Source organism: Longimicrobium sp., assembly GCF_048594345.1.
Lineage (GTDB): Bacteria > Gemmatimonadota > Gemmatimonadetes > Longimicrobiales > Longimicrobiaceae > Longimicrobium.
In genome coordinates this window covers 1-56299 of the sequence record NZ_JBMDXM010000247.1, presented here as the reverse complement: position 1 = coordinate 56299, position 56299 = coordinate 1, and the positions used below count along the sequence as shown (strand labels likewise).

The 56299-nt window shown below is 69.5% G+C and carries 53 protein-coding genes (1 of these 53 cut by a window edge); 34 read left to right on the top strand and 19 right to left on the bottom strand.

Annotated features, from left to right (window positions below; all coding sequences use genetic code 11):
- The 3 genes from ACOJUJ_RS26375 to ACOJUJ_RS26365 form a co-directional block, all read right to left on the bottom strand.
- Positions 1-298, bottom strand: partial view of a cation:proton antiporter gene (locus tag ACOJUJ_RS26375; protein WP_420129920.1) — the beginning only. Its footprint begins 2174 nt before the window's first position; only the first 298 of its 2472 coding nucleotides appear in the window; the start codon lies at positions 296-298; its stop codon lies beyond the left edge, outside the window.
- A gap of 554 nt (positions 299-852) precedes the next feature.
- Positions 853-2040 (bottom strand): molybdopterin-synthase adenylyltransferase MoeB, encoded by a 1188-nt coding sequence (gene moeB / locus ACOJUJ_RS26370; RefSeq protein ID WP_420129919.1) that lies wholly within the window; start codon positions 2038-2040, stop codon positions 853-855.
- Between the two features lie 205 nt (positions 2041-2245).
- On the bottom strand, positions 2246-2827 hold the full coding sequence (locus ACOJUJ_RS26365) for a TetR/AcrR family transcriptional regulator (RefSeq protein WP_420129918.1): 582 nt from the start codon (positions 2825-2827) through the stop codon (positions 2246-2248).
- Positions 2828-3059: 232 nt separating this feature from the next.
- Between ACOJUJ_RS26365 and ACOJUJ_RS26360 the strand changes: the two genes are divergently transcribed.
- The 17 genes from ACOJUJ_RS26360 to ACOJUJ_RS26280 all read left to right on the top strand — a co-directional run bounded on the left by ACOJUJ_RS26360 (position 3060) and on the right by ACOJUJ_RS26280 (position 21068).
- Complete coding sequence (locus ACOJUJ_RS26360) at positions 3060-3425, top strand: hypothetical protein (protein WP_420129917.1); 366 nt, start codon at positions 3060-3062, stop codon at positions 3423-3425.
- A gap of 189 nt (positions 3426-3614) precedes the next feature.
- Positions 3615-4013: a TonB-dependent receptor plug domain-containing protein gene (locus ACOJUJ_RS26355; protein WP_420129916.1), complete on the top strand. Its 399-nt coding sequence runs from the start codon at positions 3615-3617 to the stop codon at positions 4011-4013.
- Between the two features lie 441 nt (positions 4014-4454).
- A complete protein-coding gene (locus ACOJUJ_RS26350) occupies positions 4455-4778 on the top strand; it encodes a hypothetical protein (RefSeq protein ID WP_420129915.1) in 324 nt (107 codons plus the stop codon).
- A gap of 235 nt (positions 4779-5013) precedes the next feature.
- Positions 5014-5493: a hypothetical protein gene (locus ACOJUJ_RS26345; RefSeq protein ID WP_420129914.1), complete on the top strand. Its 480-nt coding sequence runs from the start codon at positions 5014-5016 to the stop codon at positions 5491-5493.
- A gap of 16 nt (positions 5494-5509) precedes the next feature.
- Positions 5510-6937: a D-alanyl-D-alanine carboxypeptidase/D-alanyl-D-alanine endopeptidase gene (gene dacB / locus ACOJUJ_RS26340; RefSeq protein WP_420129913.1), complete on the top strand. Its 1428-nt coding sequence runs from the start codon at positions 5510-5512 to the stop codon at positions 6935-6937.
- 713 nt (positions 6938-7650) lie between these two features.
- Complete coding sequence (locus tag ACOJUJ_RS26335; protein ID WP_420129912.1) at positions 7651-8643, top strand: alpha/beta fold hydrolase; 993 nt, start codon at positions 7651-7653, stop codon at positions 8641-8643.
- A gap of 46 nt (positions 8644-8689) precedes the next feature.
- Positions 8690-9232 carry a YfiT family bacillithiol transferase gene (locus tag ACOJUJ_RS26330; RefSeq protein ID WP_420129911.1) on the top strand — a complete coding sequence of 181 codons (543 nt, stop codon included), beginning with the start codon at positions 8690-8692 and terminating at the stop codon, positions 9230-9232.
- Complete coding sequence (locus ACOJUJ_RS26325; protein ID WP_420129910.1) at positions 9229-10059, top strand: D-hexose-6-phosphate mutarotase; 831 nt, start codon at positions 9229-9231, stop codon at positions 10057-10059. The genes ACOJUJ_RS26330 and ACOJUJ_RS26325 overlap by 4 nt, the downstream gene beginning before the upstream one ends.
- Positions 10060-10250: 191 nt before the next feature.
- Positions 10251-11831 carry an AAA family ATPase gene (locus ACOJUJ_RS26320; RefSeq protein WP_420129909.1) on the top strand — a complete coding sequence of 527 codons (1581 nt, stop codon included), beginning with the start codon at positions 10251-10253 and terminating at the stop codon, positions 11829-11831.
- The gene (locus ACOJUJ_RS26315; RefSeq protein ID WP_420129908.1) at positions 11832-12842 is read left to right on the top strand and encodes a hypothetical protein; all 1011 of its coding nucleotides are present in this window, start codon (positions 11832-11834) and stop codon (positions 12840-12842) included.
- A complete protein-coding gene (locus tag ACOJUJ_RS26310) occupies positions 12839-14668 on the top strand; it encodes a VWA domain-containing protein (protein ID WP_420129907.1) in 1830 nt (609 codons plus the stop codon). The genes ACOJUJ_RS26315 and ACOJUJ_RS26310 overlap by 4 nt, the downstream gene beginning before the upstream one ends.
- Positions 14669-15007: 339 nt before the next feature.
- Positions 15008-15592 carry a hypothetical protein gene (locus tag ACOJUJ_RS26305; protein WP_420129906.1) on the top strand — a complete coding sequence of 195 codons (585 nt, stop codon included), beginning with the start codon at positions 15008-15010 and terminating at the stop codon, positions 15590-15592.
- Positions 15589-16992 (top strand): AMP-binding protein, encoded by a 1404-nt coding sequence (locus ACOJUJ_RS26300; RefSeq protein WP_420129905.1) that lies wholly within the window; start codon positions 15589-15591, stop codon positions 16990-16992. Before ACOJUJ_RS26305 ends, ACOJUJ_RS26300 begins: the two co-directional genes overlap by 4 nt.
- Entirely contained in the window at positions 16989-17552 is a 564-nt protein-coding gene (gene pnuC / locus ACOJUJ_RS26295; RefSeq protein WP_420129904.1) for a nicotinamide riboside transporter PnuC, read from the top strand. The genes ACOJUJ_RS26300 and pnuC overlap by 4 nt, the downstream gene beginning before the upstream one ends.
- Positions 17549-18619, top strand: coding sequence for an AAA family ATPase (locus ACOJUJ_RS26290; protein ID WP_420129903.1), 1071 nt, complete (start codon positions 17549-17551; stop codon positions 18617-18619). The genes pnuC and ACOJUJ_RS26290 overlap by 4 nt, the downstream gene beginning before the upstream one ends.
- Before the next feature lie 318 nt (positions 18620-18937).
- Positions 18938-19486, top strand: a complete 549-nt coding sequence (locus ACOJUJ_RS26285) for a hypothetical protein (protein WP_420129902.1) — start codon at positions 18938-18940, stop codon at positions 19484-19486.
- The gene (locus tag ACOJUJ_RS26280) at positions 19476-21068 is read left to right on the top strand and encodes a flotillin family protein (protein WP_420129901.1); all 1593 of its coding nucleotides are present in this window, start codon (positions 19476-19478) and stop codon (positions 21066-21068) included. The genes ACOJUJ_RS26285 and ACOJUJ_RS26280 overlap by 11 nt, the downstream gene beginning before the upstream one ends.
- 107 nt (positions 21069-21175) lie before the next feature.
- Here the strand turns inward: ACOJUJ_RS26280 and ACOJUJ_RS26275 are convergent, their stop codons facing one another.
- The 3 genes from ACOJUJ_RS26275 to ACOJUJ_RS26265 form a co-directional block, all read right to left on the bottom strand.
- Positions 21176-21733 (bottom strand): hypothetical protein, encoded by a 558-nt coding sequence (locus ACOJUJ_RS26275; RefSeq protein ID WP_420129900.1) that lies wholly within the window; start codon positions 21731-21733, stop codon positions 21176-21178.
- 36 nt (positions 21734-21769) lie between these two features.
- On the bottom strand, positions 21770-22201 hold the full coding sequence (locus ACOJUJ_RS26270) for a hypothetical protein (RefSeq protein ID WP_420129899.1): 432 nt from the start codon (positions 22199-22201) through the stop codon (positions 21770-21772).
- A 1186-nt stretch (positions 22202-23387) separates the two neighbouring features.
- Positions 23388-24713, bottom strand: coding sequence for a hypothetical protein (locus tag ACOJUJ_RS26265; RefSeq protein ID WP_420129898.1), 1326 nt, complete (start codon positions 24711-24713; stop codon positions 23388-23390).
- Between the two features lie 387 nt (positions 24714-25100).
- Between ACOJUJ_RS26265 and ACOJUJ_RS26260 the strand changes: the two genes are divergently transcribed.
- The 5 genes from ACOJUJ_RS26260 to ACOJUJ_RS26240 all read left to right on the top strand — a co-directional run bounded on the left by ACOJUJ_RS26260 (position 25101) and on the right by ACOJUJ_RS26240 (position 28862).
- On the top strand, positions 25101-25631 hold the full coding sequence (locus ACOJUJ_RS26260; RefSeq protein WP_420129897.1) for a DinB family protein: 531 nt from the start codon (positions 25101-25103) through the stop codon (positions 25629-25631).
- An 86-nt stretch (positions 25632-25717) separates the two neighbouring features.
- On the top strand, positions 25718-26209 hold the full coding sequence (locus ACOJUJ_RS26255) for a low molecular weight protein-tyrosine-phosphatase (RefSeq protein WP_420129896.1): 492 nt from the start codon (positions 25718-25720) through the stop codon (positions 26207-26209).
- Positions 26206-27084, top strand: coding sequence for a fructosamine kinase family protein (locus ACOJUJ_RS26250; protein ID WP_420129895.1), 879 nt, complete (start codon positions 26206-26208; stop codon positions 27082-27084). The genes ACOJUJ_RS26255 and ACOJUJ_RS26250 overlap by 4 nt, the downstream gene beginning before the upstream one ends.
- A gap of 226 nt (positions 27085-27310) precedes the next feature.
- Complete coding sequence (locus ACOJUJ_RS26245; protein WP_420129894.1) at positions 27311-28090, top strand: transporter; 780 nt, start codon at positions 27311-27313, stop codon at positions 28088-28090.
- Between the two features lie 202 nt (positions 28091-28292).
- Positions 28293-28862: a hypothetical protein gene (locus ACOJUJ_RS26240; RefSeq protein WP_420129893.1), complete on the top strand. Its 570-nt coding sequence runs from the start codon at positions 28293-28295 to the stop codon at positions 28860-28862.
- 224 nt (positions 28863-29086) lie between these two features.
- On the opposite strand, the gene ACOJUJ_RS26235 is transcribed toward ACOJUJ_RS26240, so the two are convergent.
- The 12 genes from ACOJUJ_RS26235 to ACOJUJ_RS26180 all read right to left on the bottom strand — a co-directional run bounded on the left by ACOJUJ_RS26235 (position 29087) and on the right by ACOJUJ_RS26180 (position 42990).
- Positions 29087-30361 carry a RagB/SusD family nutrient uptake outer membrane protein gene (locus tag ACOJUJ_RS26235; protein ID WP_420129892.1) on the bottom strand — a complete coding sequence of 425 codons (1275 nt, stop codon included), beginning with the start codon at positions 30359-30361 and terminating at the stop codon, positions 29087-29089.
- A gap of 29 nt (positions 30362-30390) precedes the next feature.
- Positions 30391-33315 carry a TonB-dependent receptor domain-containing protein gene (locus tag ACOJUJ_RS26230; RefSeq protein WP_420129891.1) on the bottom strand — a complete coding sequence of 975 codons (2925 nt, stop codon included), beginning with the start codon at positions 33313-33315 and terminating at the stop codon, positions 30391-30393.
- 389 nt (positions 33316-33704) lie between these two features.
- Entirely contained in the window at positions 33705-34616 is a 912-nt protein-coding gene (locus ACOJUJ_RS26225; protein ID WP_420129890.1) for an N-acetylmuramoyl-L-alanine amidase-like domain-containing protein, read from the bottom strand.
- Between the two features lie 640 nt (positions 34617-35256).
- Positions 35257-35877 (bottom strand): LON peptidase substrate-binding domain-containing protein, encoded by a 621-nt coding sequence (locus tag ACOJUJ_RS26220; RefSeq protein WP_420129889.1) that lies wholly within the window; start codon positions 35875-35877, stop codon positions 35257-35259.
- 252 nt (positions 35878-36129) lie between these two features.
- Positions 36130-36552, bottom strand: a complete 423-nt coding sequence (locus ACOJUJ_RS26215) for a hypothetical protein (protein WP_420129888.1) — start codon at positions 36550-36552, stop codon at positions 36130-36132.
- Entirely contained in the window at positions 36533-37336 is an 804-nt protein-coding gene (locus ACOJUJ_RS26210; protein WP_420129887.1) for a Uma2 family endonuclease, read from the bottom strand. Before ACOJUJ_RS26210 ends, ACOJUJ_RS26215 begins: the two co-directional genes overlap by 20 nt.
- On the bottom strand, positions 37336-37890 hold the full coding sequence (locus ACOJUJ_RS26205; RefSeq protein WP_420129886.1) for a Uma2 family endonuclease: 555 nt from the start codon (positions 37888-37890) through the stop codon (positions 37336-37338). The genes ACOJUJ_RS26210 and ACOJUJ_RS26205 overlap by 1 nt, the downstream gene beginning before the upstream one ends.
- A gap of 140 nt (positions 37891-38030) precedes the next feature.
- Positions 38031-39119, bottom strand: coding sequence for a hypothetical protein (locus tag ACOJUJ_RS26200; RefSeq protein ID WP_420129885.1), 1089 nt, complete (start codon positions 39117-39119; stop codon positions 38031-38033).
- Positions 39120-39126: 7 nt separating this feature from the next.
- Positions 39127-41643 carry a xanthine dehydrogenase family protein molybdopterin-binding subunit gene (locus ACOJUJ_RS26195; protein ID WP_420129884.1) on the bottom strand — a complete coding sequence of 839 codons (2517 nt, stop codon included), beginning with the start codon at positions 41641-41643 and terminating at the stop codon, positions 39127-39129.
- Complete coding sequence (locus ACOJUJ_RS26190) at positions 41640-42137, bottom strand: (2Fe-2S)-binding protein (RefSeq protein ID WP_420129883.1); 498 nt, start codon at positions 42135-42137, stop codon at positions 41640-41642. Before ACOJUJ_RS26190 ends, ACOJUJ_RS26195 begins: the two co-directional genes overlap by 4 nt.
- A gap of 238 nt (positions 42138-42375) precedes the next feature.
- Positions 42376-42555, bottom strand: coding sequence for a hypothetical protein (locus tag ACOJUJ_RS26185; protein WP_420129882.1), 180 nt, complete (start codon positions 42553-42555; stop codon positions 42376-42378).
- Positions 42556-42768: 213 nt separating this feature from the next.
- Complete coding sequence (locus ACOJUJ_RS26180; RefSeq protein ID WP_420129881.1) at positions 42769-42990, bottom strand: hypothetical protein; 222 nt, start codon at positions 42988-42990, stop codon at positions 42769-42771.
- 334 nt (positions 42991-43324) lie between these two features.
- Between ACOJUJ_RS26180 and ACOJUJ_RS26175 the strand changes: the two genes are divergently transcribed.
- From ACOJUJ_RS26175 to ACOJUJ_RS26120, 12 genes are all read left to right on the top strand, one after another.
- A complete protein-coding gene (locus ACOJUJ_RS26175) occupies positions 43325-43915 on the top strand; it encodes a nucleotidyltransferase family protein (RefSeq protein ID WP_420129880.1) in 591 nt (196 codons plus the stop codon).
- A complete protein-coding gene (locus ACOJUJ_RS26170) occupies positions 43912-44751 on the top strand; it encodes an XdhC family protein (RefSeq protein ID WP_420129879.1) in 840 nt (279 codons plus the stop codon). The genes ACOJUJ_RS26175 and ACOJUJ_RS26170 overlap by 4 nt, the downstream gene beginning before the upstream one ends.
- A gap of 106 nt (positions 44752-44857) precedes the next feature.
- Positions 44858-45907 (top strand): hypothetical protein, encoded by a 1050-nt coding sequence (locus ACOJUJ_RS26165; RefSeq protein WP_420129878.1) that lies wholly within the window; start codon positions 44858-44860, stop codon positions 45905-45907.
- Between the two features lie 58 nt (positions 45908-45965).
- The gene (locus ACOJUJ_RS26160; protein ID WP_420129877.1) at positions 45966-47021 is read left to right on the top strand and encodes a hypothetical protein; all 1056 of its coding nucleotides are present in this window, start codon (positions 45966-45968) and stop codon (positions 47019-47021) included.
- Positions 47022-47027: 6 nt separating this feature from the next.
- Entirely contained in the window at positions 47028-48074 is a 1047-nt protein-coding gene (locus tag ACOJUJ_RS26155) for a hypothetical protein (protein ID WP_420129876.1), read from the top strand.
- A 701-nt stretch (positions 48075-48775) separates the two neighbouring features.
- Positions 48776-49186 (top strand): hypothetical protein, encoded by a 411-nt coding sequence (locus ACOJUJ_RS26150; protein WP_420129875.1) that lies wholly within the window; start codon positions 48776-48778, stop codon positions 49184-49186.
- 159 nt (positions 49187-49345) lie between these two features.
- Complete coding sequence (locus ACOJUJ_RS26145) at positions 49346-49663, top strand: XdhC family protein (protein ID WP_420129874.1); 318 nt, start codon at positions 49346-49348, stop codon at positions 49661-49663.
- Positions 49664-49885: 222 nt separating this feature from the next.
- The gene (locus ACOJUJ_RS26140) at positions 49886-50248 is read left to right on the top strand and encodes a TraR/DksA family transcriptional regulator (RefSeq protein ID WP_420129873.1); all 363 of its coding nucleotides are present in this window, start codon (positions 49886-49888) and stop codon (positions 50246-50248) included.
- A gap of 411 nt (positions 50249-50659) precedes the next feature.
- Positions 50660-51406, top strand: a complete 747-nt coding sequence (locus ACOJUJ_RS26135) for a lysophospholipid acyltransferase family protein (RefSeq protein ID WP_420129872.1) — start codon at positions 50660-50662, stop codon at positions 51404-51406.
- A gap of 439 nt (positions 51407-51845) precedes the next feature.
- Entirely contained in the window at positions 51846-52055 is a 210-nt protein-coding gene (locus tag ACOJUJ_RS26130) for a hypothetical protein (RefSeq protein ID WP_420129871.1), read from the top strand.
- 88 nt (positions 52056-52143) lie between these two features.
- Positions 52144-52761 (top strand): class I SAM-dependent methyltransferase, encoded by a 618-nt coding sequence (locus tag ACOJUJ_RS26125; protein ID WP_420129870.1) that lies wholly within the window; start codon positions 52144-52146, stop codon positions 52759-52761.
- Positions 52762-53226: 465 nt separating this feature from the next.
- Positions 53227-54309, top strand: a complete 1083-nt coding sequence (locus ACOJUJ_RS26120) for a DUF3667 domain-containing protein (RefSeq protein ID WP_420129869.1) — start codon at positions 53227-53229, stop codon at positions 54307-54309.
- A 114-nt stretch (positions 54310-54423) separates the two neighbouring features.
- On the opposite strand, the gene ACOJUJ_RS26115 is transcribed toward ACOJUJ_RS26120, so the two are convergent.
- A complete protein-coding gene (locus tag ACOJUJ_RS26115) occupies positions 54424-55374 on the bottom strand; it encodes a hypothetical protein (RefSeq protein ID WP_420129868.1) in 951 nt (316 codons plus the stop codon).
- Positions 55375-56299: the final 925 nt, after the last annotated feature.

The window sequence follows — 56299 nt, the reverse complement described above, 5'->3', positions numbered from 1 at the left end:
CGATGCTGCGGTTGCGGTAGCGGTTGAACTGGTTCAGGTCCAGTTCCAGCCCCACCATCAGCATCAGGTACAGCAGGCCCACGGTGCCCAGCAGCACGATGGTCTGGTCGCGCTCCAGCAGCCCGAAGCCGTGCGGCCCCACCGCCGCCCCCGCCACGATCAGCCCGATCACGCCGGGCACGCGCACCCGCTCCGCCAGGATGGGCACGGCAAGAAAGATGAGCGTCGCCAGCGCGACGATCAGGACGGGGTCCGTGAACGGAAGGGTGGGGATGATGGAGAGCAGGGGCACGGGCATCGGCGTTCCTTGGCCGTGGGTGGTTGAGGCCCAGGTCAGGGAGCAGGGACCGGCGCCCTCCTCCAGACACGACTGGCTTGTTGTGACACGGTGCTCCCGCCACCCGCCGCGGGTTCCGTGCCGGACGTGCAGTGACTACTCGGGATCTGACTCGAAAGCCGGCTCACCGGGAAGGCTGGGCTCTACGTCGTCGCGCTTCGCGCGGGGCCCTCACCCCCGGCCCCTCTCCCGCAAACTGCGCGGGAGAGGGGAGAATTCGATCCCGCTTCGACAGCTATCCCGATGTCCTTCCGACGGAGCTGCCGGGGCCGAAGCGCTTCGAAAGGCATCGAACTGTCGCCTGACAAGCCCCCTCTCCCCCGGCCCCTCTCCCCCGCTGTCGCGGGAGAAAGGGGAAAATTCGATTCCGCTCCGGCAGGCTGGTTTCGCGTGGGCCCTCACCGAAGCATGCCGGACGGCCGGCTCGCGTCACCTCTCTCCCGCGCCGTTTGCGGGGGGAGAGGCCGGGAGAGGGGGCCGCTCGGCGGACGCAGTTCGGAACCAGCCGAAGCGCCTCAGTACTTCGGGATGCTCGGATCCACCTCGTCGGACCAGGCGAGGATGCCGCCTTTCAGGTTCAGCAGGCGCTCGTAGCCGTGCTGGCGCAGGTAGCCCAGCGCCTGCGCGCTGCGGGCGCCGCTGCGGCACTGCAGCACGATCTCCCCGGCCGGATCGATCTCCTCCATCCGCTGCGGCACCTGCTTGAGCGGGATGAGGCGCGCGCCGTGCGCCTCCAGGTTGCCGATGTCCCACTCGAACGGCTCGCGCACGTCGATGATGGTGAGCTTGTCGCCGCGGTCCAGGCGCTCCTTGAGCTCCGTGGGGGTGATCTCGGGCACGTCTGCGTTCATCCTTTTCTCCGTCGTGGTTTCCGCGGGCTCGTAGCCGCAGAATCGCTCGTAGTCGATCAGCTCGTGGATCGTGGGGTTGTCGCCGCACAGGGGGCAGGCGGGGTCGCGGCGCAGGCGCATCTCGCGAAACTGCATCCGCAGCGCATCGAACAGCAGCAGGCGGCCCACCAGCAGGTCGCCCTGTCCCAACAGCAGCTTTACCGCCTCCAGCGCCTGCACGCACCCGATGATCCCCGGCAGCACGCCCAGCACGCCGGCCTCGGCACACGACGGGACCATCCCCGGCGGCGGCGGCTCGGCGAACAGGCAGCGGTAGCACGGGCCGTGGCCCGCCCAGAACACCGACGCCTGACCCTCCCAGCGCAGGATGGAGCCGTAGATGCACGGCTTTCCCTCCAGCACGCACGCGTCGTTCACCAGGTAGCGCGTGGGAAAGTTGTCGGTGCCGTCGATCACCACGTCGTAGCCGCGCACGATCTCGCGCGCGTTGGCGCTGGTCAGGCGCACGGCGTGGCCTTCGACCGCGACGTGCGGGTTGATCTCGGCGATGCGGTCGCGGGCGGAGCCCAGCTTGGGCCGGCCCACGTCGGAGGTACCGTGGATGACCTGGCGCTGCAGGTTGGTGGTATCCACCACGTCAAAGTCCACGATCCCCAGCGTCCCCACCCCCGCGGCGGCCAGGTACATGGCCGCGGGCGAGCCCAGCCCCCCCGCGCCCACCAGCAGCACGCGCCCCGCCTTGAGCCTGCGCTGCCCCTCCGGCCCCACTTCGGGAAGGATCAGGTGGCGGCTGTAGCGGACCGATTCGTCCTGCGTAAGGGGGGGCAGCGTGGCCGGGTCGCGGGTCTCCATGGGGTACAGGTTATAGGGCGATGGCGGACGGGGAGCAACCACCCGGATGCGTTAGAAGGACACGATCCGTCGCGGCGATGTCGTCGAGCGGCGATTCAAATCGCGGCTTGGGGAACGCGATGTCGACCTGCGCTGACGGGTGTGAAGCGTGCGGGGAGGATTGGTGCGCGGAGGGGGCGGTTGTGGCGTTCTCAAGGTGCGGGAGTCAGGGCCGATACGGCTCCAGCACAGCTTCGACCTCGCCGCGGAGCCAGTCGTCGAGGGTGCCGGAGCGATAGACGGCCCAGGTGGAGAGTGCGCCGGTGTATGCGGTCTGCACGGTGCGAGAAAGATCGTCGGGGTCGCACTCGGCGAGCTCGCCGGACTCCATCGCCTCCTCCAGCAGGGTGCGGATCTCCGCCAGCGTGGTGCGCGCCTGCAGCAGCGCGCAGGCGTGGAACTCGGGGATGCCCAGGTGGATGTGCTGGAACGCAAGGTAGTTCGCCAGCGCGTCCGGCGTGTCGATTTCCCGCGCGATGGCGGCGAGGGCGTGCAGCAACGTGTCGAGCGCGGACGCGTACAACTCGCGCGCGGCGGCAAAGTGGCCCGGCGCCTCGGCGGCGGTCTGCTCCGCCAGCGCCAGCAGCAGGCCGCGCTTGGAGCCGAACCGCTGCACCAGCCCCGCGGCCGAAACGCCCGCCTCCTCCCCCACGTCCGCCAGCGTAAGCTCCGGCCCCACGCGCCATATCACCCGGGCGGCGGCGGCCAAGATGGTTTCATCGGACGTGCTGCGGGGGCGTGGCGACATCGTGCACTCTCCAATGTAAATGTCCGTTCATTCACATTATGTGTATCTGCATCATGAACGTCAAGCAATTCCTTTTTGATGGCTCCAACTTCGGCGGAGATGATCCTTCGGCTGCTCCTCCTTCTGCGGATGTTGGAGCTAACGTAACGATTCGCGGCTGACGCGTCCGGTTTTGGAGCGGCAGGCGTTGTCTCTCTGGTGGACGAGATACACCAGCAACCGCGAGATCCGCATGAAGCGTTTCCTTCGTCTGCTCCTGTGCGTGCCGCTGCTCGCCGCCACCGCGTGTGCGGCGGACGGCATTGCGGGTCCTGCACTGTCTCCCGTGCCTGAAGCGGACATCGCCGCCCCGGCGGGGTCGGAAATCACCTACCAGGGGTGCGTCGTCCCTTCTGAACGGGTGGCCGGAGAGCCGCTGTACATCGTGGACGGCGTCATCCTGGAATCACGGCCGGAGTTGGACGCCATCGACATCGAGTCGATTGTAGTGCGCAAGGATATGGGGGTTTCGGGGCAGAACGGCGCGCGCGTGCTGGACGTGATCATCATCACCACCACGCGCGGCGCAACCCGCCGTGGGAGGGGCACGCGGCAGTAGATCCGCGGTCGTTTGTAGAAGTCGATCGATCCAGGAATGCGCTCGTCTCCCCGCACCGCCCGCACCCCCGGCGGGCCGTCAGAGGGCGGGATTCGCCGTCCCGATCACCGGCGCCGTCCGTTCCTGCGCGGCTAACGCGTTCTCCCGTTGATGGATGCGAGACGAACCAGAAAACGGGAGAGATACCGAATGAATCGCTACCTTCGTCTGTTGCTCTGCCTGCCCCTGCTCGCCACCGCGGCGTGCGCGGCAGACGCCATCGCCGGTCCGGAGCTGGCACCGGAGCCCAAAGCGGAAGCCAGCGTTCAGACCGCCGCCCAACCGGAAGCGGTGGAAAAGGCCGCGCTGGTCACGAATGGAGTTCCGACAATCACCCTGCGCTGCTATGGCCCTTTCCCCGCCGGAGCGACGGAGCCCATGTACATCGTGGATGGCGTCATCGTGCTGACGCTGAAGGACGTCGACAACAACGACATCGAGTCGGTCGAAGTGCTGCGGGGCAACACGGCGGCTTCGCTGTACGGCAGCCGCGCGGAGCGGGGCGTGATCATCATCACCACGCGCACGGGGGCCCGTCTGCGGAGCTGACGCAGTCCACGGAAGCGGCGGGCCAGCTTCGGGAACTGATCCTTCGACGCTGAACGATGCGCCGGACGAACCTCGATTCGTCCGGCGCATCGTTCATAGGGAGCAGAGGGTGTCCGCAGGTCCCGGAAGAGCGATTGAAATCGCGGCAACAACCTCACGCTGTCCGCCTTCGCGGACACGGCGGCCGGGCTTCATACGGCGTTCCACGCACCTGCGCGTCCGCAACCATGCGGATCCGCCTGCCGACAACCACACCCTCACACCCTCACACCCTCACACCCTCACACCCTCACACCCTCACACCCGTTCACCCGTTCACCCGTTCACCCGTTCACCCGTTCACCCCTTCACCTGCCTCCTCCGCGGTACGCGAAGTGCTTACGGTGCGCACGGCGGCCGCGGGGCCGTGCCCATGACCCGTCTGGACGGAGGATGACGACGATGAGCAAGTCCGAGCGCAGCGCCCATACCACGACCGACCACGATTTCATCCGCCAGTGGGTGGAAGAGCGCGGCGGCAAGCCCAGCCGCGTAAAGCGCACCGGCGGCGGCGATGATCCGGGGATCCTGCGGATTGATTTTCCCGGCTACTCCGGCGGGGATTCGCTGGAGGAGATCGAGTGGGAGGAATGGTTCGAGAAGTTCGAGGAGAACGATCTTGCCTTTCTGCACCGCGACATGGAGGGCGACGACGGCAAGCTGGACCGCTTCAACAAGCTGGTGAGCCGCAAGGGCCGCGAAGAAGGCGACGAGGACGAGGAGTAGGCGAAGAGGTACGAAAGTACGGAGTACGAGAGTACGGAAGATCGGAGCGCCACGACCTGGCCGACCCGCATCACCGTACTCTCGTACTTTTCGTACTTTCGTACTTCTTCCGTCCCTGGATGGCACGCGCGTTGCTCTCCGCCCACTGACCTGGCATTCCCCTGAAATCAACCGCGCCATCCCCGGCCGCCCGAGCGCGGCGGCCCGGCGGCGCTCACGGAAGAGCGGCCAAGCGATGTCCCTGCACCTGTTCAGCACGCCGGTACAGTGCACCCGGTGCGGCACCGTGGTGGACGACCCCACCGTCGACAAGTGCCCCAACTGCGGCAACCTGCTCAAGGAGCGGCGCGCGCCCCGGCGACTGGCCGGAGTGGAAACGCGCTACGGCAGCCTGCGCACCCTGCTGGCGGTGCTGCGCTTCCTGGGCGTGATGGTGCTGCTGCTGGGGGCGCTGGTGTTTTTCTCCACGCTGGGGGAGGACGGGCTGAGCGGCACCAACGGCGCCATCGTCTTCGTAAGCAGCATCGTGGTGGCGGTGGCGCTGTTTGCGCTGGCGGGGATCTTTGTGCTGATGATGGACATCGAAGAAAACACCCGCTCGTCGTTCCGCATGCAGCAGCGGATGCTGGAGCTGACGGAGCCCAAGCGCCCCGCGCCCGACGCGGCGGCTGCGGATGCGGCGGCCCCGCCGGTTCCGCCCGCCCCCGCGCACTGATCCCGGAAGCACGCTGATGAAGTTCATCAACCGAACCGCCGTGCCCGCCGCGCTGGCCCTGGCGCTGGCGGGCGGCGGCGTACTGGCCGCGCGCGCCGTCACGCAGACGGCGGGCGGCCCGCTGCAGGCCCAGGCCAGCGCCATGGTCCCCAACCAGAGCGAGTGGAGCGTCTTCGCCTGGTCCATGGACCGCAACCAGCCGCTGTTCGCCATCAACGCCGACAAGGCCATCATCCCGGCCAGCAACAACAAGGTGTACAGCGCCATCTGGGCGCTGGACGTGCTGGGGCCGGACTACCGCTTTCCCACGGACCTGCTGATCACCGGCGCGGTGCAGAACGGCGTGCTGCGCGGCGACGTTGTGATCCGCGGCTCGGGCGACCCGGCGTTCGGCTACTACGAATACGACAAGGACCCGCTCACCAGCCCGCGCGCCATGGCGGCGGGGCTCAAGCGGCTGGGGGTGCGGGTGGTAGAGGGCGGGGTGATCGCCGACCCGTACATTCACGACCGGCAGAACTTTGGGCCCGACTGGCCGCGCGACACGGGGAACGGCGCCGCGCGCTACGCCCCCACGGTGAGCGGGCTGCCGTTCAACCGCAACATGCTGTGGGTGCGGATGACGCCCGGGCAGGGCCAGGGCTACATCCGCGAGCCGGACGTGCCGGAGATCCCCATCGTCAACGGATCGCGCGGGGGCGGGGCCAACGCCTACGCGGTGCGCCAGCCGCACCAGGACACCATCCGCATCCGCGGCGGCGGGCGGGGCCGCTTTGGCGTGGGGGCGTTCGAGCCGGCGTACCTGGCCGGCGGCGCCGTTCGCCAGGCGCTGCGCGAGGCGGGGATCGAGGTGCGCGGACCGCTGCGCATTGCCCAGACGCCGCAGGGCTCGGTGCTGGTGCACCGGCACCTGTCCATTCCGCTGGTGCAGATGGTGCCGCAGCTGAACCGCCACTCCGACAACTTTTTCGCGGAGCACCTGTGGAAGGCGGCGGCGGCCAAGGCGGTGGGACAGGGCACCTACGCGGGCGGCGGCGCGGCCTCGGCGGTGTTCTTTCACGACAAGGCCGGCGTGCCCTGGGGTGAGCTGTGGCAGGCGGACGGCTCGGGCCTTAGCGCGCAGAACCGCACCAGCGCACAGGCGCTGGTGCGCGCGCTGATCTACGCGCACAAGCAGCCGTGGTCGCAGCCGTTCCACGAGTCCATGGCCATCGCCGGCGACCCGGGCGGTACCATGCGGCGCATGTTCGTGGGCGGCCCGGCGCAGGGAAACCTGCACGCCAAGACGGGCTACATCAACGACGTGCGCACGCTGAGCGGATATGTAAAGACGGCCAGCGGCGAAACGGTGGTGTTCTCGTTCCTCTACAACGGCCGCAACACCAGCGGCGCACGCGGCGTGCAGACGAACCTGGGGAACCTGCTGGCGGGGTATACGCGATAGGGGCGGGTTCAAGGATCGAGTGCCCAGGATCAAGGGCCCACGTGTCGAGTGCCCGGTGCCGTGATGGCGCCGGGCACTTTTCGCATCGTTTCTCTCAGATCGGGTCGACGATCACTGACCACCTCTGCTCTATGAACTCCCATCCGGGCCGCACCAGCATTCGATGCCCTCCCAGGAAGCCTGGAACCTCCCGCAGCACTGCTGGCAGCTCCCTTCGTCGGCATAATAGCCGCAGAAGAACCGGTCGCCCCCGTACTCGCCGGGAGCCGCCACGGCGGAGGTGGCCCCGAATGTGAGCACCGCGGCGATGCCGGCACCAAAGACCAGAGTTGGGACACGGGCTGAGGTGATGCGACGCATGGTACCTCGCAGGATGGGGGTGAGAGCATGTTCCGCCGGCGAACGCCACTGCGGCTGTGCAGTCGCGGCCCGAGCCCGATGGTGCCCCGATCGCGCAGATCACGCCGTCGCATATATGCGACAAGCCGCTCTTCCCGTCAAGTAATCCGCACAACGAGGAGGCCTGCACATTTCTTTCCTGCCCCCCTTCGCGTTTCCACTGGTTGTAAAGGATTCGTGAGAACCCCGTTCGCCCTCTCGCCCGCCATCCGTTCCCGCTTACCTTGTCCCGCGGCCCGCGGTGATCGCGCGTGTACTACACCCGATCTTCCGCACGCGGGGAAGCCGCCGTCAACGCGCCTTAACCATCCACGATGAAGCGTCGCGTCCGCCGCGCACTCCTCGGCCTGGGCCTGCTTACCGTCGTTCTCGCGGTCGCGGGGGCCGCGTACGAGAGCGTAGCCCGGCATCGCGCCGCGCGCGGGCATCCGGCGCCGGGAAAGCTGGTGGACGTGGGCGGACGGCGGATCCAGATCGACTGCCGTGGCGCGGGATCGCCCACGGTGGTGCTGATCGCCGGCCTGGACCACTTTGGCTCGCTTAGCTGGGCGCCGATTCACGATTCCATCGCGCAGACCACGCGGGTGTGCGCGTACAGCCGCGCCGGGATCATGTGGAGCGACGCGGCCAGGGGCGCCTTCGACAGCGGGCGGATGGCGGATGACCTGCACGCGGCGCTGGCGGCCGCCGGCGAGCGTCCGCCGTGGGTGATGGTGGGCCACTCCATGGGCGGGCCGTACGCGCTGGCCTTTACCGGCCGCTACGGCGCGGAGGTGGCGGGACTGGTGTTCGTAGACGCATCGCACCCGGATCAGCGCTTTCCCGTGGGCGCCTCCGCACCGCTGCGGCGGCGCGTGCGGGACGCGGGGGTGAACGCGGCCGGCCCCGCGCTGCTGCGGATGGGCGCCGCGCGGCTGGTGCCCGTGAACAACCGTCCGCCGTCGGCGTCGACCGACATGATCGCCGCGCACCGCGCACACTTCCCCACCTCGGTTGCGGCGCTGCTGAAGGAGAACCAGGCAATCGCGGCCACGCTGCGCGACGCCGGCCGCCATCGCGATCTGGGCTCCCGGCCGCTGGTGGTGCTGACCGGGGCTCGGGGGGTGTCGCCGACCTCGCGGTGGATGCAGTTCCACCAGGACCAGGCGACGTGGTCCACCCACGCCCGCCACGAGAGGGTGGACGATGCATCGCACTACATCCACGCCGACCGCCCCGACGTCGTGATCCGCGCCGTCCGCGACGTGGTCGGCGCGGTTCGAGCATCCACCGCGCCCGCGAATCCAGGCAACGCGGCAAGTCCGTGAACATCCGCCCGCACTTTCGCACTCCTTTCCTCACCGGAGACATCCCATGACGATGACAGAGTCCGCGGCCGACCCGCGGTTCCCCGTTGGCACGTTCCAGCGGGACGTGGAGGCTACGCCTGAGCGGCGGCGCGAGTGGATCGGTTCGATCGCCGAGACGCCGGCGCGGTTTCGCGCGGCGGTGGAGGGGCTGAGCGACCAGCAGCTGGACACGCCGTACCGCGACGGCGGATGGACGGTGCGGCAGCTGGCGCACCACGTTCCCGACAGCCACATGAACGCGTACACCCGCTTCAAGCTGGGGCTGACGGAGGAGAATCCCACCATCAAGACGTACGACGAAGCGGCGTGGGCGGAGCTGGAAGACACGCGCTCCACGCCGGTGGCATCGTCGCTGACGGCGCTGGAGCTGCTGCACGAGCGCTGGGTGAACCTGCTGCGCTCCATCTCGGACGAGCAGTGGGCGCGCACCATCAATCACCCCGACCACGGCCCTATGCGCCTGGACATGCTGCTGGCGATGTACGCGTGGCACGGCCGGCACCACGTGGCGCACGTCACCGCCCTGCGCGAGCGGATGGGGTGGTGACCGGCGATCCGGCCGGGCTGCCCAAACTGCGGCTTTCACACCCCTCCGGCGGCAGGGCGGAGGTGTACCTGCACGGCGCCCACGTAACCTCGTGGGTGCCGGCGGGTGGATCCGAGGCGCTGTTCCTGAGCCGCGCCGCCACCTTCGCGCAGGGGACGGCGATCCGCGGCGGCGTGCCCGTCATCTTTCCCCAGTTCGCGGCGCTGGGCCCGCTCCCCAAGCACGGCGTTGCGCGCACGCAGCCGTGGGAGCGGGTGGATGATGGCGATCGTCCCGGCGCCGTCCGACTGCGCCTGCGTGATTCCGCGGAGACGCACGCCGTCTGGCCACACGCATTCGTCGCGGAGCTGGCGGTGGAGGTGGGGGACGACTGGCTCTCGATCGAACTGACGATCCGGAACACCGGCGACGCGGCGTTCGAGTTCACGGCCGCGCTGCACACCTACCTGCGCGTGGGGGACGTCCGCCGCGCATCCATCGAAGGGCTGCACGGCCTCCGCTACCGCGCGGGAAAGGAAGAGCGGGTAGACGAGGACCGCTCCCTGATCGTGAATGGCGAGGTGGATCGCGTCTATCTCAACACGCCGCCCGATCTGGTCGTCCACGATCCACAGAATGCACGTGATTTCCTGCTGCGCGCTCGCGGATTCGCGGACACGGTGGTGTGGAATCCGTGGGCGGCGGCTACGGCGGCGCTGCCGGACATGGAGGACGACGAGTACCTGGAGATGATCTGCGTGGAGGCGGCGCAGGTGGGCGCGCCTGTGCGGCTGGATGCGGGCGCCAGCTGGACGGGGAGCCAGCGGATCCGGGTCCAGCCCGCGTAGACGCGCACGGATCCGACTCTGTTGACCCTGTTGACTCTGTGTGAGGCCCCTTTCCTTCCCTGCCGACGCCTGCCGACGGCGGGATGCCGGCTCGCCGGGGCGGGGTCAGACGCGTAAGATCAATGCAAGCCGGGGCGAGAGTGAATCCGTCCCGGCGCACTGCTATTTCCATCCATCCCCACGAACGGTCCATGGGCTGGCTAGACGCGCTGCAGCGGGTATCGCAATCCCCCACCAATCCGCACGTGCCGGCGGCGCCCCGCGCGTTCGACGTGGCCGACCTGTACCGCGGGCCGCTCGCCGCGCCGGCCGACGGTCCCGAGGCCGGGCCTCCGCTGGACGAAAAGCTGCGCCAGGCGTACTTCTGGATCGTCAACACGGCCATCATCAGCCCGCACTACGACGTAGAGTTCAATGACGGGCCGCCGCAGTCGTTCGTCATGGGCGACAGTCGCAGCCGGCTCACGCTTCCCTCGGCGCAGAGCTACAGCAGCTACGTGCTGCTGCCGCTGCTGACCTTTGCCACCCGCCGCAAGTGCCTGTTCGTGGGCGGGCCGGGGCGCGGCAAAACGGCCAGCGCGCTGCTGATGGGGATCCTGGCCGGCTACAGCGTGCGCGAGGTGCGCCGCGCCATGCAGCACGGCCATCCGCAGATGACGGTGGCGGACCTGCTGGGAAATCCGCTCCCCGCGGACCTGGTGGCGGCGCAGAGCATCGAGGACATCCGCATTTCGTGGCGCAGCTGGCTGGGGATGCGGGTAAAGATCATCGACGAGTACAACCGCATCCCCACCCGCACGCAGAGCGCCCTGCTCACCGTGATGGGCGACAACTACGCCGAGATCCTGAACCACGTCTACGAGTGCCCCGAGGCGGCGTGGTACCTGACGGCCAACGACGAGCAGGGCGGCGGCACCTACCAGGTGATCGAGGCGCTGCGCGACCGCATCGACGTGATCGTGCAGGCGCTGGCGTTCAACCCCCGCTTTATGACCGACCTGCTGGCGCGCATCGAGGAGAACGTGCGGCCCGAAGAGGTGGTGCCCAGGCAGATCGTGTTCACCGAGGCGGAGGTGGACCGGCTGCAGGACGAGGTGCGCGCGGTGCCGGTGCCCACGGAAGTTGCGCGGCGGCTGGAGTTTTTCGCCAGCCAGTTCGAGTTCTGCGAGGTGGCGGCGGAGCAGTTCGAGTACAAGACCAAGGACACCGCGCGGCTTTCCGGCATCGAGTGGCACGCCGTGACGGCGCTGGAGACGGGGCGCGACCGGCTGAAGGACCTCGGTTGCCAGTCACGAAACGGCCTTTCCGTTCGTGTGCTCACCACGCTGCTCGTCTACGCCAAGGCGCTGGCCTACTTTCGCGGCAATCGCACGGTGGAGCTGGAGGATCTGCGGCAGGTGCTTCCCTTTGTCCTCCACGACAAGCTGGTGCCTGACCTGGACGCCCCGTTCTTCGGCGCGGCGGGCAACGCCATGTTCCGCACCGACCGCGTGGGCTGGCTGCGCCGGGTGTTCGACCTGTCGTGCGCGGACTATGACCGGCTGAACCTGGACGCGGATGATCCCGTGGCCCAGCTGAGCACGGAGTTCCGCCGCGGGCTGAACGGGGTAACGGAGGCGGAGACGCGCGCGCGGCTGGTGCGCATCGAGCGGCTGATCGGCGAGTGGAGCAAGGGGCGCAAGCTGTACGGGCACCTGTACGACGACCTGCTGGTGCTCAAGTACCTTCACCAGCGCTACACCAACTACCTGCGCTGGCTGCGGACGCAGTAAATGGACGCCGCCCTGAGCCCCGCCCTGGCGCACGTCCTTCGCTCCGCGCGCCCGGAGTTTAACGCCCGCTTTGCCGCCGCGCGCCGCGTGCGCCCCGCGCTGGACGGCCCGGCGTTCGCCGCCTTTCTCCGCTCCACCGTCGATCCGCTTGTCCGCGCGGTGGAGCGGACGGCGCCGGACCGCGTGTCGGACGTCGTCCTGTGCGCGTACGACCTGGGGCTGGAGCTGCTGGGGCAAGGGCTGGCCGGCCCCGCCGCGCGCGACCCGTCCGTGGAGGCGGGATGGCGGCGCGTGGCCCCCGCGGCGGCCGCGCTGGTGGCCGCGGCGCCGGAGCGTGTGCTGGCCGCGCTGGCCAACGCGCCGCACCTGCTGGCCGGCACCCCGGGCGCGCAGCCGGAAGAGTGGATGGGGACGATGGAGGCGCTGGCCCCGCGCTGCGCGGACGTGGACACCCTGCTGCGGCTGGGCCAGGTGGCGGCGTGGCGCGCCGGGATGGCGCACTTTCGCGCGGGCGCGCTGGCGGCGGCGGACGCACTCCCCGAGCCGCTGGCGCTGGCCGTGCTGGGCGCGCCGCCGGGGCAGTGGCCGATGGTGCGCCAGCGGCTGGCGGTGGACCCGTGGTTCGACCCGGCCCGCCCGGACGCGCCGGCGGGGCTGCGCGTGGTGGCGCGGGCGGGGGCGTTCCGCGGCTTCGGCGGGCTGTTCACGGAGCCGCCGCGGGTGGCGGCGGCCGGCGGGCACTTCCTCGCCGGGAGCGGCGGCGAGTGGTGGCTGCTGGCGGCGGACGCGTTCGGCGCCACCTTTCAGCGCGCCACCCCGGACGAGGTGGCGCACGCCACGTCGGCGGCCGCGGTGCCGGGGCTGGCGGTGAACGGCGCGCGCCTCACCTGGAACGGCACATCGCTGGAGCTGCCGGAGCTGGGGCCCATCACCGGCGTGGCGGCCAACGGGACCACGGCGGCGCTCACGGCGCGCTACACGCACGCGGTGACGCTGGTTTCCCTCGCATGACGTTGAGCGCCGCCCCGTCTCCCTCCACCGCGTCCGTATCCGCCCCCCCCGACCTGCAGGCGCGGTGGATGGCGGCGTGGCCGGACGCGCTGGCCGCGTGGAGCCGCTTCACCCACATCCGCCCGCCGAACCTCTGCCTGACGGAAGCCGCGGCAAAGGGCGAGGGGCTGACGGGGAGCTTCGCGATGATCCGGCTGGTGGACCAGGCGGTGGTGGTCAGCCTGCCGGAAGTGGTCGCGTGCGGGGTGGAGGGGTTCGCCGTGGAGGTGCTGGCCCACGAGATCGGCCACCACGTGCTGGCGCCGGCCACGCTGACGGACCACACGCGGATGATCGCGCGCATGCGCAGGGCGCTCCCCACGGTGGAGAACCACGCGCCGATGGTGGCCAACCTCTACACCGACCTGCTGATCAACGACCGCCTGCAGCGCGGCACCGGGCTGCGCATGGCCGACGTCTACCGCGCCATGGCAGCGCGGTCGCCCGGCAGCGGCGGCGCGGTGTGGGCGCTGTACATGCGCATCTACGAGCTGCTGTGGAGCCTGGAGCGCGGCTCGCTGCGCGGCGGCGCCACGGACGACCGGCTGGAGGGCGACGCCTGGCTGGGCTCGCGGCTGGTGCGCAGCTACGCGCGCGACTGGCTGGACGGCTCCGGCCGCTTTGCCGCGCTCCTCCTTCCCCACCTGCTGCAGGACACGCAGTCGGCGGGGGTGATCGAGAAGCTGCTGGACACGCGCGCCGCCGCCGCCGGCTCCGACCCGGCCGGGCTGGTGGAGGAAGACCCCGAAGAGGCGGCCGGCGCCGTGCACCCCGCCGCCGACGCCGAGCTGGCGGACCTGCCGCCGGAGGACGGCGCCGGCGCCGACACCGAGGGGCCGCCACCCGGGGACGCGGCGCGCAACCAGCCCGGGCAGGGGCAGGCGCGGGAGCCGTTCCAGTACGGCGAGATCCTGCGCGCCTCCGGCGTCGACGTGACGGACCACGAGGCGGCGGTGCGCTACTACCGCGAGCGCGCGCTGCCGCACCTGATCCCGTTTCCCGGCCGCCCCGCCCCCGCCGCGGGCGATCCCATCCCCGAAGGGCTGGAGCCGTGGGAGGTGGGCGATGCGCTGGACGAGGCGGACTGGCTGCAGTCCGTGCTGCAGAGCCCGCACGTGGTGCCGGGGATGACCACGGTGCGGCGCGTGTGGGGCGTAACGGAGGACCGCGAACCCGCGCGCGTGCCGCTGGACCTGGACCTGTACGTGGACAGCTCCGGCTCCATGCCCAACCCGCAGCACCTTACCTCGTACCCCGCGCTGGCGGGCGCCATCCTCTGCCTTTCCGCGCTGCGGGCGGGGGCGCGCGTGCAGGCGACGCTGTGGAGCGGCGCGCGCCAGTTCACCACCACCCCCGGCTTCGTCCGTGACGAGGTGGAGATCCTGCGCGTCCTCACCGGCTACTTTGGCGGCGGCACGGCGTTCCCCATCCACGTGCTGCGCGACACCTACGCCACCCGCCCACCCGACGCACGCCCCGCGCACGTGCTGGTGATCAGCGACGACGGCGTGTCAACCCTGTTCGACCAGGACGAGCGCGGCGGGGACGGATGGGCGATCGCGGCGGATGCGCTGCGGCGCGCGGGCGGCGGCGGCAGCTTTGTGCTGAACCTGCGGGATGGGTGGGAGACGGACGCGTCCCCGGCGTACGACGCCATCCGCCGCGCGCGCGACGAGCAGGGGTGGCAGGTGCATCCCGTCGCCACGCTGGAGGAGCTGGTCGCCTTCGCAAAATGGTTCAGCCGGCTCACCTACGGCCGCGGCGGCCCGACCAAGCTGTCATTCTGAGGGAGGCGCCGCGCGGTACCGTCCGTTCGCCCAGGAGCCTGGCGCCGACCGAAGAATCTTTATCCGAAGCGGAAGGTTCTTTCTGTCACGTGGTGTTCCCGGGCGTTGCCCGGAAAGGGGTTCCGCGCGAGGGGAGGGAGATTCTTCGGTCGCGCCACTGGCTCCGTGGCTGTCCCGAGAGTCCGACGCGGGCGCTTCCTCAGAATGACAGGTGTTTTCCCGGACACCGTATGATCGGCGTGGCTGGGGTCGAGGCAGGGGATCGAGACAACGACGAAGGGCGGCACGGAGGAGGATGGCTGTGATGTCGATGAAGTCCACCGAACACCGGCGCGGTTGATGGAGCGTGAGGGGCCGGTCCTGGAGACGCTGACGCGCCGGCTGGCGGAGACGCCGGAGGACTTTCTGGCGGAGCCGCGCATCGGCACCGCGGGGCGGGTGCACACGGACGCGGTGGTGGGCGACCTGCTGCGCGCGCTGGGCGGCGTCGCGCCCGCCGCGGAGCTGGCGCGCTTCGCCGGCGCGGACGCCGCGCGCGACCGCAACCAGCTGGGCGTAACGCAGGTGCTCTGCTGGCTGCTGGCGGACGAGTGGTTCCGCGGCGCGGCGCCCGCCACCGCCCCGCTGCTGGCGCTGCTGCGCGACGAGGCGGGCGAGCTGGCCGCGCAGGCCGCCGCCGGCCGATTCGTCAGCGACCCCGACCGCCGCGAGGAGCTGGCGCGGCTGGCGCTGGCGCGGCTGGGGTACCGCCCCGCGGGCGAAACGCTGGCGCAGGCGCAGGACCGCCTGACCACCCTGAGCTCCGCCGAGCGCGCCCGCGTGCTGCGCGCCGCCCGCGCCGCCGAAGAGCGGGCGCGCGAGGTGCGCGAGGCGCTGGTCCGCAAGGCGGCCCAGGAAGCCGCCGACAAGTGGTCGCGCGAATGACGGGCGATCCCTGGTCCCCCGCCGACCTCGCCGCCGCCGCGCCGGCCGACGACGACGCCCTGACCGACGCGGACCGCTACCCCGCGCTCACGGAGCACGGCGAGCGGATGCTGCGGTTTCTGCGCGAGCATCCGCACGCGCCCATTTATCGCAACCAGAGCGGAAACCGGCTCACGGCGGCGGACCTGGAGCGCGTTCGCGCGTTCGACGCGCAGGTGCGCGCCGCGCGGCCGGGGTGGGAGCCCGGGCAGGCGCCGCCGTGGCTGGACGGCTTCGTGGACCAGTGCCTGGAGGAGGTGCCCTTCTACCGCCGCTACGGCTCGCGCCCCCGCGACTTCCACGACCTGCCGACGGTCACGCGGGCCGACCTGGGGCGGGACGTGGCGGCCTTTGTCCCCGACCCGCTGCCCACGGACCGCATCATCAACTTCCGCACGAGCGGCACCACGGGGCACCCGCTGCTGCTGCCCTCGCACCCGATCGTGGCGGCCAGCTACCTGGCGTTCCACCGCCGCGCGCTGCGCCGCTTCGGCATCGAGCTGGCGTACGGGCGCGGGCAGGTGGGCGTGGTGCTGGTCGGCTTTCAGCGAACCTGCTTTACCTACGTCTCCGTCACGCCGCTGATGGACGACTCCGGGCTCGCCAAGATCAACCTGCATCCAGACGACTGGCGCGATCCCGCCGACCGGGTGCGCTACCTGGACGCGCTGGCGCCGGAAGTCTACACGGGCGATCCGCTCTCCCTTGCGGAGCTGGCCGCGCTGCCGCTCTCGACGAAGCCCCGCGCGCTCCTCTCCACCTCCATGGCGCTGCAGCCGGGCCTGCGCGCCCGGCTGCAGGCGCGGTTCGGCTGCCCGGTGCTGGACCTGTACTCGCTGAACGAATCCGGCCCCGTGGCCGTGTACGATGATGACGAAGGGGGACACGTGCTGCTGCAGCACCGGATGTACGTGGAGGTGCTGGACGACGCGGGGCGCCCGGTGCCGCCGGGCGAGCGCGGCGAGGTGACGCTCACCGGCGGGTTCAACCCGTACCTGCCGCTGCTGCGCTACCGCACGGGCGACCACGCCGCGCTGCGGGTGGCGCCGGGGCGCGAGCCGGTGCTGGTGGGGCTGCAGGGGCGCCCGCCCGTCCGCTTTCGCACCGCCGCGGGGGAGTGGCTGAACAACATCGAGGTCACCCACGCCCTGCAGCGGTTCGCGCTGTCGCAGTGGACGCTGCATCAGCAGGCGGACGGCGCCCTGCGCTTCCGCTTCGCCGGGCCCGGCGCGGACGCCGACACCCTGCGCCACGCGCTGGCGGAGCTGTTCGGCGGGCAGGCGATGGAGGTGCGGGAAGGCGGCTTTGACGGGGACAAGGTGGTGCAGTACACGTCGGAGCTGGAAGGGGCACGGCCATGAGCGGGATGGAGATCGCCGCCAACGTCTTCAGCGCCGGATCGGTGGTGCTGGCGGGGCTGAACCGCGTCCACACCTGGTGGGTGGGGATCGTGGCGTGCATGCTGTTCGGATGGGTGTTCTACGAGGCCAACCTGTACGCGGACGTCACCCTGCAGCTGTTCTACATCGTCACCAACGCCATCGGCTGGTGGAGCTGGCTGCGCGGCGGCGGCCAGGGCGACGCGCTCCCCGTGCGCCGCACGCAGCCCGCGGCGCTGGCGGGGATGCTGGCGGGCGGCGTGGCGGTGACGGGGGCGTACGGCTGGCTGCTGCACCGCTTTACGGATGCGTACGCCCCGTTCGTGGACTCGGCGGTGATGGCGTTCAGCGTGGTCGCGCAGCTGCTGCTGATGCGCCGCCGCTACGAGACGTGGTGGTTCTGGCTGCTGGTGAACACCATCTGCGTTCCGCTGTACCTGTCGCGCGGCCTTGGGCTTACGGCCGTGCTCTTTGCCGCCTTCTGGGTGAACGCGGCGGTGGCGCTGGTGCGCTGGCGGCGCCTGGTGCAGCCGGCGGCGTGAACAAACGATTCCGGCGCGGGCTGGTGGTGGGCAAGTTCGCGCCGCTGCACCGCGGGCACGAGCTGCTCATCGGCCGCGCGCTGGCGGAGTGCGACGACGTCGTCGTCATCAGCTACCAGAATCCCGAGATCCCCGGCTACCCCGCCGCGCTGCGCCAGAGGTGGCTGACGACGCGCTTTCCCACCGCCCGCGTGCTGGTGCTTACGGACGAGCGCCTGCGCCGCATCCTCCCCCCCAGCCGTCCTCCCGTCCGCATCCCTCCCAACGACGCGGCGGAGATCGAGGACCGGCGGTTCTGCGGTTGGGTCTGCCAGCAGGTGCTGGGGGTTACGGTGGACGCCGTCTTCAGCAGCGAGAGCTATGGGGACGGATTCGCCGCGGAGCTGACGCGCTACTTTCGCGAGCGGCAGCCGGACGCGGCGGAGGTGCGGCACGTGATGGTGGACCCGGCACGCCGGCAGGTGCCCGTCAGCGGGACCCTGCTGCGCGCGGACGTCCACGCGCACCGGCACCTGCTCGCGCCGGATGTCTACGCGTCGTTCGTGGGGCGGGTGTGCCTGCTGGGCGGGGAATCCACCGGCAAGACGACGCTGGCCATGGCGCTGGCGAGCGAGCTGAATACGGTGTGGGTGCCGGAGTACGGGCGCCAGGTGTGGACGGACAAGGCGGGGCGGCTGGACCTGGCCGACATGCAGCACATCGGCCGGGTGCAGGTGGCGCGCGAGGAGGATGCGGCGCTGCATGCCAACCGCTTCGTCTTTTGCGACACCACGCCGCTCACCACGCTGTTCTTCAGCCTGCACCTGTTCGGCCGGGTAGAGCCGGCGCTGGAGCGGCTGGCGGAGCGCGAGTACGACCTGACGGTGCTGTGCCCGCCGGACTTCGGCTTTGTGCAGGACGGCATTCGCCACGGCGGTTCGTTCCGCGACGAGCAGCACGCGTGGTACCTGCGCCAGCTGGCGGAACGAGGTGTCCCCTTCGTCCTCGCCCCCGGCTCCCTGCGCGAGCGCATCGGCCTCGTTCGCGCCGCGCTGCCCGCAGAGGTGTCCCCGCGCGTTCCAGAGTGAGGCGGGATCCGCAAAAACCTGGGCACGCAAAACACCCCACCTCAAGCCGGACCACAACAGGAACAGAGGTCAGGGTACAGAGGAGACCGGGAACAGCCGGAGGAACAGAGGAGGGAATGCGGATCACCTCTGTTCCTCTGGCAGTTCTCCGTTCCTCTGTACCCTGACCTCTGTTTCCTGTAGTCCGGCTCGCCGGCATCGAAACCCCATGCCGCACAAGGCCGTACGGTTGACAGGGGCGGGGGTTTTCGGGTAGCTTCGTTCGCGCCAGAAGTTTCCTCCCCGCCCCGATATCCTCCATCCCGGGGACGTTATCCTTTGAGCACCATGTTCTGGGTGTGCGCCGTGGCCGGCGGCGGGTTCATCCTGCTTCAATCCCTGCTGGGGTTGATGGGATCGGACGACGACAGCCACCACGACCACGCCGCGCACGGCGATGGGCTGCACCTGCTCAGCCTGCGCGCCATCGCGGCGGGGCTCTGCTTTCTGGGCCTTACGGGGCTGGCCGCGCTGGAGTGGGGCTTTCCCGCCCTGCTTGCCCTCCCCGTGGCCACCGTTGCCGGCGTGGGCGCCGCGGCGGGCGTGGCGTTCGTCATGCGCGGGATGCGGCGGATGGAAAGCGACGGCGTGGTGCGGGTGGAGGGCGCCGTGGGCCACCCCGCCACCGTGTACCTGAGCATTCCCGGCGGACGCGGCGCGCCGGGCAAGGTCCACCTGTTCCTGCAGGGCCGGACCGTGGAGATGAACGCCGTATCGCGCGATCCGCTGCCCACCGGCGCACCGGTGGTGGTGGTGGACGTGCTGGATCCCGACACCCTCGAAGTCGCCCCTCAACCCCAGCTCGGAGCCGTTGCCGATGCCTACTGACATCTCGCCCACGCTGCTGCTGGCCGGCGCCACCGTACTGGTGGTCTTCTGGCTGGCCATGTTCTTTGTCTCGCGGTACCGCCGGTGCCCGGCCAACAAGCTGCTGGTCATCAGCGGCAAGGTGTCGGGCGGCGAATCGGCCAAGTGCATCAGCGGCGGCGGGGCCATGGTCTGGCCGGTGATCCAGGAGTACGACTACCTGAGCCTGGAGCCCATCCAGATCGACATCCCGCTCAAGGACGCGCTGAGCTTCGAGAACATCCGCGTAAGCGTGCCCAGCGTGTTTACCGTGGCCATCGGCACCGAGCCGGCGGTGCGGCAGAACGCGGCGGTGCGCCTGCTCAAGCTGACCTTCGAGCAGATCAAGCGGCAGGCGCAGGACATCATCTTTGGCCAGCTGCGCCAGGTGATCGCGTCCATGCGCATCGAAGAGATCAACCGCGACCGCGACGCGTTCCTCCACAACATCCAGACGTCGCTGGAGCCGGAGCTCAAAAAGCTGGGCCTGGTGCTGCTGAACGTGAACATCACCGACATCAACGACGAGTCGGGGTACATCGAGGCCATTGGCCGCAAGGCGGCGGCCGAAGCGGTGCAGAAGGCCCGCGGCGACGTGGCCGACCAGGAGCGCATGGGCGAGATTCGCGTGGCCGAGGCCGAGCGCGAGCGGGTGATCCAGGTGGCCAACGCCCACAAGGCGCGCGAGATCGGCATCCGCGAGGCCGAGCGCGAGCAGGCGGTGCGCGTGGCCGAGCTGGACAAGGAGCAGAAGGTGGGCGAGCAGACGGCCGCCTTTGAGCGCGAGATGGCGGTGAAGGAGGCGGAGCAGAAGAAGCGCGTGGCCGTCGCCGGCGCCGACGCCAAGGCCATTGCCGGCGAGGCCCAGTCGCAGGCGCAGATCGTGGCCACCGAGGCGCAGCTGAAGGTGCGCCAGGCCGAGGCGTACCAGGTGGCCGAAACGCGCAAGCGCGAGGCCGAGGCGGCGGTGCAGGAGGCGCAGAACCGCGCCATGGCCAAGGCCGCCGTGGCCGAGGCCGAGCGGGTGGAGGCGGAGCGCCGCGCGGCCCTGGAAGCCCCGGCCAAGGCCGAGAAGGCCCGCACCATCGTCGAGGCCGAGGCCGAGGCGGAAAAGCGCGTGCTGCACGCCAAGGCCGAGGCGGCGGCCATCTACGCCAAGCTCGAGGCCGAGGCCCGCGGCCAGTACGAGATGCTGGCCAAGAAGGCCGAGGGCCTCAAGATGATCGTGGACGCGGCGGGCGGCTCGCGCGAGGCGTTCCAGCTGCTGATGCTGGAGCACATGGACAACCTGGCCGAGACGGCGGCGCTGGCCATAAGCAACATCAAGCTGGACAAGGTGGTGGTGTGGGACAGCGGCAACGGCGCCGCCACGGGCAACTTCATCAGCGGGCTGGCGGGCGCCATGCCGCCCATGATGGACGTGATCCGCAACATTGGCGGGGTGGAGCTGCCGGCCATGTTCGGCAAGCTGGCCGAGGACGGCAACGTCACCGGCTCCGCGGACGCGATCGCCGTCCCCAAGATCGTCGCCGCTCCGGAGCCCGAGACGGCCTCGGCGGATTGATCACCGGCGGCGGATCGGCTCAACGGCTGATCGGCGGATGAGGAAGCGGCGGCCTCCCGGACGGGGTGCCGCCCCTTCCCGGTCTTGCCGGCCACGGGGAGGCGAGCTTACGAAATCCGAAGCGTGCGTGTGGCGACCACTCGCCACCCCTGAGAGGAATCGCGCTGGAGCGAGAGGAGAAAGATCCCGTCCTGCACGGGCTGCTTGGCCAGATCTCCCATCCACATGGCCTTGACCACGACCTGCGCCGTGTCGCCGCCGAGGAGCGGGTCACTGGACGCAAAGACCGCGACTGCGTTCCCCAGGTTGCAGCTTCGCAGGCTTTCCGACGCGCATACACGCGCTGCGTCAAACTGGCCCGGTTCAGCGCCCATCATCGTTCGCGCCGCAACGGCGACCTCCGCGGAGCGGGTGCCCGTCAGCTCGTAGACCGTTACCGGGCTGCTGTGCGCGGGACTGTCCATCCGGCGGCTCTGCACGATGCGCTCGTCGAACTTGATCGTACCGGCGGGGACGCCGTCGGAACTCCGGAGCAAGCCGGTCATGTGGTTTACGGCAGCGGCGATAACAGCTGCCTCCTCGTCGGCCCCGGCCTGCGCTCCCAGGGAGGCGCACAGTGCAAGGCCCACAAGGCAAGCCATGGTGATCAGACGATTACTCCGCATCACCTATCCTCAGCGCAGACGTTTGGCCCTCCACGTTCATGATGACACGCTCAAGAGCTCTTCCCGGCTGAGCACCGTCCATGTGCCCCCGTCCCAAGCCAGGAGCAAGTCGTGAATCTGGCGCGACTCGGCGCTAACGAAGTAAACGCGAATCTTCCACGACGTCCCCTCTGACGTGCGGCGGGGCAGGCTCAGGACGGCTACCCCGTACGTTGCCCGTGCGGCACAAGCCCTACGCGCACTGTCGGCCGCCGCCCGCCATTCGGGTGTCGCTCCCGGCCGGTTCACCGGCACCCCACCGATGTAGGGGGTGCAGGCCGTATAGTCCTCGATGCGCTCCGGCTGAACGCCAAGACGGGTCAGCGTGGCCTGTCGTTGCCGCTCCTCGTCGCGGAGTACGAGCAGCGTGGGTGTCGGCGCGATCACGACATCGCGTTCAAAATCGAAGCGGGTCGGGATGCTGTCCATGACACGAGGGTCGATCCGCACAGCCCCGTTGGCGCCCGCTGTCACATGCCGGACAGCCACTTCAAAGATGGTTTCCGGTGCGGCTGGCCCGCCAGCCGGTCTGTAGCTGCATGCAGACGCCGTCGTGGCGACGGCAGCACCAACGATCCGAGCGAAGAAACCCACGCTCATCGAAACCTTTATCCATTCCCGGGTGCTGCTGATCTACCAGAGCTTATATTACTCGTCTGTTTGCAAATGCCAGCCCAGAGAAAAGACTCGATGCGGGGTCGATCTGCACCCCCGCGCGGGGGGCGAATGACGATGGGCAGCAGGCCCGCTGGGAGGAACGACGGCGGACGATCACCCGCCATCGCTCCAGATTAAGCCACCCGCCCGAGTGTGTGCTCCTGGCCTGACGGCGGGAGTTTGCCACGGGAGAGAGAGTGGGCGGCCAAGGATACAGGGACCCGGAGAGGCAGTGGCTGCCCCTACGGATCAACGCCCGCGCCAAGCGTACTGGTGTCCCAGCGATCTTGCTCCAGCGGCAGCCCCAGCGGTGTGCCTTTAGTTGCCGCTGCCGAACATCCGCCCGCAGCACGGTGGATAGCCGTAACGGTATGCCGCGTAGTCCGGCGGCTCTCCACCGTATGGGCCGCGGCCGGGGCTGGGCAGAGCTGATCGGGAAGGCGAGATAGCCGCCGACCCAGTTACAGGGCTGGTCCGTTCACGGTCGTACGCTACATCCGCCGATTTGTCCGTGGGCATAACACTCCCGCTCCTGACAGGGGAACCAGCAGAACCGCCTCGCGGTCGACGCAACGAGCCGCCGGGCGGGAGAACTGTCTCCAAAGCTGGCGGGGCAGATAGCGGAGAAAGAACGGACAGTGCTGGCGGATTTTATTTGCCGGGGAGTGCTGGCGTGTAGTGTATGATTACACAGCCCTCACCACTCCCCCAGCCCGCCACGGAGGCGAACGAGCAACCATGCGTAAGCGACTGTCACTGAGCACCTTCGCTCTCGCCGCTCTCCTTTCGGGATGTGGCGACGCAGCGAACCCGGCGGCCGTGCCGAATGCCCCCAGCTTTGACGGCGGCTGGACAATCGGATCGGGGGGCAGGAGCGACACGACGACGACCCCACCGTCGAACCAATCAACGGCGGGGGGAACGCTTTGCGTGAGCAGCGCGGACGGCGGGGGCTGGACTATCGGGAGCGGTGGGGCGGTTCAGGGCGCGGATCCGTGCGCGGTCCGGTAGGCTGACCTTCGCCGGTAGGCCGGTCGGGCCGGCCCCCGGCTTCGGGGTCATCCACCACCTTCCGGCGGCGAGGCTTTGTCCACGCGCGCAGGCGTGCAAGCATGTCGCGCTCTATGACGGCGAGCTTGTTCGGCTGCGGGAGGGTGGCCTGCGGCGGTGCGGGCAGCCGGGCGCGGATGGCGCGGACGATCTCCGTTGCTCCGCGTTCGACGTCGAGCTGATGCCGTGTGCGGGCCGATGCGATCGCCCGCACGCCCATACCCTCCGCCAGTTCCCATTCACCGAAGAACTGCGCTCCGACAGCCAGGTGGGCCAGGGCGGCGGCGGCATACTCGCCGTGCACGGAGCTGAGGACGAGCACACGCTCCCTGCAAAGCTCGTAGGCATCCCGGTCCCCGCATCCCGCGGCCGCGCGGCCGAGCGTACCTTCGATGACCACCTGCAGGTCGCGTCGTGACACGTGCGGGCGCACCGCCTCCAGCAGCACGCGCGCCTCCTTGTACAGGTTCAGCAGCACCAGAAAGAACGCCCAGTCATGGGCGAGCCATGGCACAGCGCGATGGTGTACGGGATATTCCCGCAGCGCGGCGCGCATGTAGGGCTCCGCTTCGGCGTAGCTACCGGTTTCAACGGCGATCGTCAGCAGTTCGTGCCGTACTTCCGCCGCTTGCCTGTGCCGGCGCGTCGAAGCCGCGATACGGGCGGCATCGAAGAACTTGTCGCGAGCTTCGCTGTATCTTCCGAGTTCCCGCAGCAGCCCGCCATGCCCGATCAGGGCCCGGATTTTTTCTCGCCTGTTCTTGTGCCGAGCGGCGATCGTGTACGCACGCTCAAACCAGGCCTCAGCCCGATGGATGTGCGCCGTCCGGCGCGCTGCACGCCCTGCTTCATTGGCGGCGATCGGGTTTTCGGAGTCGATCCGACCCCAGCTCTCCGCGAACAGCAAGGCGGTTTCCTGCATTCCCCGAGCGTCCGCCCACGCGTGAACCTGCTGGCAGGCCCTGGCGAGGGAACTTCGTTGTGCAAGCCTGGGATTCAGCCTCAGCAATCCGAAGGCTCCGAATGCCTCCTCCAGTTCCGGCGTCTTGCTGACGACGTAGGCGAGTTGTTCGCGAAAAAGCGCCGCGTCCCCCGGTTCGCTTGCCCTGGACGATTGCGGCGCAGCGACCCATTCGGAAATGTCGCGGCTGGCCCGCCATAACACCCGCGCCAGGGGATCATCAATCCCGACGAGCAGCACATGCTCGGGGAGAGCATCGGGCGGCGGAACCACTGTTCTTAACCGGCGCCGACGAGGAGCCCTATCATCCATTACGATTGTATCTGGCTAGCAAAGTGCTTTCTTTTTGGGACATCAAGTTACCGGCGATAAGATAGTCCGCGCGGCAGAATACGGATATAGCGGACGCTTCTGGCGGAAAAGGATTCTCAGTAACGTGTAACACCGATGTCGGATCAGGCTCCCGATCCGTGTAGCAACCTTCCGTAGTCCGGCGGCGCATCCATTTGCTTCTCCGAGCGCTCGGCACATCCTCGGGTCCCGTATCGGCGGGTAGAGTCGCCATCACGTGCACGAGGCAATCGCCAACTCGGTTTCCGCCGTGTATGTTGTGCGCACGTTGTGGAGTGCCCCCGACCACCCACTTACGAAAGCATCCGCATGTCCGTTGCCGAAGCATCCACCTCTCCATCGCTCAAGCAGCTTGCCCTGGGCGACCTGAACCACGAGCTGAACACCACGCGCAAGCTGCTGGAGCGTGTTCCCGAGGCGCACCTGGACTGGAAGCCGCACGAAAAGTCCATGACGCTGGGCGGGCTGGCGCTGCACCTGGCCACCATCCCGTACTGGCTTATCCGGGTGCTGGGCGCCGACCACTTTGACATCGCGACCGTCACGCGCAACCCGCCGCCCGGCAGCGTGCAGGAGATCCTGGACGCGTTCGAGGAGCGGGTGGCGGCGATGCGGCAGGCGCTGGACGCCACGGACGACGCGGCGCTTACGCAGCCGTGGCAGCTGCGCCGCGGCGAGCAGGTGCTGCAGACCATGCCGCGGGTGGCGGTGATCCGCGCGATGGGCATCAACCACATGGTGCACCACCGCGCGCAGCTGAGCGTATACCTGCGCCTGCTGGACGTGCCGCTTCCGCCCATGTACGGCCCCACGGCGGACGAGCAGCCCACCTTCGGCTGACGGTTGCACGCGGCGCGGGAATCCGCATCTTGATCGGCCCCGGCACCATGACGGGGCCGATCGACGTTCATCCACCGAAAAAGCGCATGACCGAACCCATCCGCGTGCTGTTCGTCTGCCTGGGCAACATCTGCCGCTCGCCGCTGGCCGAGGCGGTGTTCCGGCACCAGGTGCGCGAGCGCGGCCTCGCCGACCGCTTCGACATCGACTCGGCGGGGACCAGCGGCTACCACCGCGGCAGCCCGCCCGACGCGCGTTCCACCGATACGGCGCGGCGCCGCGGCATCGAGCTCGCCGGCCGCAGCCGCTCGGTGGTGGCCGGCGACCTGAACCGCTTTGACTACGTGATCGCGATGGACGCGGAGAACGAGGCTGCGCTGCGCGACCTGCTGCGCGCGTCCGGCGGCTCCGCGAAGGTGCACCGGCTGCGCGAGTGGGACCCGCACCCCGGCGACGGCAACGTGCCGGACCCGTACTACGGCGGCCCCAGCGGCTTCGACGACGTTCAGGACATCGTGGAGCGGGCGTCGGCGGCGTTCCTGGAGCACGTCGTTCGCGAACACGGGCTGGAGGGATGATCTCCGCCCCGCTCCGCCGCGCGCTGGAGACACGGCTGGGACCGGTGCGCGGCGCGGCGCCGGTGTCCGGCGGGTGCATCAACCACGGAATGCGGGTGGAGCTGGCGGCCGGGCCGGTGTTCGTAAAGCACAACGCCGACGCGCCGCCCGGGATGTTCGCGGCGGAGGCGCGGGGGCTGGATGCGCTCCGCGCGGCGGCGGACGGGCTCGTCGTCCCGCGCCCGATTGCGTGGGCGGAGGCGGAGGAAGGTGCGCCGGCGTGGATCGCGCTGGAGTGGCTGGAGCCCTCCCGCCGTACGCCGGACTTCGCGGAGCGGCTGGGGCGCGGGCTGGCGGCGCTTCACCGCGCGGGGCACGCGGACGGGTGGGGATGGATGGAGGACAACTTCATGGCCGGACTGCCGCAGGCGAACGGGGTGGCCGCCTGTTGGGCGGAGTTCTGGCGGGCGCGGCGGCTGGAGCCGCAGCTGGAGCTGGCGCGGCGCGGCGGGCGGATGCCGGGGAGGGCGGCGGAGTGGGACCGGCTGATGGATCGCCTTCCGGAGTTGCTGGCGCCGGCGGAGGCGGACGGCCCTTCGCTGCTGCACGGGGACCTGTGGGGCGGCAACGTGCTGGCGTCGCCGGACGGGCCCGCCCTCATCGACCCCGCCGTGTACCGCGGCCACCGCGAGGCCGACCTGGCCATGACGGAGCTGTTCGGTGGCTTTGGCGACGGCTTTCGCGCGGCGTATCGCGAGGCGTGGCCGCTGCAGCCCGGCTACCCCGTCCGGCGGGCCGTCTATCAGCTGTGGTACCTGCTGATCCACGTAAACCTCTTCGGCGGCGGCTACGGTGCCCAGGCCGCCGCCGTCCTGCGCCAGGCACTCGCCGGCTGATGGTGCGCAGTCGCGCGGACCTGCGGAGCGGGCTGCCGCGTCTGCCATCGCGATAACTGAGAGTAGATTCGGCCCGCAACCGATGACCTGGAGGCTGGCGTCAGTGTGGCTGGGCGTCGGGATGGACACGCCGCGTTTGATTCCGCTGGGCGCGAAGTGTTGACGCGTCGGATGTTTCGTTTATCATAATTTCGATTCGTTTAAATTTCTCCTGCACCTGATCGAAATGAAAACTTCCATCCTGGGTATCGCTCCCCTGATCGCCTTGTTGGCGGCGGCGCCTGCGCTGTGTGCACAGGGGGCGGCTGCGCCCGCGCCCATTTCGGACAACAGCTTTCTGATCGAAGAGGCGTACAACCAGGAATCGGGAGTGGTGCAGCACATCAGCGCGGTGGAAAGGGCCCACGCCGGGGGCGCATGGGGGTACGGGTTCACGCAGGAGTGGCCGCTGTTCGGGCTTAAGCACCAGATCAGCTACACCATTCCGGTGGTGCACCCGGGCGGCGGATTCTCCGCCGGGATCGGCGACGTGTCGGTGGACTACCGCTACCAGCTGGTCGGCGACGCGTCGTCGCGGCTGGCGGTGGCGCCGCGGCTCAGCCTGCTGCTTCCCACCGGCGACAGGGCGTCGGGGCGCGGCGGCGGGCGCACGGGCGTGGAGGGCGCGCTGCCGGTGAGCGCCGTGCTGGCGCCCGTGCTGGTGGCGCACAGCAACGCGTCGCTGGCCTGGTTTCCCGATGACGTTTCGCAGCTGAGCCTGGCGCAGAGCGTGGTCTGGCTGGCGCACCCGCGCGCTAACCTGCTGGTGGAGGCGGCGTGGGAGCGGGAAGACGTCCTGGGCCAGGTCACGGAAAGCCTGTTCGTCTCACCCGGCGTGCGCGCGGCGTTCGACGTTGGCCGCGTGCAGGTGGTCCCCGGCCTCGCCGTGCCGATGGGCGTGGGGGCGAGCAGCGGGGAGCGGATGCTGTTCCTGTACCTGAGCCTGGAGCACGCCTACCGGCGCTGAGGGTGTGAGGGTGTGAGGGTGTGAGGGTGTGAGGGTGTGAGGGTGTGAGGGTGTGAGGGTGTGAGGGGGTGATAGTGTGATCCGCAGTGCTTTCCGCGGCGGCCGGCACTCTCCCCTTGCCGCGCCCGCCGCGCGGACGCATCCTGCCCCGCCGCCGTGCGCTCGCCGCGCGCGCCATCCGCCCCACCCGCATCCGTGATCCATGAATACGGGCGAGTACCTGTCCGTCCTGGTCTCCATCATCGTGGGGCTGGGGCTCTCGCACCTGCTGAGCAGCGTGGGCAAGCTGCTCAGCCGGCGCCGGCGCGTGCGTGTCTACATGCCGTCGGTGGTGGCCGCCGTCATCGTGTTTCTGGCCCACGTGCAGTTCTGGTGGGGAAGCTTCGAGTTCGGCCGGCGGATCGAGAGCAACTTCTTTGCGTTCCTGGTCTTTCTGCTCACCCCCATCCTGCTGTACCTGATCGCGGTGCTGGTGCTGCCGGAGCTGGACCAGGACGACAGCGGCGAGGTGTCGCTGCGCGACCACTACTTCGAGGCGCGCCCCTGGTTCTTTGGCCTGACGGTCCTGATCCCCATCGTGACCGCGGTGCGCAACATCGGCTTTCAGGGCGCCGAGTTCTGGAACCAGGACCGGCCCTTCGAGCTCGCCTTCTTCCTGGTTGCCCTGGTCGGCCTGGTGACCGCCAGCGAGCGTGTGCACCGCATCCTGCCGCCGGTGATGCTCACCCTGTTCATCGCCATGGTGGTGCTCACCAGCCTGCGCCCGGGCTGAAAATCTCCCGCCCTCCCCAAAGAGGATTGGATACAGAGGAACCGAGTGGAAAAGAGAGATGCAGAGGGACGTGAATCTCCTCTGTTCCTCTGGCTTTTCCCTGTTCCTCTGTACCCCCCATCTGTTGTGGACCCCGGGCACCATGCACATGAACAGGAAGGGCGCGGAGACTGTCTCCGCGCCCTTTCTGGTTCACCTCATCGAAACGTACGGCCGTCAGCGCGTCAGCAGGGCGCGCTCTGGTTGCGGTCGCACTCGATGGTAGGCACCGGCATGAACTCGTACTTCACCGGCTGCCCAAAGCGGCGCAGGTCCGACCAGCGCAGGCCCTGCAGGTACAGCTCGTACCGGCGCTGGCGCAGGATCTCGTCGAGCATTGCCTGCTGCGTGGGCACCTGCGCCAGCGTGAGCGCCGGCAGGCACGCCACCGGCTCCGCCAGCGTCGACGTGCACGGCGTGCGCACCGCGTTCACCAGCGCCAGCGCCTCGGAAAGCCGGTTCTGGCGCGCGTGCACCTCGGCCATGATCAGCCGCATCTCGTCCGGAAAGTACACCACGTAGGTGCGAGTGTTGGTGTTGTAGCGGGCGATCTGGTCCATCCGCTGGGTTGCGCCCGGAATGGTGTCGGGAGACACCCAGTAGGCTACCCGCTGGTCACCCGCCTCGGCCTGCAGCCGGAACGACTGCTTGGCGCGCATCTGATACGCGTTGCCCGAGTTGTACCACAGGTTCCACAGCGGGTTTACGTCGCCCGTGGCAAAGCGGAACTCGGAAAGCGAGGTCAGGGGCACCCGCTGCGCCGCCGCCATCGCCGCGTCCAGGTTGCCGCCGATCAGGTTGTACCGCGCCAGCATGGCGTCGATGGTGGCCGCCAGGTTGAAGCCCGGCGCCAGGACGGTGGTGTTGAACTCCGGGGACGGAGGCGTGGTGGCCAGGTGCTGCCGCGCCTCTTCCAGCAGGCGAAGGATCTCCGTCATGGCCTCGGCGCGCGTGGCGAACGGCGCGTCGCTGGTGGTGGACTGGACCACCAGGGGAAAGCTTTCGTAGTGCTGGTACAGGTTCCCGAACGCCATGGCCTTGTACAGCTTGGCCAGCGCCAGAAGGCCGCTGGTGGTGCCCGGGCCAAAGCCCACCTGCGGAACGTTCTCGATCAGCACGTTGGCCGTGCGGATCACGTCGTACTGCCCTGACCAGGGGTCCAGCGACGGACCGTCGTCGCCCGTGATGGGGCTGCCCGCGTCCGCCCTGCGGTACGATTCAAAGGCGGTGGGGGTGGCCCCGATCTCGTTGGTCACCAGGCCGGTGACGTACACCGGGTCCGCCAGCTGGTCGCTGTACTGCGCCTGCAGCCCCACCGCCACCCGGGCCAGCGTGGCCGGGGTGACGATCACCTCCTCCTCGGGAGGCTGGTTGGGATCGGTAAAATCGAGCTCGCACGCGCTCAGCCCTCCCAGCAGCGCCAGCGCCGCCAGGACACGGGCCCCGCGACTCATCGTCATGGTTGCTCCTGTCGTTGTCATCGGCGCCCTCAGAAGTTCAGACGCACGCCGAGCGAAACCTCGCGCGCGTTGGGATAGACGGCGAAATCGACGCCCCGCTCCACCGTGTTCAGGCCGAACATGTTGATCTCGGGATCGTAGCCGCTGTAGTCCGTCCAGGTGTGCAGGTTGCGCCCCTGCAGCTCCAGCTGCACGCTCTGCGCGTTGAAGCGCCCCGTAAGGCGCGACGGCACCGACCAGCGCAGGGTAAGGTCACGCAGCTTGATGAAGCTGGCGTCTTCGACGTAGTACTCCCAGATGCTCTGCAGCCGCGCCCGCTGCGCCTGCGTGATCTCGCCGCGCAGCAGGGCGTCGTACAGCGGGCCCGCGCTGGAGACGTCCATGATGCGGCGCGTCTGGTTCCACAGCTCGTGCCCGAACTGGCCGTCCAGCAGGAACGACACGGTCACCGCCCGGCCCAGCCGGAACTCGTTGCGCAGCGAGGCCGCGTAGTCCGGCCACGGGTTGCCCACGATGTCGCGGGCCGCGGCCAGGCGCGGACCCACGGAGTCGCTGACAATGTTCCCCTGTTCGTCGCGCATGTAGGCGGGAAGGTACAGAACGCCCAGCGGCTGTCCCTCCTCCACCCGGTTGCCATAGCCCACGAAGTACGCCGGGATCTCCAGCTTCTCGACCTTGTTGCGGTTGCGCGAGTAGATGATCGTGGACGACCAGCCAAAGCGCTCGCCCTGCAGGTTCACCGTCTCCAGCTGCAGCTCCACGCCGCGGTTGCTCAGCTCGCCCACGTTCTCCAGCACCGTGGCCACGCCGGCGCTGGGCGCGAACGGGCGGGGAAGCAGCAGGTCGCGCGTGTACTTTTCGTACCAGGTGGCGCTCAGGCCGATGCGGTCGTCCCACAGGGACAGGTCGGCCCCCAGCTCAACCTCGCGCTGGCGCTCAGGCGCAAGGTCGGCGTTCCCCGCCTGCGACAGGGGAATCAGGCCCAGCCGGTCGATGTTCACCGACGACCCGAAGCGGCTCGCGCGCGCGTACGCCGCGTTCAGCGGCGGCTGGTTGCCCGCGTAGCCCAGCGCGGCGCGCAGGCGCAGCTCGTTCACCGTGCCGCCCACGCCGGAGTTGCGGAAGAACGGCTCTTCGGACAGCACGTAGCTCACGCTGGCCTTGGGGTAGAACTGCCAGCGCTCGTCGTCGCCAAAGGTGGACGAGGCGTCCCACCGCATGGCGCCCGTCAGGAACAGGCGCTCCCGCCACGCCGCCTGCTGCTGGCCAAAGAAGCCCAGCGTGGCCAGCTCCGTCTTGGATTCCGTGGCAAACTGCACCGCGCCACGCACCAGCCGCGACCCCGGAATGATGTCCTGCGCGCTGGCGTTCAGCTGGTCCACCCGCTGGTAGGTGTGGTTCATCCCCAGCGAACTGGTCATCTGCAGGTCGCTCACCGGACGCCACAGGAAGTTGCCTACCAGGTCGTTGTTGATCAGCCGGTTGCCGCGGTTGGCCGACACCGCCCGCCCCTGTGCCGCCACGCTGGGGGTGGGGGGGATGAACTGCTGCGTCTCCATTCGGTACGAATCGTAGCCCAGCCGGTACTCCAGGGTCAGGTCCGTGATCGGGTTGGCCCGCGCCTGGAACGACCCCACGAAGCGATCCACGATCTGTTCCAGGTCCCAGTTCTCCACCACCGTGAGCGGGTTCACGAAGGGGCCGGCGTTGTTCCGGTACGCGCCCGTCTCGGGGTTGATGGCCGTCAGGTCGACCGTGGTGGGGGTGAACACGATGGCCGTGAGCAGCCCGCCCTCGCCCTGCTCGCCGCTGATGATGAGGTCGGTGTTGCTGCGCACGAAGTTCACGCCCGCCCCCACGCTGAAGCGGTCGCCGAACTCCTGGTCCAGGTTCAGGCGCAGGTTCACCTTGTCGTGCGCCGACCCCAGCATGATGCCTTCCTGCTCGACGTAGTTGGCCGACAGGAAGTAGCGCGTGGCCTGCACGCCGCCCGACACGTTCAGGTGCAGGTCGCGCGAGGTGCCCTCGCGAAAGAGCAGGTCCTGGTGGTCGTAGCGCACCGCCGCGGTGCCGTCGGGGTTAACCGGCGTGAGCGCGAAGTCGATGCGGTTCTCCAGGTCGCTGCGGCCCACGCGGCTGCTGACGTTGAACACCGGGCGGCCGGCCTGCCCGCGCCTGGTGAAGATCTGCACCACGCCGTTGTTGGCGCGCGAGCCGTACAGCGCCGCGGCCGCCGCGCCCTTCAGGATCTCGATGCGCTCGATGTCGGCCGGATCAAGGTCCGCCAGCCGGTTCACCGGGTTGGAGCGGTAGCCGACGTTGATCTGCTCGTCGGCGTTGTTGTCGATGATCACCCCGTCCACGATGTACAGCGGCTCGGCCCCGCCCGTGATGGAGCTGGTGCCGCGCAGGCGGATGGACACGCCGCCGCCCGGGGTGCCGGTGTTGCTGGTGATCACCGCGCCGGCCACCTTGCCCTGCAGCGCCTGGTCGATGGTGAGCGCCTGCGACTGGCTGATGTCGGTCGCGTCCACCGTGGCCACGCTGTTGCCCAGCGCGCGCCGCGAGGTGGGCGCCGCCGTGCCGGTGACGATCATCTCGTCCAGCAGCACCGCGCCCTCGGCCAGGCGAATGGCGGGCACCTGCACCGACGCGTTCCCGGCCAGCGCCACCTGGACACTGCCCGACTGGCGGCCCAGCAGGGTCGCCACCAGGGTGTAGCTGCCCGGGGAGACGCGCGCCTGCAGGGTGTACACGCCGTTGGCGTCGGTTACCGTGCTGATGGTGGTGCCGCGGATGGCCACGCGCACGGCGGCCAGCGGCGCCTGGTCGGCGGCCGAGATCACGGTGCCGCGGATGGAATACGTTTCCTGCGCGGCGGCGCGCGACGGCAGCGCGCCACACAGCAGCAGAAGGGTCGCGCCGAGCCACCGGCGCAGACGGGATGGGCGCATCAAGGGGTCCTCCGGGGAGAGTTGTGAAGTGTACGCGCCGGCCCCGGAACAGCATGGCTTCCGGGGAGGTGGCTCTGGAACCGCCGATTGCAAGATCAGGTCGGCCGTGACGCGTAGTTGGATGTGCCGTAGCGTTGCCGTTTCAATAGCAGCCGCGCGGGTTCCGCGCAAGAGTTCGTTTCCCGGAAATTCGGTATATTCCGGGTGTTCGGGACGCCGCGTTCACTTCGTGGCGGGAGGGGATGCGGACACTGCGGAAGGGTGTCCTGTTTCGCGGTCGGCGCCCGCCGTTCGGGTCCGGGCGAAGGGAAACAGAGGGTGACAAACAGCCCCGCCGCGCGGGGGTGCGTGACGGGGCTGGATCGTGTCGACCGAAGCGCGCCGGCCGATCAGCCGCGCAGGGGGCGGGCGGCCAGGATGCCGGTGGCGTTGCGCAGGCCGTTCACGTAGTCGGCCACGGTGCCGGGGCTCACCTGCACCACGCCGCCGGAAAGCGGGGCGTGCAGCACCCGCATCACCCCGTCGGGGCTTTGGTACGCAAGGCCGGTGTGCGTCACGTCCAGGCCGGCGATACCGGTCCCGAACGCCAGCACGTCGCCGGTCTGCAGCCGCTCCGTGATCCGCGGGATGCGGTCTTTGGGGATCAGGTTGCGCGGCCCCAGCCCACGTTCGTGCTCCGCGATCGCGGCGTGCGCGTCGTCATGGCGCAACGCGGGATAACTGGCGCGGTGCTCGGACATGAAGCGCAGCGGCCGCTCGTCGCGCTCGGCGCCCAGTTCCGGGCCTAGGTCGCGCAGCAGGCCGCGCCGCTCGCCGTCCGCGATCCACTCGCTAAAGTAGTGCAGCCGCGACGTGTATCCGCGCCGCGCGCCGCCGCGGTAGCGCATCCGTTCCACCTCGCGGGCAAAGCGGTCCCATCCCGCGTCCGGCCCCGCCCCCGCCGTCCGGGCGATCGCCAGCGCAGACTCCACCAGCGTCACGCAGTCGAAGCGGTCCAGGTGCAGCGTCAGCGGCTCGGCGTCCGGCGATCCGCCGTCCAGCAGGTACTGCTCCAGCGTGCCCGCCGCGTACGGCGTTCCCAGCGCCAGCTCGCCCACGCGCGCCACGGCGCGGCCCAACGGCGCGGCGTCCGCCAGCCCCTCCGCCCGCAAGGTGCGCAGCCACCCGGCCAGCCGTTCGCGGTCGTCCTGGCCCGGCGCGCCGAATCCATCCGCCGAAAGGGGGAACGGCAGCAGCAGCGCCGCGGCACCCGCCGCCGCGCGCGCCACGAACGCCCTCCGGGTGCATCCACGTGCGTCCATCACATCCATCTCCTCGGGTCCCGCGTCATCCGTCGGCATGGCCGCACCGTACACCCGCCGCCGCGGACAGGTCCTGACCGCCGACTCCGCGAGCCGTGAGTCCGTCATCCTGAGCGAGCGCCACACGGAACCTCGACCCACACAACCGCTTGCACGCGACCGAAGGACCTTCTCTCCGCTCGCGCGAGGCAGGCTCATCCGCCGGGATTCAGCCCCGCGGTTTCGCCGGCAAGACCCTTCAGTCGCCGCCAGGGATCCTGCCAGGGCAAGATCTGCGCGGCGGCCCCCTCACCTCAGGCTCAGCGGTCTTGGCAAACCCCTTCCGAGATCAGTCATCCTGAGGGAAGGCGCCGCTCCGCGAACCACTTTCACGCAAAGGCTTTGGCGCCGACCGAAGGACCTTGTGCGCCTGACTGAGGGACTTGAACGGCTCCCGATGGCTGGACCTGGCGCGACCCGACAAAGATCCTTCGGTCACGCGCAAGCATCTGTGGCCATGAGCGTTACGGAGGTGCGCCCCCTCAGGATGACACCGTGCCTCGTTGGGAGCAGGTGAGGTTGGGCAACATCCTCTCGGGATGACTGAGCTTCGCGGCCATAGCCCCAACGGATCGAGCGCTCTCCGGATCGACAGCCGAACTCACATCCCGAACGGCCCCTCGCCCGGCTCGCCGATGCTGCCGGAGTCCAGCACGGCGCGCAGCAGGTCATCCAGCAGCGACAGGCGCTCGCGCTCCTTGCGTGTTTCCAGCAGCTCCTGCTGCCAGCCAGGGTCGATGCGGATGGCCTGCGCGATCTGAAAGCCCGTCTCGGCGTACGGATCGATCTCGGGAAAGGGCTGCTTGTAGCGCACCACCTCTTCCAGCACCCGGTAGAACAGGTCGATGGAGCGGCGGCGCCGCGGCACCAGTCCGCGCTTGTCTTCCTTTTCGTCGTCGTACGGGGCGGCCAGCGCCTCCCAGTACGCGGCGCCGCTCTCGATGCCGTCCTCGATGCGAAAGCGGTCCAGGCCGCGGCAAAGGATGAGCGAGCGGCCGTCGGGGAGGGGCTGGTACTTGAGGATGCGGGCCACGCACCCCACCCCGCCGTTCTCCGTGCTGAACGGGCCGTGGCGGTCGGGGTCGTGGTAAACCAGGCCAAACTGCTCGTTTCCCTCTACGCAGTGCGCCACCATCTGCCGGTACCGCGGCTCAAAGATGTGCAGCGGCATCGGCGCGCCCGGAAAAAGGACCGCGGGGATGGGAAAGAGCGGAAGGCGCATTCAGGCCGGGGGCGGGGGATGGAGTGCTCCTGCGAAAGTGCCGCATCCGGAGCGCCACCGCAAGCGGCCCTTACGTTCACTTGCATCCACCTTCAGAAAGAACACGCGAACCTCACCCGGCGTTGACGGAGTCCACGCTTCGTCCGTGCACGGCGGATCTCTTTCCTCCGCAATCGCCCCACGCGGTTGCGGGGCGCCGGACGGGTGCGGCGCCAGCGTCAAAGGAACGAATGGCGGCAGCTGGCCGGCTGATCAATCTCCGTCGGGAAGACGACGCCAGCGCGCCGCCGTCACCCACGCGGGCCCCTGGAGCTTGCCGCCGGGAAGCGGCATCCGCAGTTCCCACGTCCCGGGCTGAAAGGCAGGCGTGTCGACGAGGTACTCCGTGGGTCCGGGATCGGCGCCCGTATCCAGCCGCAGGTTCAGCCGCAGCCGCATCACCTGGCCGCCACGCGTGAGCACCACTTCGTCGATGTGCACGCGGCAGTCGCCCCGCCCCCACCAGTACAGCGCGTGCGCCCCCGGCGGCACGTGCGGGCGCCAGCGGCCGTCGGTGCGGTGCTCCACCCGGTGCCGCTGGTCCGACGAGTCCGGCCGTTCGGGAGTGTAGGTGTAGCCGTCCAGCTCACGCGGGTGGATAAGCGCGCCCTGCTCGTCACGCACCAGCAGCGCCACGCTGCTGGGCCAGCAGTGCTGCGCCGCCGCCGGCCGCGCGAGCGCCGCGGAAGCAAGGAGGATCGTGAGAAGCGCGGCAGCGTGGAGCAGGCGGAACCGGCGTGGCATCGCACACTCTCCGGGCAGGGGCGCGGGACGCTGGATGTGCCGCCGCGGGCCATCGATCGAACAGCTCGTCCACCCTGAAGCGCCAGCCGGGCACGGCGGGCTCCGCGTGGGCGATGTCGCCGCGGCGGTATACCGTCGCGTGCCCCGGATGGTTCGAGTGGCAGGCGCGGATCAGGGTTTCGCGCAGCACGTCCACGTCCCACACCACCTGCGTACCCGCCGCGAAGTAGTCCGCCCGCTTCGCCGCCATCCGCTGCTCCGCCTCGTCGCCGTGATCGATTTCGTCCCGCACCTCCACGGCAAACACGGGCGCTACACGAAGATAGCCGCCATCTGAATCCGGTCCCGTGTACCAGCTTACATCTGGACAGATGGCCTGCCGGTTGGGAAGGTCGAGGATATATGCCAGCCGTGAACCGAAAACGCGTCCTCCACCGTGCTGCCGTTTATACTGGTGAAGGCTGATGAGGATGTTGCCGGCGGCGTTCGCCGTCAGGCCACCAGACGGGCCGATGACCAGCATCTCACCGTTGACGATCTCCGCCTTGTGCTTCGTCCGGCGCAGATCGTCGATGGTCGCGGGGCGGCCGTGCGGGACGACCTTGATCTCCCCCGGCTCCCAGAGCCAGTTGTCGTCCTCGATCACCTCCAGCACCGACACCTCGCCGGTGTCCATCACCGGAACAGCTCGTCCACCTGGAACCGCCAGCCGGGCACCGCAGGCTCGGCATCGGCGACCTCGCCGCGGTGGAAGACGACCGGGTTCTCGGGATCGTGGGCGTGATACGCACGAATCCAGCCCTCACGCAGCACGTCCACATCCCACACAACCTGCGCTCCCGCGGCGAAATAGAGGCTGCGTTTCAGCTTCATCTCGCGTTCTGCGGTAAGGCCATAGTCTCCGGCACTGCGGACCTCGACGGCGAGGGCCGGCGCGCCATATACGACCTCGTGGTCAGTCACCTCGCCCACGAACCACGCAACGTCGGGAAGGAACGCCTGCGTACGTGGGGTCTGAAGCACAAACCTGACGCCTTCGCTGATCGCATGTCCACCACCTCGGCTCTGCGCGTGGATATACAGGCTGAGACGAATGCGGAACGCAGCATTCCCAGGTCCGAACTGGGTTCCGGTCACGGGGACGATCTTCCCGTCGATGAGCTCGGCAGGGGCTTCGTATTCCCAGAGATCCTCAAGCGTCGCCTCACGGTCCAGGGGTGCGATGTTCATCGATGCTCCTGTTGGGTTGGCGTGAGGTGTCATTTGGCGGCGACCCTTTGACGCGCGCCCAGTAAGGTAACAGAGTGAACAGCCAGAGCGGAAGAGGTGGACGCGCACTTGGCGCCGCCCCTCACGGAACCCGCCACCGCTCAGCCGGCGGGCTCGATCCGCTCCGACAGCCGCCGCAGGCCGGTGCCGTCGGCGTTGATGATCCAGAGCGTTCCGCCGGTCTGGAAGTACTTGGTGAACACGATGCGCCGCCCGTCCGGCGACCAGACAGGATCGCGCGGCCATCCGCCGGGCGCGGGGTACTTCGGGCCCCGACGCATGTCACGCCGCTGCTGGGTGAACACCACGCGCTCACCCGTGCCGTCCGTCCGAATCACGTGCAGGGTCACACGAGCCCCCGGCTTGCCCGGATGACGCGTGAACACGAGCCACTGGCCGTCCGGGCTCCACGCGGGGTTGGTGCCGCGGGTCAGCAGCCGCCGCCGCCCCGTCCGCAGGTCGATGACGGCGATGCGGTCGCCATCCGGTCCACCCGTCGGCCGAACCGCCAGCGCACGGCCGTCCGGTGACCATGCGGGATCCGCGTCGCGCGGCGCGCCCACCAGCCGCCGGTCCGATCCGTCCAGGTTCATCACCGTCAGGCGGTCTCCGTCACGGTCCACGCATCCGGGCGGCGTCACGTGCTGCGCCTGGCCCCCGCCAACCGCGATGCCGCACCCCATCCCCAGCGCGATCCGCCGCCCATCCGGCGAAACCGCGGACCGGTACACGTACGATCCGCAGATCCGGCCGGCCTCGCGCCAGCTTTGCGTGTCCAGGTCCAGCGCGGCGACCAGGGTGCAGCCGCCGTAGCCGTGCTCCGGCAGCACGAACACCGTGCGGCGGTCGGCGGACAGGGACGGACGCACCATCCAGCTGGCGGAGTCGCGGCACCACGCCCGCCCTGTGAGCACGGGCGCCGGCGCGGAGCCGCCATGTGTCCGGTAGATACCGCTGCCGCCGCAGGGTGAGGTGTCGCGATAGTCGTAGCCGCCGCGCACCTCCGTGTGAACGAACAGAACCTGCCGGCCGTCCGCGCTCCACCCCAGCGGCTGGATCTCGGGCCGGTAGTTGGGCCCGAGATCCAGCGCCTCCACCGCGGCGCGGGCAGCACACGTGGCGGTCCAGGCGCCCACCGCGACGCAGGCAGCCGCGGCGAGCGCGGCGGGAAGGCGGCGCAGCCCGCGCACCGGCGCCTCAGTCCGCGGCGATGCGCTCGGGCTCAGCCTGCGCGGCCGCCTTGTCCCGCAGCGCGCGCCACATGCGCGGCGGCGAGAAGGGAAGCGAGTCCATCCGCACCCCCACGGCGTCGAAGATGGCGTTGGCGATGGCGGGGATGGAGGGGTGCAGCGGGCCCTCGCCGGCCTCCTTGGCGCCGTACGGGCCCTCCGGGTCGATGCTCTCCACGATCAGCGAGCGCAGCTCCGGCGTGTCCAGCGAGGTAGGAATGCGATAATCCAGCAGCGATGGCGCGTTGTGCAGACCGGCGCGGCCGTGGTCGGCGTCCTTGAAGATGTGCTGCTCCATCAGCGCCTCGGCAAAGCCCATGTACGCCGAGCCCTCCATCTGCCCCTCGACGATCTGCGGGTTGAGCGCGCGTCCGCAGTCGTGCGCCACCCAGATGTTCTTCACCTCCACGAACCCCGTCTCGGCATCCACCTCCACCTCGGCCACGTGCGCGGTGAACGAGTACGCCGGCGACGCGCCGATCGTGCCGCCGCGGTACTCGCCGTGCACGTCGCGCGGCGTGTTGTAGCTGCCCACGCTGCCCAGCGTGCCGTGCCTGGCCTCGGCCAGGTTGAACGCCTCGACGATGGAGATGTTGCGCCCCGTGTCCTGCCCGTCCATCGCCCGGCCGCCGGCCAGCAGCACGCGATTCGCCGGAATCCCCCACTCCGCGCCCACGGCGTCCTGCACCATCGCCTTGAGCTTGCGCGCCGCGTCCACGCAGGCGTTGCCCAGCATAAAGGTGACGCGCGACGAGTACGCGCCCAGGTCCACCGGCGTAAAGTCCGTGTCGCTGGGCAGCACGCGCACGTAGTCCAGCGGCACCCCCAGCTCCTCGCAGACGATGTATGCCACCAGCGACGTCGACCCCTGGCCGATGTCCGACGCGCCGGAGAAGACGGCCACGCGGCCGGAGCGGTCCACCTGCAGCTGCACGGCGGACTGCGGCATCCGGTTGGGATAGATGGGATAATTGGTCCCGCTGATGTAGCACGAGCCCGCGACGCCCAGCCCACGGCCGTAGCCCAGCTTGCCGCGCCGCTCCTTCCACCCGCTGGCGCGCTCCACGGCGTCCAGGCACTCCATGAAGCCGTTGGACGTGACGCGCAGCTCGTTGACCGTGCGCCGGAAGCTGCCCATGAAGTTGCGGCGCCGCAGCTCGATGGGGTCGATGTTCAGCCGCTCCGCCAGCTTGTCGAGCGTGACCTCGAAGGCGAAGCGGGGCTGCACGCTGCCGTGGCCGCGCTTGGGCCCGCACGCCGGCTTGTTGGTAAAGACGCGGGTGGAGTTGAAGCGGTACGCCGGGATCTCGTACGGCGCCGCCAGCAGCTGGCCGCTGTAGTACGTCGTGACCAGGCCAAACGACGAGTACGCGCCGCCGTCCAGCAGCGTTTTGGCATCCACCGCCGTGAGCTTGCCGTCCGCCGTGGCGCCCACGCGGTACGTCATGTGGAACGGGTGCCGCCCGCGGTGGGCGTAGAACACCTCTTCGCGGGTGTAGAGGATCTTCACCGGCCGGCCCGTCTTCATCGCGAGCTTCGCGACGCAGAACTCCAGGTCGAACGGCTCGCTCTTGCCGCCAAATCCGCCGCCCACGTGCGGCTGGACGACGCGTACTTTCGCCGGATCCAGCTCCAGCACCCTGGCCAGCTCGCGGTGCAGGTAGTGCGGCACCTGGGTGCTGGACCAGACCGTCAGCCGCCCGTCCGGCGCCCCGCCCTGCTCCCACATCCCCACCGCGCAGTGCGGCTCGATGGGCGTGTGCGTGGTGCCCTCGAAAAAGTACTCGCCCTCGATCACCACGTCCGATTCGGCCAGCCCCTGCTCCACCTCGCCAAAGTCCAGCTTGACGATCTTGCTGATGTTGCCGTTGTGCCCAGCCTTCTTGGCTTCGTGAATCTGCACGTCGGTGCGGCGCGCGGCTTCGAACGGGTCCAGGATCGCCTCCAGCACCTCGTATTCGACGCGGATCAGCTCCACCGCGCGGTTGGCCGTGTCCTCATCTACCGCCGCCACCGCCGCCACCGCGTCGCCGATGTAGCGCGCCTTGTCCGTGGCCAGCGCGTTCTCGTCCGGCGTCCAGACGATGATGCCGAAGGGGATGGGCATCTCCGCGCCGGTGACCACCGCGGCCACGCCGGGAAGCGCCAGCGCGGCGGAGGCGTCGATGGAGACGATGCGGGCGTGCGGGTGGGGGGAGCGCAGGATCTTGGCGTGCAGCATCCCCGGCAGCACCAGGTCGTCGGTGTAGCGCGCGCGGCCGGTGGATTTCTCCAGCCCGTCGGTCTTGCGCATCCGCCGGCCCAGCACGTTCAGCGGCCTGGCCTTTTCCTCGCGGTCGCCGTACAGCTTTACCCGCTCGCCCACGGGCTCGCCCGCGTGCGACTCCGCGTGGTCCACGACCGGGGTGCCGCGCTCCGCGACCTCGGGCTCGTCGGGCGGAACGCCGCCGCGGGCACTCTCGAACTCCTGCCGTTCCGCGTTCATGCCGCCACCTCCCTGCCCCGCAGCGTGGCCGCCGCCATCTCCACCGCGTCCAGGATCTTGGTGTAGCCGGTGCAGCGGCACAGGTTGCCGCTCAGCGCGTCCTTGATCTCGTCGCGCGTGGGGGCCGTGTTCTCCTCCAGCAGCGCCGCCGCACTCATCAAAATCCCCGGCGTGCAGAAGCCGCACTGCGCCGCGCCGCACACGTCGAACGCGTCCTGCAGCGGGTGCGGCACCCCCGGCCCCGTGCGCAGCCCCACCAGCCCTTCCACCGTGCGCACGTCCTGCCCCACCGCCTCGTACACGGGAGTGATGCAGGAAAGCGTGGGCACGCCGTCCAGCCACACCGTGCACGCGCCGCAGTCACCCTTGTCGCACCCCTGCTTGCTGCCGGTAAGCTGCACGGCGTAGCGCAGCGCCTCGAGCAGGCTCCAGTGGGTGGGCACCGCGACCTCGTGCGTGTCGCCGTTTACGTTGAGGGTGAGAAGGTCCTTCATCAGCCCCGATTTCGGTGGATGAACGACGCCCGCACCTTCTGGAAGTGCACGCGCCGCGCGGGTTTGACCATCTTCGCAACTTAACCCGCGCCATCTGGAGGGTCAACGCACGCGCGCCTGCTTTTCGAACACGCGTTCGACGGAATCTGGCAAGTTCCGTCTTCAAGTGGACCACGCAAAAAGAGGGGGCGCGGAGATCAGATCTCCGCGCCCCCCGAATCCGACCTGGCCCTTTCGCTCAGCGGTCGCCCTTGTCGCCCTGGCCAGGCTTGGACTTGGTCTTGGCGTGCTGGCGCCGGTCCGCCGCCAGCGACTTGCCCACGTCCACCTGGTCCTCTGTAAAGCGGCCGTTCTCGTCGCGGCGAATGTACCGCTTGTCGCCCTCGTTGGGCTCGATCAGCTCGCGCTTGCTTGACATCTGCAATCCTCCGGAGAGTCGGGATTCGCTGTAAACGCCGCTTCCTCATCCACTTCCGCCTTGCATAGTCCGGGCCGTGGCCCCGAACAATCGTATCAGCGGTGGCGCGAGGACGGCATCGACAGACGCTTACGAAAGTGCGAGAGTGCGAAAGGAACGGGCTCCGGTGTTGCGCCGGAGCCCGTTCCTGGTATCTGCCGCCAGCCGGCGGCGTTAGCACGGGTAACAGTTCTGTCCGGTTTTGGGGATGCCGCAGGAGTCGGCGCAGCTTCCCTGGTAGCAGGTGTCGCACGGGGAGGTGGCGTACGCGCGCGTGGCACACCGCAGCGTGCCAATCTGGTTTCCTTCCACCGTGCCGCTCGCCTCGGGGGCCTCCGCCTCGGCCGCGAACGAGGTCACCTGCAGGGCATCGACATCCAGTCTGATCTTTTTCATCGGACCGCTCCCGGCAAAGGTAAAGAAAATCCGGAAAGGACATGGATGGCGATGCAAGACCGGCTCCATCGACATCATCCCTGTCGGGAATACGGCGGGGATCTCGTTGCGTGTCCGCCGGGGGCGCACGCAGTCCGCGCGAGGCAGGAACAGGGCAAGAGCGCCGCGCATTCCGAGTGACCGGCGCCGGAAAGAGCGGGCGTCCAGCTAACTGTCTGAAAACATTGGGCGCCACACGGTTGACGGCACGAGCCATTGGTGCCATACTCAACGTGAGGATGGTCCGTTCGTACGCTGGTACCCACCCTGCGGCGCCCCGCCGCGCCTTCTCCCGATGATCTGCGGAATTGTGCTGGCCGCCGGCCGTTCGCGGCGTATGGGCGAGCCCAAGGCCCTGCTTGTCGCGGGAGACGAGACCTTTCTGCGGCGCGCCGTCCGTGCGCTGCGGGAAGGCGGCTGCGCGTACGTGGTGGTCGTTACCGCGCGGCTGGACGACGAGACGGCGCGCACCATCGCCGAAGAGGCGGCGGCGCTGTACGCGGGGATCGCCGTAAACCCGGCGAACGAGTCCGAGCAGGCCGACTCGCTGCGCATCGGGCTGATGTCGCTGCCCCCCGAGGCCGTGGCGGCCGTGGTCGCGCCGGTGGACGTCCCCGACGTCTCCGGCGCCCTCGTACGTGCCGTGATCGACGCGTACCGGCGTACGGACGCCCCCGTCGCCCTTCCCGCGCGCGACGGACGGCACGGGCACCCGGTGCTTTTTGACCGCCGCGTGTTCGCGGAGCTGATGCGCCCGGGGCTGCCGCGGGGCGCGCGCACCGTGATCCACGCCCACGCCGCCGCCCTGGCCGAGGTGCCCGTGGACGCGCTTCCCCCGGACCTGGACACGCCGGAAGAATACCGGCGCTGGCGGCAAAACGCGTGATTGAAAGGCTCAGCCTGGCGGACGCCGTCCACCACGCCCGCGAGGCGCTGGAGGGCGGCGCCCCTGTCGTTGCCCTCACGGTGCTGGATGCCCCCGACGGTGCCGCCCCCCACGGAGCGCGGATGTCCGTCTGGGCCGACCGGTCCGCCGGCACCCTGGGCGACCCGAATCTTGACGCCGCGGCCATCCGTATGGCTCGTGGCGTCCTTGCGGAAGGCGGCAAGGCGGGGCCGCGGTCGATTGAGGCGGACGGGCACGGCGTCACGCTGTACGCCGAGCCGCACCATCCGCCGCCGGAGCTGGTGATTGTGGGGGCGGGGCACGTGGCGCGTCCGCTCTGCCGGCTGGGGGCCATGCTGGGGTTTCGCGTCACCGTGCTGGACGACCGGCCGGAGTTCGCCACCCGCGAGCGCTTTCCCGAAGCGGCGGAGGTCCGGCAGCCGCGCTTCGACCAGCCGTTTCGGGACGTGCGCATCAACGCGCGGACGTACCTGGTGCTGGTGACGCGCGGCCACAAGTACGACTTCGAGGCGCTGCGCGACGTCCTGCATCGACCGGAACTGCCGGCGTACGTGGGGATGATCGGCAGCCGGCGGCGCACGCGGGCCGCGCTGGAGCAGCTGGCCCGCGACGGCATTGGCGACGAGCGGCTGCGCGCCGTCCATGCGCCCATCGGCCTGGACATCGGCGCGGAGACGCCGGAGGAGATCGCGGTCGCAGTGGCGGCGGAGCTGGTGATGGCGCTGCGCGGCGGCACGGGCCGCCCGCTACGCGACCTGGAGCGCGTCGCCGAACGGTGGTTGCGCGCGCCGGAGCGGGACACGGACGCGAGCTGACACGCGCCGCGGCCGGCGGAGCGGAAAACGTACCTTCGTACCTTCGTACCTTCGTACCTTCGTACCTTCGTACTCTCGTACTCTCGTACTTTCGTACCTTCCGGCCATGTATCGCACGTGTATCTTCTGCTCCGCCAACCTGGGCGCCAACGAGGCCGTAGAGGCCTTTCCCGTGGGGCGCAGCGTGGCGTTCGACGCCTGGAAGGGGCGGCTGTGGGCCATCTGCCAGCGTTGCGGGCGGTGGAACCTGGCGCCGCTGGAGGAGCGGTGGGAGGCGGTGGAGGAGGCCGACAAGCGGTTCACCGACTCGCGACTGCGGGTGCAGTCGGAGAACATCGGGCTCTGCAAGCTGCCGGACGGCACCCGGCTCATCCGCGTGGGCGACGCGCTGGCGGGCGAGCTGGCGGCGTGGCGCTACGGCGACCAGCTGGTGCGCCGCCGCCGCCAGTACATGATCGCCGGCGCGGCCACGGCCACGGCGGGCCTTGTCCTGCTGGGTGGCATGGTGGCGCTGGGGGTGGGAACCGGGCTGGGCGGCTTCTGGAGCGTGTTCGCGCAGGGGTGGGAGGAGCGGCAGTCGCGCAAGGTCATCCACCGCCTCCCCGCGGCGCTTTCCCCCACCGGGCGCGAGGTGGCCATCCGCCGCTGGCACGTGCAGGGCGCGCGGCTGGCGCAGGCGGACGGCGGCGAGATCGGCCTGCGTATCCCCGACATCGACCGGGAGAAGCGCAAGACGGACGGCTGGGGACGGATGAAGTTCGGCACGGGGACGGAGGTGCTGGTGCCGGGCGACGATGCGCGGCTGGTGCTGAGCCGGGCGATGGTGGCCGTCAACAAGAAGGGCGCCTCGCGCGATCGCGTGGGCGACGCCGTGCGCCTGATCGAGCACGCGCGCTCCGCCGAGGAGTACCTCAAGCAGGCGGCGGCGCGCGGCGGGGTGCTGGGCAAGCGCGAGGGGATGGAGAAGCAGCAGCTGACCCCCGTGGGCGCGCTGGCGCTGGAGATGGCGCTGCACGACGAGTCGGAGCGCCGCGCCCTGCAGGGCGAGCTGTCCGCGCTGGAGGCGGCGTGGCGCCAGGCGGAGGAGATCGCCGAGATCGCCGACGCGCTTCCCGACGTTCCCGCGCCGGAGCCGCCGCGGCTGGTGAACGGGTGAACGGGTGAACGGGCGAGCGGTCATCGTCATCTCGCCGGCGGCCTGAGAGGCGTCCGTCATGTACCGCAGCTGCATCTTCTGCGCGGCGCCGCTGGGGTCGAACGATTCCGTCGAGCGCTTTCCCGTGGGCCGCAGCCTGGCGTTCGACGCGGCGCGGGGGCGGCTGTGGGCCGTCTGCCCCGGGTGCGCGCGGTGGAACCTGGCGCCGATCGAGGAGCGCTGGGAGGCGGTGGAGGACGCCGAACGCATCTTCCGCGATACCCGCCTGCGGGTTCAGAGCGAGAACGTGGGCCTGGCGAAGCTGGCGGATGGAACGCGGCTGGTGCGCGTGGGAAAGGCGCTGCCGGGCGAGCTGGCGGTGTGGCGCTACGGCAGGATCATGCTGCGCCGGCGCGCCATCTACGGAGCCATGGCCGGCATCCGCACGGGCTACGGCTTCGGAATGGTACTGGGGGCTGGGGTGGTCACCGCGTCGGCGGGCGTGCTGGTCACGGGCTCCGCGGTGGTGGGGGTGGGCTGCTTCGCGCTCTCCCAGCTCCTGCACACGGTTACGGACTGGCGCCCCCGTGTGGATGACGAACCGCTGCTTCGGTACACGGGCATCGACGCGAACGCCCTGTCGCTGCAAAAGGCGCGATTCGCCTTCACCTTTCACGGTGAGGTGAGCGTGGAACTGCAGCAGCAGGTGCCCGCGCCGTATCAGGAGGAGCCCGGGCAGGTGCTATGGCGCGACGAGCCGGTGGTGCTCCCCGCAGAGCATGCGCGAACGCTGCTGCGCCGCGGAACCGTCCGGCTGAACGCCCCCGGCGCCTCGCGCCGTACGGTGCAGACCGCGATCGCCCTGCTGGCGGCGAGAGGGTCGGCGGAAGACTTTCTGCGCCGCGCCGCCGCGGAGCGGATGCGGGTGGACGACCCGGCCGTGGACGGCCGATTGCGGAGGGTGCGCATGCTCGCCGTGGAAATGGCCGTACACGACGAGCTGGAGCGCGACGCCCTGCGCGGCGACCTTGCCGCCCTGGAAGAGGCGTGGCGCGAGGCTGAGCAGATCGCCGCCATCGCCGACCGCCTGCCCGACGTCGATCCAGAGCCGCCGCGGCTCGCGGCTCGAGCCTGACCGGCGATGTACCGCAGCTGCATCTTCTGCGCGGCGCCGCTGGGGTCGAACGATTCCGTCGAGCGCTTTCCCGTGGGCCGCAGCCTGGCGTTCGACGCGGCGCGGGGGCGGCTGTGGGCGGTCTGCCCCGGGTGCGCGCGGTGGAACCTGGCGCCGATCGAGGAGCGCTGGGAGGCGATCGAGGACGCCGAGCGGCTGTTCCGCGACACGCGGCTGCGCGCCCAGCGCGAGAACATCGGGCTGGCGAAGCTGGGCGACGGCACGCGGCTGGTGCGCATTGGCCGGGCGCTGGCGGCGGAACGGGCGGTGTGGCGCTACGGCGGTGGGCTGGGCGGCGCGGCCTCGTGGCTGCGCGGCGTGCGCGACGCCGCGGTAGACGTGGCGCGGGAGGCGATCGGCGCCGTGCCGGGATTGCTGCCGCTGCTCGACGAAACCGTGCGCGGCTCGGCCCGCTCCCTCCGCGGCAGGCGGGTGATGCACCGGCTGGGCGCCCACCGGGGGCACGGCGGGCTCCTCATCCGCCGCTGGCACCTGGAAACGGCCACGCTGGCGCCGGACGGAGCGGGCGGCGTGGAGATGCAGTTTCCCTTTGGGCTGGGGGCGCACGCGGACGGTGAAGCGGTGGGGCGCATCCGCCGCGCGCCGCAAACGATGGTCGTGGGTGGGGATGAGGCGCAGGTGCTGCTGGCCAGGGCGGTGCCGCTGGTGAACCACGCGCGGCCGCGGCGTCCGCAGGTGATGGATGCGGTAGGGCTGCTGGAGGGTTTCGCCTCGCCCGCGGAGTTCGTGCAGTGGGTTGCGGCGGAGCGGCTTCCCCTTAGCAAGGGCGGGTTTGTGCGGCTGGACCGCGTGGAAGACACGGCCGTGCTGAACCGCCGCGGCGCGCTGGCGCTGGAGATGGCCGTGCACGACGAGCAGGAGCGCCGCGCGATGGACGGGGAGCTGGCCATGCTGCAGGGGATGTGGCGCCAGGCGGAAGAGATCGCCGCCATTGCCGACCGGCTGCCGGACGTCGCCGCGCCGGAGCCGCCGCGGCTGGGCCGGGTTCGCTGAGGAGGAGCGGATGTACCGCAGCTGCATCTTCTGCTCGGCCGCGCTGGGATCCAACGATTCCATCGAGCGCTTTCCCGTCGGACGGTCACTGGCGTTCGACCGGGAAAAGGGGCGGCTGTGGGCGGTCTGCGGAACGTGCGCGCGGTGGAACCTGGCGCCGCTCGACGAGCGCTGGGAGGCGATCGAAAGCGCCGAGCGCCTGTTCCGCGACACGCACGCGCGCGTGCAGCACGAGAACATCGGCCTCGCCAGGCTGCGGGACGGAACGCGGCTGGTCCGCGTGGGCCGGGCCCTTACCGGCGAGCTGGCGGCGTGGCGCTACGGCGAAACGCTGGTGCAGCGGCGCAGGCGATACCTGCGGGTCGCGGCGCCGCTGGGGACGCTGGGCGCGCTCGGCTGGCTGGTCCTGGTCCCCGGGGCGGGGATCCTGCCGGTCGTGGGCGGGGCGGCGGTTGTCGCCGGCGGCCTGGGACGGTGGATCTGGAGCGTCGCACGCGGCACGCAGCCGGTGATGCGCCTTACTCCCCGCGACGCCGACATCCCCGTCCCGGTATCCGTGTTCCCGGAGCACCTGGCCGGCGCGCGGATGATGGTGACGGACGACGGCGGAATCGGCGTGCGCATCACCGGGCTGCGGCACCGCCACGACTGGTCGCGGGCCGGCGGAGCGCGGGTGGTCCACATCCCCACCCTGCTTGCCGGTGCCCCCGGCGCGGCACCTGCTGAGCCGGGCGATGGTGGTCGCGAACCCGCGGGGCGCGGGGCGCGACGCCGTGCTGGAGGGGGTGGAGCGGATCGCCGCCGCCGGGTCGCCGGAGGACTACCTGCGCGCCGCCGCCCGCGACGGATGCGTGCTGATGCCGGAGTTCGAAGGCGCCGCTTCGCCGGTGGGAGAGATCTTCGAGAGCACCCCCGCGTCTCGCCTGGCGCTGGAGATGGCGCTGCACGAGGAGACGGAGCGGCGCGCGCTGGACGGCGAGCTGGCGATGCTGGAGGGGATGTGGCGCGAGGCGGAGGAGATCGCGTCCATCGCCGACCGGCTGCCAGACCTTCCGGTGCCCGAACCGCCGCGCATGGCGGTCTCAGCGGCGCGATTTCGTTCGGAATGTTGACCTGATCGTGTCCACGCAGCCGCTCGGACAGCGGGCCGGATACCGCAAGTCGATGGACGGAAAGTGGTTGCGGCGCGAGAGCGGCGGATGTCGCCGCGCTGGAACAAATGTCGCAGGAGTGACGGACGGACCGTCGCCCGCGTCCAGTGAGCGGAGCAGATGAGCGAAGACCTGGCCGTGTTCGCGGCGGCGGAGCAGGCGGCGCACGAGGGCAGGCCGGCGGTGCTGGCGACCATCGTGCGGTCGCGGGGCTCCACGCCGCGGGGGATCGGCAGCAAGATGCTGGTGGACCCCGAACGCGGGCTTACGGGCACGGTGGGCGGCGGATGCGGCGAGGCAGAGGTCATCGAGGCCGCGGCCGACGTGATCGCCACCGGCCGCCCCCGGCTGCTGCGCATCGACCTTACGGAAGACCTTTTTTCATGGAGCCCCGCCGTCTGTGGCGGGGTGTTTGACGTGTTCCTGGAGCGCGTGTGACGCCGCGCATTTCATCCATCGCCTTTGCCGGCGGGACCCACACGTTCAGCCAGCCGACAACCCACGGATCCAGCACCGTCGCGGACCCCGTCCCCGGCACCTGACCTTCCGAGCCGACATCCACATCCACCCGACGATCCGGACCCGGCCGGCCGCACCGTTGCGCCGGCCCCGCTTCGCGAGCACTACCCCCAAACCCCCTGTATGGGGAAGGACCAACGCATGACCGCAGTACAGCAGCCGCTGGCTCCCGAGCAGCGCGACATGATCCGTGACGAGCTCCTGCGATCCCTGACCAAGCTGGAGCGCAGCATGAAGGCCAACGGCGCCGCGGCGCGCCCGCGCGACCTGGAGCAGGACACGGTGGGCCGCCTGTCGCGGGTGGAGGCGCTGCAGAGCCAGGGCCTTACCAAGACGCTGGCCGCCCGCGAGCAGGTGCAGCTGGAGCAGATCGTGGCCGCGCTGCGCCGCCTGGAAGAGGGCACGTACGGCGCCTGCAACGGCTGCGGCGGGCCGATCCCCATGGAGCGGCTGATGATCTACCCGGAGACGCTGGCCTGCAGCACGTGCGCCTGCCGGGCGTAGGCGGGTAACCGCAGGGAATAGGGAACAGGGAACAGGGAATAGGGAATAGCCTGCGGAACGGCGCATCCGCCGCGCAGGCTCCCTGAAGATTCCCGGGCTGCCCTTCCGGCTCCATCGCGCGTCCCGCCGCCCAGCCATCCGCCGGATCTCCAGAAAACGTTTCCACTCCGCCTGCGAACCTCCCGTTCGCGGGCCGTCGTCGTTTGCTTCGCCCCCGCCCCCGCCGCCCCGTTGCCGTTCCCGCTATCCCCTATCCCTTATTCCCTATCCCCTATCCCCTATCCCTTATCCCCTATTCCCTATTCCCTATTCCCTATTCCCTTCCCCTCGCCCCCCCGATCCGATTTCGCGGTGCGGTGTATGCAGTCCGCCCTCCACCCCGAGGGATGAACGCCGCAAGCCGGAATGGTCATGTTGAAGCGCCTGATTTCCCTGTGGGTGTGGGTGAGCGTAAGCCTGGTGGCCCTGTTCTGGGTACCCTGGCTGGCCTTTCTGTACGTGCTGACCGCCACGCGCGACCCCGGCCGCTACACGGTGGGCCGCTGGTTTCGCCGCGCGGCGGTGGTGTGCACCAAGCTGAACCCCATGTGGCGGTTCCGCACCACGGGCGTGCGCATCCACGACCCGCGCCGCCCGTACGTGGCCGTGGCCAACCACGAGTCGTTCGCCGACATCTTTCTGCTCTCGCACCTGCCGTGGGAGATGAAGTTCCTGAGCAAGGAATCCATCTTCAAGATCCCGGTGATGGGGTGGATGATGCGGATGGCGGGCGACGTGGCGGTGCGCCGCGGCGACGTGACCAGCCGCGCGGCGGCGCTGGAGGCGTGCAGGGACCGCCTGGCCAAGCGCGTATCGGTGATGATCATGCCCGAGGGCACCCGCAGCGCCGACGGGCAGCTGCAGAAGTTCCACGACGGCGCGTTCCGCCTGGCGGTGGAAACCGGCTGCCCCATCCTGCCCATCGCCGTGGCGGGGACGCGCGCGGCCATCACCAAGGGCTCGTGGATGGTGGGCCGCGCGACCGCCGTCGCCCGCGTGCTGGAGCCGATCGAGACCACCGGCCTTACCCTGGCCGACGTCCCCGCCCTGCGCGAGCGCGTCCGGGGCGCCATCGCCGAAGCCCGCGCCACACTGCTGCGGGAACTGCAGACGGCGTAGAGACAGCGGTTGGATTTCTCGGAGGGTTGCACGTGGCCTGTTGCGGTGAATCCGCAGCAGGCCTATTTGCTTTTGGTGATACGATTTACCTGTTCCACAGGGGATAGAGGATCCCTATCCGGAGGCAGGCCCGGACCTACGCTGGTGGCGTTCCGCGAGTGGGGAGAACGCTTTTCCGCGATCTCACAGCTGTATTGGCTGCACGACGGGTCGTTCCTGGTGCAGTTCTACGAAACAAAAGGGTGCATCGACGTTTCGCTGTTGACTGGGTCCGGCCGTACAGATCTCGCAACTTGCTGCAGATGAAACAGATGCATCGGCACCATCCGTTTTCAGCCGGGTGCTGGTGAGGGGGAGAGGAAAAATCTTGATCGTGCGGTGCCACACGCGTAGCGTTCACGGCGGGCAGCGACGCCCAAACCCCGTTGGAGGTTACCTGATGAGTCCCGAGATGCTGACATGGTTGAGCAAGACCGGAGGAGCAGCCGGGATTTTGATCCTTGCGTTGTGGCTGTTTCGCGACCGGATCTACTTCAGTTTCGGTCAGCCGCCAGCGGGGATCCGGTTCAGGCATCCGGAGGATCCCACCGGCCCTGGCCCGCACCGGATCGCGCCTCCCGGACGTCGCAAGACACGGCAGCGCGCGTGACGAGCGGGTTGCCAAGCGGCGGGCCGGGACGCGAGATTCTGCACCTCGTCACCAACCGTTCCGCCGTATCGTGCCTCCCTTGGCATCCATGCCCTTCAACACGCTTGGCTGGAACCGCGTACGCTACACGCTGCTGGCGCCGCTGTACGACCGCGTGGCCGGGTTCCGCCCGCAGCGGCGGCGGTCGATGGAGTTGCTGGCGGCGCGGCCGGGCGAACGGATTCTGGTCGATGGATGCGGGACGGGCGCAGACCTGGCCTTTCTGCCGGCCGACGCGCGGGTGGTGGCGACGGACCTTACGCCCGCGATGGTGGAGCGCACGCGGCTTCGGGCGCAGGCGCTGGGGCGCAGCGTGGACGCGCGGGTGATGGACGCGCAGGCGCTGGACTTTCCCGACGCCAGCTTCGACGCGGTGGTGCTGCACCTGATCCTGGCGGTCGTGCCGGATCCGGTGGCCGCCGTCCGCGAGGCCGCGCGCGTGCTGAAGCCCGGCGGACGTGCGGTGGTGTTCGACAAGTGGGTGCCCGACGCGCGCCAGCCCTCCCTGGGCCGGCGCGCGGCCAACCTGGTGGCCAGCGTGGTCGCCACGGAGATCACCCGCAAGCTGGGCCCGCTGGTGGAAGCCGGCGGCCTGCGCCTTGAGCACCAGGAGCCCGCCGGCAAGGGCGGATTCTTCTCCATCGCGCTGCTGCGAAAGCCGGGGTGAGGCTGGGCCGGGCCCGTCACCGGGAGCCCGGCAGGGTGAGCGAGTAAACTTGCCGCAACAACTGCGGAAAGCCCCGCAAGCCACGCCTGCGCGACGGCGTCGCGCGGCACTCACCTTCCGCCGGCACAACCATCCGCACAGGCGGACATTGCGTTGTCCCAGCCGCGAATGATGACGATTGCGAATCTGATCCGGTGATCCTCCGGTTGCGCACGCGCCGGTGCATGGAATGCCGCACACGGCCGGGCCGCCGAGTCCACGAAGGTGGACTTTGTGCAGTTGTAGCGGCGAATTGATTCGCTCCTGCAGGCGGGCGGCACGTCGCCGGTTCAGATTCTCAAGAGTCATCATCGCGCATGGTTGCGATACCGACGATGTTGTCCCGGCACCGCACCGCCGCCTGTCCCGCTTAGCCGCGACATCCCATCTTGCCCGACACGTTTCTACCCGCCGTACGGAAGTCGCTTGATCAATCCCTTTTCATCCGCCGCTCCCGGCACGTCCCCGCCGCCGCCCGCCGGGCAGCAGGCGTCGGCGCCGAAACCCGAACCGGAGCCGGTCCGCAAGCGCCGCTGGTGGCACCGCAGCGAATCGCGCCGGACGCCGGAGCGCCCGTGCCTTAACTGCGGCGACCAGACGGTGGGCATGTTCTGCCCCCGCTGCGGCCAGCGAAAGGTGGACGTGCGCATCTCGCTGCGCCGGATGCTGGGGGAGGCGCTGGAGGACCAGCTTTCGGTGAACTCCACCCTGCCCCGCACGCTGTTCGCCCTCTTCTTCCGCCCGGGAAAGCTGACGCGCGAGTACGTGCAGGGCCGCATCGTGCGCTACGTGCCGCCTTTCCGGCTGTACCTGGTGAGCTCGCTGCTGTTCTTCGTCATCCTTCCCTTTGTTGCCGATCCCGGCAAGATGATCTCGCTGCAGGACGGCGACACGGGCGCGGACTCCGTCCGCACTGCCCGCATCGCCGATTCCGTTCTGCTGGCGCACGCGCGCCGCAACGGCGAAGACACCGTGCGCCTGGCGACCGCGGTGACCAGGGCGCGCGCGGATCACGGCCACGGCAACATCCAGTTTGGCCCCAATCCCGAGCAGGTGCCGCAGCTGTTCAAGCCGCTGGCGCAGCGGATGAAGAGCACCGAGGACCGGCTGAACGCCATGCCCAAGCGCGAGGCAATGCGGACGCTGATCGAAGCGTTCGAGGAAAACGCGCCCGCCGGCGTGTTCGTGATGATGCCCCTGTTCGCGCTGCTCTTGAAGATCCTGTACGCGCGCCGCAAGCGGTTCTACGTGGAGCACTTTGTCTTTGCGCTGCACGTGCACGCGTTCACCTTCCTTACCGGCGCCATGCTCATGCTGGCGCGCAGCCCCGTGCTGAACGGATTGCTGAGCATCTGGCTGATGGTCTACCTGTTCCTGGCGCTCAAGAACGTCTACGGGCAGGGGATCGTCCGCACCTTCGTGAAGTATGTGACGCTGGGCGTGCTGTACTCGTTCCTGCTGGTCTTTGGCGTCACCGCCACGGTGCTGATGACGGCGCTTTCGCTGTAGAGCGTGCGGAAGGCCCCGTCGCGCGCTCGCCGACGCGCCTTCACCAAAAGACAAGAGGCCCGCGGGAATCCCTCCCGGCGGGCCTCTTCGCTTCCGGGCAAGCTTCGCTCCGGCTTACTTCAGGGTGCCGATGAGGTGGCTGAGCGTGGTTACCCGCTCGTTGTACGTAGTGGCGCCGAGCCCGACGTATACCTCGCTCGTGTTGGCCAGAGGGATCACGTACGAAGTGTCGAGCACACCGTACGGGGAGTAGCCAAACCCTTCCGCCGTGATGCTGCCGCTGGTGCGGACGGCGCTCCCTGTCCATCCGATCGGACGCTTCCAGATACGAAGCGTGCGAATACGCTCCGTGCTCTGCGTTCCCGCCCCGACGCCCACGATCGCCTCCCCCGGAAGCGCCTCGGCATACACCTCGAGGGCGTGCGTGGGGTTCGTTCCATAGCGCCGCAGCTCGGTAGGCCCGAACGTACCATCCTCGTAGATTCGCTGGAACTTCAGGTGGAGCGTCGTGATGTCTTCGTCTCCACTCATCCGCATCCCGATCCCGATCAGCACCAGGTACCCGCCGCAGGAAGTCCACCCGTTCCCGCTGGCTTCAAGGCTGTCCCAGGGCCGATTACCCGTATTCACCGCCGTGTACGTGTCGATGATCGATGGGGTGGTGCAGGGAGGAACGTAGCACCATGCACTGGGATCATCGCGCGGACAGGGCTCGCACCCCCAGGTGTAAATGGGGTCGCACGGAGTGCAGTAGGGATCGTAGTAGGGGTTGCACGGCGTGCAGTAGGGATCGTACGTGGGATCGCACGGAGTGCAGTAGGGATCGTATGTGGGATCGCACGAGTTCGGCTGCAGCGTGGCGTTGATCGGCTTCGTGTAGAAGGTGTAGACACGATCCGCGGTGGGGGCATTGAGGGCCACCATCTCACCGGTCACCGGGTCGATCTTCGACGTCGGTGCCGTCATCTCCGCGGTCGGGCTGGTCACGCTCTCGAAATCGCTACATCCAGTCAGAACCGTGGATACAGCCAGGACCATCCCGATAAGAATCGTCTTTAAATACATGAGTCGCTTCCAGAAGAGGGGGAGGAGTGTGCCGTGCTCACAGCGACACGGCAGGAGGACGGGAGCGGCCATTCTCCCGCTGTCGGCTCCGGACCAGAGCCCATGGTTGCATGGCGTGCCAGGGTGCAACCCACCCGGAACAAAAGTTCCCTGCGAAGAGTTTGACGGATTACGTATTGATTGTCAAGGCCCAATGAGATCGACACTACTGGCTATTTGCATCTCCGGATAGCGTGGCTACTCGAGGGACACGTCTGCGTGCTGGCGATGCTCGTCCATCGCGCCGCTGCCGGGCCGCACAGGGGTGAGGGTGGCCGCGAGCGATGCGGGAGCCTGCGCCCGCGGGTGAGGGGCACACCGCCGACGCCAGTTCAATGCACGTCGAAGCGCCACCCGCCGCGACGGGCCCTCTCCCCCGACGTACCTTTTGCTCGTTCCTCGCAACGGCCGTCGACCCCTCCCCCAACTTCGGGGGAGGGGTTGTGCGCACGGCGAGTGGGGTGTGCCCCGGAGACGGTCGAAGCGGGACCGGGTTCTCCCCTCTCCGTGAGGAAGGAACGGGGAGGGGCCGGGGGAGGGGCACACCGCCGGGCGCCAGTTCGATGCACGTCCAAGCGCCACCGCCCCGACGGGCCCTCTCCCCCGACGGGCCTTTTGCTCGTTCCTCGCAACGGCCGTCGACCCCTCCCCCAACTTCGGGGGAGGGGTGGGGTGGACCGAACCTGCGGTGTGCTTGGGAAAAACGAGGCGAGATCGGGTTCTCCCCTCTCCGTGAGGAACGAACGGGGAGGGGCCGGGGGAGGGGCACACCGCCGACGCCAGTTCGATGCACGTCCAAGCGCCGCCCGCTCCGACGCTCCGCAGCCGGAATTTCGCGTCACCCCTCTCCCGCGCAGTTTGCGGGAGAGGGGCCGGGGGTGAGGGG

What these genes read in the sequence shown, in the direction of transcription:
- moeB (WP_420129919.1), bottom strand. Translation starts at nt 2,040, where the DNA reads ATGGAGACCCGCGACCCGGCCACGCTGCCCCCCCTTACGCAGGACGAA.
- ACOJUJ_RS26365 (WP_420129918.1), bottom strand. Translation starts at nt 2,827, where the DNA reads ATGTCGCCACGCCCCCGCAGCACGTCCGATGAAACCATCTTGGCCGCC.
- ACOJUJ_RS26360 (WP_420129917.1), top strand. Translation starts at nt 3,060, where the DNA reads ATGAAGCGTTTCCTTCGTCTGCTCCTGTGCGTGCCGCTGCTCGCCGCC.
- ACOJUJ_RS26355 (WP_420129916.1), top strand. Translation starts at nt 3,615, where the DNA reads ATGAATCGCTACCTTCGTCTGTTGCTCTGCCTGCCCCTGCTCGCCACC.
- ACOJUJ_RS26350 (WP_420129915.1), top strand. Translation starts at nt 4,455, where the DNA reads ATGAGCAAGTCCGAGCGCAGCGCCCATACCACGACCGACCACGATTTC.
- ACOJUJ_RS26345 (WP_420129914.1), top strand. Translation starts at nt 5,014, where the DNA reads ATGTCCCTGCACCTGTTCAGCACGCCGGTACAGTGCACCCGGTGCGGC.
- dacB (WP_420129913.1), top strand. Translation starts at nt 5,510, where the DNA reads ATGAAGTTCATCAACCGAACCGCCGTGCCCGCCGCGCTGGCCCTGGCG.
- ACOJUJ_RS26335 (WP_420129912.1), top strand. Translation starts at nt 7,651, where the DNA reads ATGAAGCGTCGCGTCCGCCGCGCACTCCTCGGCCTGGGCCTGCTTACC.
- ACOJUJ_RS26330 (WP_420129911.1), top strand. Translation starts at nt 8,690, where the DNA reads ATGACGATGACAGAGTCCGCGGCCGACCCGCGGTTCCCCGTTGGCACG.
- ACOJUJ_RS26320 (WP_420129909.1), top strand. Translation starts at nt 10,251, where the DNA reads ATGGGCTGGCTAGACGCGCTGCAGCGGGTATCGCAATCCCCCACCAAT.
- ACOJUJ_RS26315 (WP_420129908.1), top strand. Translation starts at nt 11,832, where the DNA reads ATGGACGCCGCCCTGAGCCCCGCCCTGGCGCACGTCCTTCGCTCCGCG.
- ACOJUJ_RS26310 (WP_420129907.1), top strand. Translation starts at nt 12,839, where the DNA reads ATGACGTTGAGCGCCGCCCCGTCTCCCTCCACCGCGTCCGTATCCGCC.
- ACOJUJ_RS26305 (WP_420129906.1), top strand. Translation starts at nt 15,008, where the DNA reads ATGGAGCGTGAGGGGCCGGTCCTGGAGACGCTGACGCGCCGGCTGGCG.
- ACOJUJ_RS26300 (WP_420129905.1), top strand. Translation starts at nt 15,589, where the DNA reads ATGACGGGCGATCCCTGGTCCCCCGCCGACCTCGCCGCCGCCGCGCCG.
- pnuC (WP_420129904.1), top strand. Translation starts at nt 16,989, where the DNA reads ATGAGCGGGATGGAGATCGCCGCCAACGTCTTCAGCGCCGGATCGGTG.
- ACOJUJ_RS26280 (WP_420129901.1), top strand. Translation starts at nt 19,476, where the DNA reads ATGCCTACTGACATCTCGCCCACGCTGCTGCTGGCCGGCGCCACCGTA.
- ACOJUJ_RS26275 (WP_420129900.1), bottom strand. Translation starts at nt 21,733, where the DNA reads ATGCGGAGTAATCGTCTGATCACCATGGCTTGCCTTGTGGGCCTTGCA.
- ACOJUJ_RS26270 (WP_420129899.1), bottom strand. Translation starts at nt 22,201, where the DNA reads ATGGACAGCATCCCGACCCGCTTCGATTTTGAACGCGATGTCGTGATC.
- ACOJUJ_RS26260 (WP_420129897.1), top strand. Translation starts at nt 25,101, where the DNA reads ATGTCCGTTGCCGAAGCATCCACCTCTCCATCGCTCAAGCAGCTTGCC.
- ACOJUJ_RS26255 (WP_420129896.1), top strand. Translation starts at nt 25,718, where the DNA reads ATGACCGAACCCATCCGCGTGCTGTTCGTCTGCCTGGGCAACATCTGC.
- ACOJUJ_RS26250 (WP_420129895.1), top strand. Translation starts at nt 26,206, where the DNA reads ATGATCTCCGCCCCGCTCCGCCGCGCGCTGGAGACACGGCTGGGACCG.
- ACOJUJ_RS26245 (WP_420129894.1), top strand. Translation starts at nt 27,311, where the DNA reads ATGAAAACTTCCATCCTGGGTATCGCTCCCCTGATCGCCTTGTTGGCG.
- ACOJUJ_RS26240 (WP_420129893.1), top strand. Translation starts at nt 28,293, where the DNA reads ATGAATACGGGCGAGTACCTGTCCGTCCTGGTCTCCATCATCGTGGGG.
- ACOJUJ_RS26235 (WP_420129892.1), bottom strand. Translation starts at nt 30,361, where the DNA reads ATGACGATGAGTCGCGGGGCCCGTGTCCTGGCGGCGCTGGCGCTGCTG.
- ACOJUJ_RS26230 (WP_420129891.1), bottom strand. Translation starts at nt 33,315, where the DNA reads ATGCGCCCATCCCGTCTGCGCCGGTGGCTCGGCGCGACCCTTCTGCTG.
- ACOJUJ_RS26225 (WP_420129890.1), bottom strand. Translation starts at nt 34,616, where the DNA reads ATGGACGCACGTGGATGCACCCGGAGGGCGTTCGTGGCGCGCGCGGCG.
- ACOJUJ_RS26220 (WP_420129889.1), bottom strand. Translation starts at nt 35,877, where the DNA reads ATGCGCCTTCCGCTCTTTCCCATCCCCGCGGTCCTTTTTCCGGGCGCG.
- ACOJUJ_RS26210 (WP_420129887.1), bottom strand. Translation starts at nt 37,336, where the DNA reads ATGGACACCGGCGAGGTGTCGGTGCTGGAGGTGATCGAGGACGACAAC.
- ACOJUJ_RS26205 (WP_420129886.1), bottom strand. Translation starts at nt 37,890, where the DNA reads ATGAACATCGCACCCCTGGACCGTGAGGCGACGCTTGAGGATCTCTGG.
- ACOJUJ_RS26195 (WP_420129884.1), bottom strand. Translation starts at nt 41,643, where the DNA reads ATGAACGCGGAACGGCAGGAGTTCGAGAGTGCCCGCGGCGGCGTTCCG.
- ACOJUJ_RS26190 (WP_420129883.1), bottom strand. Translation starts at nt 42,137, where the DNA reads ATGAAGGACCTTCTCACCCTCAACGTAAACGGCGACACGCACGAGGTC.
- ACOJUJ_RS26185 (WP_420129882.1), bottom strand. Translation starts at nt 42,555, where the DNA reads ATGTCAAGCAAGCGCGAGCTGATCGAGCCCAACGAGGGCGACAAGCGG.
- ACOJUJ_RS26180 (WP_420129881.1), bottom strand. Translation starts at nt 42,990, where the DNA reads ATGAAAAAGATCAGACTGGATGTCGATGCCCTGCAGGTGACCTCGTTC.
- ACOJUJ_RS26175 (WP_420129880.1), top strand. Translation starts at nt 43,325, where the DNA reads ATGATCTGCGGAATTGTGCTGGCCGCCGGCCGTTCGCGGCGTATGGGC.
- ACOJUJ_RS26165 (WP_420129878.1), top strand. Translation starts at nt 44,858, where the DNA reads ATGTATCGCACGTGTATCTTCTGCTCCGCCAACCTGGGCGCCAACGAG.
- ACOJUJ_RS26160 (WP_420129877.1), top strand. Translation starts at nt 45,966, where the DNA reads ATGTACCGCAGCTGCATCTTCTGCGCGGCGCCGCTGGGGTCGAACGAT.
- ACOJUJ_RS26155 (WP_420129876.1), top strand. Translation starts at nt 47,028, where the DNA reads ATGTACCGCAGCTGCATCTTCTGCGCGGCGCCGCTGGGGTCGAACGAT.
- ACOJUJ_RS26145 (WP_420129874.1), top strand. Translation starts at nt 49,346, where the DNA reads ATGAGCGAAGACCTGGCCGTGTTCGCGGCGGCGGAGCAGGCGGCGCAC.
- ACOJUJ_RS26140 (WP_420129873.1), top strand. Translation starts at nt 49,886, where the DNA reads ATGACCGCAGTACAGCAGCCGCTGGCTCCCGAGCAGCGCGACATGATC.
- ACOJUJ_RS26135 (WP_420129872.1), top strand. Translation starts at nt 50,660, where the DNA reads ATGTTGAAGCGCCTGATTTCCCTGTGGGTGTGGGTGAGCGTAAGCCTG.
- ACOJUJ_RS26130 (WP_420129871.1), top strand. Translation starts at nt 51,846, where the DNA reads ATGAGTCCCGAGATGCTGACATGGTTGAGCAAGACCGGAGGAGCAGCC.
- ACOJUJ_RS26125 (WP_420129870.1), top strand. Translation starts at nt 52,144, where the DNA reads ATGCCCTTCAACACGCTTGGCTGGAACCGCGTACGCTACACGCTGCTG.
- ACOJUJ_RS26115 (WP_420129868.1), bottom strand. Translation starts at nt 55,374, where the DNA reads ATGTATTTAAAGACGATTCTTATCGGGATGGTCCTGGCTGTATCCACG.